The 57,671-nt window shown below is 52.2% G+C and carries 3 protein-coding genes (1 of these 3 running past the window's edge); all 3 read right to left on the bottom strand.

The window, feature by feature from the left end:
- A protein-coding gene (locus EAE92_RS18405) for a DUF1795 domain-containing protein (RefSeq protein ID WP_214069132.1) crosses the window boundary here: on the bottom strand, positions 1-416 show its 5' portion. 4 nt of this gene lie to the left of the window's left edge; 416 of the gene's 420 nt are visible here — the first part of the coding sequence; its start codon is at positions 414-416; its stop codon lies off the left edge, out of view.
- A 2,302-nt stretch (positions 417-2,718) separates the two neighbouring features.
- Complete coding sequence (locus tag EAE92_RS18400; RefSeq protein ID WP_214069131.1) at positions 2,719-39,111, bottom strand: non-ribosomal peptide synthase/polyketide synthase; 36,393 nt, start codon at positions 39,109-39,111, stop codon at positions 2,719-2,721.
- A gap of 1,222 nt (positions 39,112-40,333) precedes the next feature.
- On the bottom strand, positions 40,334-56,704 hold the full coding sequence (locus EAE92_RS18395) for a non-ribosomal peptide synthetase (protein WP_214069130.1): 16,371 nt from the start codon (positions 56,702-56,704) through the stop codon (positions 40,334-40,336).
- Positions 56,705-57,671 lie beyond the last annotated feature (967 nt).

Genomic DNA, 57,671 nt, shown 5'->3' with positions numbered 1-57,671 from the left:
ACCGCCTGAAAACTGTGGATAACCGCCAGCAACGCCTCACGCTGACCGTCTTCAAAAGGCGCGGGGGAGGTCAGGTTGAAGGTCAGCAGCAGCGGACCCCGGATTTGCAGTATCACGGTCTGGTGCATGTCGCCTTCCGGGCTTTTCCACTGGTAATCCAGACGGCGGGCGGGTTGCTGGCTGAGGGTGATTTCGCCGCGCTGATGCTCCTGGTACCCGGGCAGATGGGCGCAAAACTGTTCCAGGGTCTGTTCATAGTAAGCGTGGTTATCCATGCCGGCGGGGACGGGGGTGCGGCTGACCACCAGATTAACGCCGCTGTCGTCCGGCAGCACAAAGACATTCATGGATTCATCGCGCCAGTTGCCCGGGATAGTCAGTGTGCCTTCATTCATTTGATAGATTGTGTTTTCCATGTTTTTTCCGTTGTTGATTGAAATAAGTTGATAGTCAGTAACGGTCAGTTCACATTGACCTGTTTGCCATTGATAGTGATATTGGCCCCCTGAATGCTGATATTGCCGGCATTAGTTTTTTGGAATGGCATCTCGCTTCCCTATATCATTTTTGCGGTTTACAACGCACAGCACAGTGGTCCGGCAGCACTAATTGCGGCGTATAGTTATAAGCTACCCAAGGGTTAAAGAGCCTCGGGCAAGTTACGTCAAAACTATAAAGGCGCCAGCAGTTTGTCGTTGATAGTCTTATTGATAACCTGTATGAACAGGCAACGTCGGGGATATTCTATTGCTGTTTAGGAGTCTGGTTAAGATAACTCATCAGTCGTTTTATGTGTTTAATCTCCAGTCAGGAACATATAACAAAAAATTCAGGTTGTCCCGTCTGTTTATATGATGAACATTTGATTAGTTTAATAAATGTGACATAAATCGCAAATCCTTTAACCCGCTACGTTCACCTAAAATCCGAATTTTATTCAATGGAAGCAATGATAAAACCTGAGGCTTCCCACAAGTAATCCTAAAAAAGCCAAGCGCAGCAACCTGACATGGGCATTAAATTCTTTTTTATCGCTTTTTGCTACCACCGGCAGGGTTTTAACGCTGTTTTTACTGTCTTTAATCTTTCGCTTTAGTGTTTTTTATATCGTTTGAAAGCCAGAGGGTCAGAAGTTTTCATTCAGGTAATATGAGAGACGCTTTATCTGGATATGATAAAACCGGCGTTAAAAAGCCGTTTATAGTCTGTCAGTGTCGTTTTAACATCGGGAAGACATAGTCAGTGTGTGATGAAAAAACAGGTGAAAACTTTAATCATTAACGGTGAAAATAAGTGATTAAGGTTTTAAAAAAAAGGTAAAAAATTCGCTGCTATATTGATATTGGCAGAGAAAACATCAGGAAAAACCGGTCCTGAGTTGATTAACCAAGTGACCGCGTTAATCTAATAATAAGAGTGAAAATATTTAACCGGATTAAGCTAATGTGCTTAAATAAGCGGTTTTGCATGGGCTGTAAGGTGTTGATGAAAAACAGAGACAATCATTAAAGAAAATTGATAAACCTTTAGGTTGATTAGATTAGCCGTATTAAACATGACGAAATAATCAGGCATTAAGCTTAAATATTATTAGCATATCTGTTATCTGCTCTGGTTTTAACGTTGAAGAGTTAAATACAGGGAAGAGAGAAAACTTAAACATCAGTTTAATGAACATAGGGCAGTTAAATGCGCATCAGGAAACGAAAAATCATTAGGTTGATAAAAACTGCTTAATCAAAACCATCTATTGGATGCATTTTTGCTTTAAAAAATAGGAAAACCCTAGGAATGATAATGGTTTTACAGATCCCTTCTCTTTTAACATGGTCAACTTTCTCTTTTTACTTGTATTTCCCGTTCTTAGCGATTGCAAGCGATTTTTTATCGGTAATTAACTCAGCTAAGTATTAAAAAAGTAGGTATCCCGTTAATAACAGCTTTTTAACAGGGATTAAAGTGCATAAAAAAGCGCTTATTCCTTGCTGTGGTCATTTAAAAGTGAGAATACAAAGAATTTAAAGGTTTTATGTGAAAGTAAAAGGCGGATTTAACGCAATAAATGTACTTTTTATAAAGGCAGTTAACTACATTTAATCAAATGCTATTAACCATTACACACAGAGCTAAAAAGAAATCAGCAGGTAAAATAATATTACTCGGCCTGTTGATATTAACGTGTTTTCTCACTGTTATTTTAATCAGCAAGTTATAAACATAACGCAATAAAAAGAGGGATAAAACGGTTAATGTGGCAGGATTTAAGTTCTAAACAGCGCGTTGATTATCTGAAAAAACATAAAGGGGTATCTTTAATATTACCAGGCTATTTACTGGCCTAATTTATGCGAAAAATAACTTATAGAAATCGCTCAGAATTGAGCGTAAACAACCTCAGCAAAGATAAAAAACGGGTATGCTTAATGTTTGTTAAATGTAAAACACGATATGCCATGATGATTAAACTGAATAAAAATCAGGTAGTAAAGGTGATAAAAACAGCGGTTAAAACCTGATATCGATTAAAACCGGAGGTTAAAACAGGGGTTTTTAATAACCGTTTAAAACCTGCCCGTCATAAAGCTATCAGTAAAAAGCTTTGTTAATGCGCATACACCTCGGGAAAAAGAATAAGTAAAAAAATAATCCGGTATAAACAACATATACCGGATTATCATATCAAGGTTAAATTATTTAAAACGCCTGACTATATCAGTATTACGATGTCTCCTCATCACAACTGATTTCCAACGCCCTATTTAAAGCCTGAGCTAAGACAGTTTTATTCTCATCATCCTCCAATAAACTAAAATGGTTACCCGGTATTGCAATCAGCTCAAGCGAGGTATCAGCTATTATCTGCGCCCAACCCAATGACGGTTCCATGTTCACTGACTCCGGTGTTTCATCCTCTATAAAAGAAATAGCAGGGGAAGGTTCTACTGCATAGAACTGATGCAGCGTTATTGCTAATGCTGGCGGCTCATAGTTCGCAACTATTTGCGCGTAATGTTCGATCTGCTCCCAACGTTTTGCGATCACATCAGCATGCAGATTTGCAGGATATAACGCCAATTCTTGTGCCGCTTCAATAAACTGCACAAAATTCAACTCATCGATTCGCCGGTATAACGCCGCAATCTCTTCCGTGCACTCCTCCCCTGACTGTCGAGCCAGTTCAATAAAGAACCGATATTTAGGTTGTATGATCTGTTCCCCTAAATAATGAGGCGCAGGCACATCAATCAATCCCAGGAAATTGACCGCTTCACCCGCATTCAAAAGCTGCTGAGCAATAGCATAAGCCAATATTCCACCAGAAGAGTAACCACATAGCCGATAAGGTCCTTCCGGTTGAACAGCCTTTATCAAGGTGATCATTCTCGCCGCCTGCCGCTCCATTGTCGCCATCGGTTTTTCATTAATAGACGGCCAAGGCAGCGCATAAATCGGGTAGTCCGATGGAATATGTCGAGCCAGCCCGAAGACGTAGGAGTAATCACCCATGCCGCTGGGCACAAAGAACAGCGGCAACCCTGCCCCATCAAGTCGTACCGATATGGCGCTGTTTTGCGGCTGAGATAACAGATCTGAGGTAATTTTCGCAGCCAGTTCAGTCAGCACCGGGAATTGGAACACAGCATTCAATGTGCAAACCAAACCTCGACCAGCAGCAAGATTTATCATTCGCATGGCAAGCAGTGAATGGCCGCCCAACGTGAAGAAGTTATCATGCCGACTAATCTGTTCTACACCCAGCAACTCACGCCAGATAGCCGCCAAGGCGATTTCCGCTTCCCCTTGCGGCGCTTCATAAACCTGACGGGCAAACGCCTCGCCGTCCGGCGCCGGTAGCGCCCGACGATCCAGCTTACCATTCGGCGTTAGCGGGAAAGCATCCAACCGCACGAAGGCTGACGGCACCATGTAGTCAGGCAACATTTTACTCAGGTGAGTACGCAAACTATTCACCAACCCGTCATCCACCGGCGCGACCACATAAGCCACCAGCCGTTTGTCCTGCCCATCTCCCAGCGCCAGCACAGTCGCCTCACGCACCGCCGGATGCTCTATCAGACGTGTTTCAATTTCCCCCGGTTCAATACGGAAACCGCGGATTTTAACCTGCTCATCGTTACGGCCCAGGAATTCCAGGTTGCCGTCCGGCAGGTAGCGGGCTAAATCCCCGGTACGGTACATACGAGCGCCCGGTTGATCACTAAACGGGTCCATCAGGAAACGTTCAGCGGTCAATTCCGGCCGATTCAGGTAGCCACGCGCGACAGCGACTCCCCCAATGTAAAGTTCACCCATGACACCCACTGGGACAGGTTCCCCGTGGGCATCAAGAATATAAATTTGGGTATTGGATATTGGGCGGCCAATCGGTACGTTATCGGCAGAACAGCTTAGGTGGTTGACATCAAACACGGTACAACCCACGACGGTTTCGGTTGGGCCATACTCGTTGATGATGCGTGATCCGGGCGATAATGTTCGCCAAAGTGCAATAGTGGAACTGGGCAGCACCTCTCCACCCACGATAAAGCAGTGAGCCGGACATTTTCGTCCCTCGGTTTTCAATTTCTGCCCCATTGCCGAAAGATGACCGGGAGTAATTTTAACCAGAGCGCCTGATTCCATTGATAACAACGCAGGCAGCAATTCAACCAGCTCCTGTCCGTCACGGAGCAAATGGATCTTGCCGCCGCACAGTAAAGGCAGGTAAAGACTGGTGACCGTGGCATCAAAGGCTATTGATGACGAAACGATACTATTGCACTGCCTTTCAGTGAGGTAATCACTTCGCGCCCATAGCAGGTAGTTGCAGATACCGCGATGTTCCAGCATCACGCCTTTCGGCGTCCCGGTCGAACCCGAGGTATAAATGACATACGCCAGATGTCGTGAAGTGAGCGCCGGTATCTGCGGGTTGTCATCCCGCTGGTTGAACAATGCATTCGGGTCAAGTACGGTGCGTTCCGCCTGAGCCTTCTCGCCCAACGCAGCACGTCCGGCGTTATCCGCCAGCAAGATAACCGGAGCGGCATCAGTCAGAATATGTGCCAGACGCTCCCCAGTATAGACCGGATCTAGCGGCACATAGGCGCCGCCGGCTTTCAGTATCGCCAATATTCCCACCACCATTGCCGGTGAACGCGACACGCAAATCGCTACCCGTTGGTCCGGCTCGACGCCCTGAGTGATAAGCTGATGAGCCAACCGGTTAGCACGGGCATTTAATTCCGCATAACTGAGGATTTGATCTTCATATACTAATGCTATCGCATCCGGGGTTTGCTCCACTTGCTGTTCAAACAATTGATGAATACACAATGCTTCAGGATACGCGGTTTCCGTGGCGTTCCAGTTTTTCAGCAACAGTGTACGCTCCGCTTCCGGCAGAATGCTTAATGTCCGTACCGGCGTTTCCGGGGTCTGTTCCAGTGCCTCCGCCAGGCTCTCCAATGCCTGCCGCATATAACCACATACCCGCTCCGGTTCAAATGGCTGGGCAACTTGAACAGTTACCCCCAAGGATTCGCCAAAATCCTCCACCGACAACACTAACGGATAATTGGTTCGCTCCTGCATATCAAGGAATTCAATGCCGTTTACAAGTTCATCCAACGTTGTCGAAAATGCATTATGTCGATAGTTCAGCAAGCTACTAAAGAGAGGGATCTCACCCTGTACGCCACTGCAACGCTGGGCCAACGCCAGTGACGCATGTTCATGCGCCAGTAATCCGGCCAGTCGGGCATGGGCGGCCAGCACACTCTCCCGTACCGGCGTATCATCGATGTCCAGCCGCAGCGGCAAGGTATTGATAAACAGCCCCATGCCATTGTCGGCGCCTTCACCTGCCTGCATCCGCCCAAACAGCACGGTGCCGAACACCACTTGCTTCTGATCGCTGGTGCGCGACAACACTTGCGCCCAGGCCAGATGGCACAACGCCGCCAGACTGACCCCCAAACGCCGAGCCTGTCCACGCAGACGATCATTCAGTTCAGGCGCCAGCATCCAGTGGGATTCCGTCACCTGTGAACCATCACGATGCACCTCCGTCAATCCGAATGGCAGCGTCGGTTCGTCCACCTCCGCCAACATTTCAGTAAAGAAGCGGGTATGTTCCTCCTGACTCATTCCCAACCGGGCCTCAGCCACTAAATTACGGAAAGAGACTGGGGAGGTCAGACTCTCCTCCCGTTCGGTAAGATACGCCTGAACCTCACTGTTCATCACGTCCAACGTGGTATGGTCGCCAATCAGATGATGCAGCAATTGCAGTACTACCCAACGACCATCACTCTCCTGCGCCGCCACAAACCGCAACAATGGCGCTTGATCCAGCTCAAGACGATAATGACGCGGATTAAAACGTTGAATCAGCTGATCACAAATCGGCCCATCCGCCGGGTCTAACGTCAATTCAGTAACCGATAAAGGCGCCTGACGCCAGACGACCTGAGCCGGCACTGACAGCTCTTGCCAGACAAAGGCGGTACGCAAAATATCGTGGCGATCAACAACTTGTTGTACTGCCGCCAGATAACGATCCAGTAGAGTCCGATCAGCAAAGACCATCTGGCCGGCTAACAAATAGGGGTCCCCTTCGTCTGCCAGTAAGTGGTGGAACAAAATACCGTCCTGCAACGGCGACAGGGCATAGATATCCTGAATGTTGCTTACTCCGCCCGGCACCTGTCTGACGATGCGGTCAATGTCAGCCTGAGTCAAATCAATCAGCGGCAACATCGCCGGCGTCAGGGCCGTAGTTGCCGAAGTGATGACGTTAGGCGGCACTATCACAGCCTGATGCTGTCCCAATGTTTTCGCCAGGTCTGACAGCACCGGCGATTGGAACAGATCACGCGCCGTCAGCGTCAATCCCAGATGACGCAAGCGTTCAACCATCCGTATCGCAAGCAGCGAATGACCACCCAAGGCAAAAAAGCTGTCATACCGGCTGACCTGCTCAATCCCCAGTAATTCACGCCAGATAGCCGCCAAAGCTATTTCTGTTTCTCCCTGAGGCGCGGCGTAAACTTGGTGGACAAAGGCGTCATTGTCCGGTTCCGGCAACGCTTGATGATCCAATTTACCGTTCGGCGTTAGCGGAAACGCATCCAGTCGTACAAAGGCCGACGGCACCATATAGTCAGGCAAAATGGCGCTTAGATGGGCACGCAAGATACTCGCCAGTCCGTCATGGGCTTCCGCCGCCACATAGGCCACCAGCCGTTTCTCCTGCCCTTCACCTCGTACCAATACCGCCGCCTCACGCACCGTTGGGTACTCTGCTAACCGAGCCTCAATTTCCTCTGGTTCAATGCGGAAACCGCGGATTTTAACCTGCTGATCATTGCGGCCCAGGAATTCCAGATTGCCATCCGGTAGATAACGGGCCAAATCCCCGGTGCGGTACAGGCGGGCATCTGGGTTATCACTGAATGGATCAATCAGGAAACGTTCAGCGGTCAATTCTGGCCGATTAAGATAACCACAGGCCACTCCATCTCCCCCGATATAAATCTCACCGACCACTCCTAACGGCGCCGGCTGACCATACGCGTCCAACAGATAAACCCGCGTGTTGGCTACCGGTCGACCGATAGGAACGCGAGCGGCTCCCGGCTCTAATGCGGTGATACGGTATGTTGCCGTAAAGGTGGTGCCTTCACTCGGTCCATAGCCATTTAATAGCTGTTGTGGCGGACTGGTGTTCAGTACCTGGCCGATAACATGGGGATCAAGGGCATCTCCGCCGACAATCAGCAGCTTTATCTGTGGAAGAACCGGAGACAGCTCCGTCGCTAACTGGTTAAACAATCCGACGCTCAACCACAGAACCGTGATTCGTTGAATTTGTAGATCTTGTACAAACGCCTGCGGCGTCAACAAAGTAGCATGATCGATCACCACTAATGCGCCGCCATTGAGCAACGGCGCCCAAACTTCAAACGTGCTGGCATCGAAAGCCGGATTGGCGGCAAAGGCTACCCGATCATCCGGCCCGATTTCAGCATAACCATTATTGATAACCAGCCGGACCACCGCACGATGCGGCACCAAGACGCCTTTAGGCATCCCGGTAGAACCAGAGGTGTACATGATATACGCTAATTCGGCGCTGGAACGCGGTAAGTCAAGGTTAAAGCGACCTTCTTCGCAGCCCGTATCTATTTCATCCGCGAGACGAAGCAGCGGCACAGTCAGATTCAGCGGAATATCCGACCGTGTATCAGTAAGCAGCAACCGGGCGGAACAATCACTTATCAGCCAGTTTTTCCGTTCATCCGGTACATTGGGATCAACCGGCACGTAAACGGCGCCCGCTTTAAGAATCGCCAATTGAGCCGCTACCAGTTCCATCGAACGCGCTAGCAGGAGCGCAATATGATCACCGGGACAAACTCCTTGTTCGATCAGTTGACGAGCCAGCCGGTTAGCACGGCTATTTAATTCGGCATAACTGAGGGTTAGCTCTTCATACACTAATGCTATCGCATCAGGCGTTTTCTCCACCTGCCGTTCAAACAATTGATGGATACATAACTCATCAGGATAGGCGGTTTCCGTGGCGTTCCAGGTTTCCAACAACAACCTACGCTCCGCCGGGGACAAGATATCAATTTCTCCGACCGGCTGTTGAGAGTCAGCCGCCATTGCTTGCAGTACCGCATGCAAATATCCTACCTGCCGCTCCATTGTCGATGGATCAAATAGGGCGGCGGCAAAATTCAACTCCCCAACAATCCTGCCCTCCTCCTCTGACAAGCTCAGTTCAAGATCAAACTTGACAACATCAACGGCTTGATTGACCGGCGACACCGCCAGCCCCGGTAATCCCCACTCCGTGTTCTCATTGTTCTGCCAGACAAACATCACCTGGAACAATGGGGTATGCGCCAGTCGGCGCGGCGGTTGCACAATTTCCACCACCTGTTCAAACGGTAAATCCTGATGCTCCTGAGCTGTCAATGCGGTTTGCCGAACTCGCGCCAGTAATTCCGTCACCGTCAGTTCACCCGATAAATCCATGCGCAACGCTAACGTATTGACAAAGAAACCAATCAACGGCTCCACTTCTTGACGATTGCGACCCGCGCTCGGGGTGCCGATCACCACATCTTCCTGACCTGATAGGCGCGACAGAACCACCGCCCAGGCTGACAACAGCGTCATAAATAAGGTGACGCCGTGCTGTTCACTCAGGCGCTTAAGGGCGGTTGTTAACGCCGCATCCAGGTTAATCGGCACGGACTGCCCAACAAACGACTGCTCCGGCGGTCGAGGCCGATCTGTCGGCAAATCCAGCAAGACTGGCGCGTCAGCCAACATTGCACGCCAATAGTCAGATTGAACCTGAATACGTTCAGCCGACAACCATTGACGCTGCCAGGCGGCGTAATCTGGGTATTGAATCGCCAACGGCGGCAATGGATCGGATTGCCCATCCATAAACGCCGTATAGAGTGTGTTCAGCTCCTGTATCAGCACACTGGCAGACCAGCCATCGGAAATTATGTGATGCAGGGTCAGCAAAAACTGATATTCGTCATCGGCGATCCGGATAAGCGCAGCACGGATAAGCGGGCCGCTTTCAAGGTCAAATGACGCATGGGCCTCTTCTACGCTCAGGCGCTCAAGAACAACATCAGCATCCGATATCCCGCGCAGGTCATATTGAGATAATAGTAAGCCGCTATCCGGCTCCAACAGATGTACTTGTGGCTGACCATCTACAGAGACAAAAACCGAACGTAACGCTTCATGGCGGGCAAATAAGGTATCCAGCGCTTTTTGCCAAGCCATAACATCCAATTGTCCAGATAAACGCAGGGCCATCGGGATATGATAAGTTTCACTGACGCCCTTGAGCTGCGCCAGGAACCACAAGCGCTGTTGAGCAAATGACAGCGGTAACGCCCCATCACGGGATATCGGCAAGATATTATCCGGTTGACCGGGCCGGGCCTTCATAACCTCAGCAAACGCCCTTAACGAAGGAGACTTAAACAGGGTCGTTAGCGGCAGTTCGATCCCCAAAGCGGCTACCCGGTTCATCACCCGCACCGCCAACAACGAATGGCCGCCCAGAGCAAAGAAATTGTCATACCGGCTGATCTGTTCAACACCTAAGACTTCACGCCAAATCGCCGCCAGAGCCATTTCCGTTTCTCCCTGTGGCGCTTCGTAAACCTGACGGGCAACAGCTTCATTGTCTGGCGCCGGTAACGCTTGACGATCCAATTTACCGTTCGGCGTCAATGGCAGCGCATCCAGCCGCACAAAGGCCGACGGCACCATGTAATCAGGCAAAATAGCTTGCAGGTAAGTACGCAGGCTTGTCACCAACCCCTCATGAGCTTCCGCCGCCACATAGGCCACCAGCCGTTTTTCCTGCCCTTCCCCTTGCGCCAATACCACAGATTCACTCACCGCCGGGTGTTCCACCAACCGGGATTCAATTTCCCCCGGTTCAATGCGGAAGCCGCGGATTTTAACCTGCTGGTCGTTACGGCCAAGGAATTCCAGATTGCCGTCCGGCAAATAACGGGCTAAATCCCCGGTGCGGTACATCCGGGCATCCGGCATATCACTAAACGGATCAATCAGGAACCGTTCCGCCGTCAAGTCTGAACGATTGAGGTAGCCACGCGCCACTCCCGCGCCCCCGATATAAATTTCCCCCACTACGCCCAACGGCGCCGGTTGACCATACTCGTCCAGTAAATAAAGACGGGTGTTGGCTATCGGACGGCCGATACTTTCAATGATTCGGTCGCCTCGCTGTATCGGCAACCAGGCTGAATAGGTGGTCGTTTCAGAAGGTCCATAGAGATTACACAACCGCTGTATTTGTGTTTCTGCGAAAATCTGTTCAATTAAGGCGCCTTTGAGCGGTTCCCCCGCCAGATTGACAGTATGAACCGACGCCATCAGCGCCTGAGCCTGCAATAACGGTTTCATTGCTGACGGGACTGAGTTGATCAAGGTCACCGGCAAGGCATGCTGCATCAATGACAAGGCACCCTCTACCAGATGAATCGCCGCGCCACGAGACAACGGCATAAAACATTCAAAAATGGACAGGTCGAAACTCATCGACGTCGAGAAAAGCACTTCGTGGATCTCTTCCGTCTCAAAGGCCCGCTGCGCCCAGTACAGGAAGTTAACCGCATTGCGGTGCTCAATCATCACCCCTTTGGGCGCCCCCGTGGAGCCGGAGGTGTAAATCACATAGGCCAGATGCCGGGAAGTCAGCGCAGGCGCCCGTGGATTATTGTCCGGCTGATCAGGCAGAGTATTCGGGTCCAGTACCGTTAGTCCAGCCAGCGCTTCCTCACCCAGTACAGCCCTGCCAGCTTCATCCGCCAACACCACCATTGGGGCCGCATCATGCAGGACATGTGTCAGACGCCCGCCAGGATAAGCCGGGTCTAGCGGCACATACGCTCCGCCCGCTTTCATCACCGCCAACAATCCCACTACCATCGCCGGTGAACGCGCCGCGCAAATCGCCACCCTCTGGTCGGGTACGACGCCCAGTGCGATAAGCTGATGGGCCAGACGGTTGGCGCGGGTATTTAATTCGTCATAACTGAGGGTTTGCTCTTGATACACTAACGCTGTCGCGTCAGGGGTTTGCTCCACCTGTTGTTCAAACAACTGGTGAACACATAACATCTCAGGATAGGTAGTTTCCGTCGCGTTCCAGGTTTCCAGCAACAGCGTACGTTCCGCTTTCGGCAAGATTTCCAATGCCCTCACAGGCATGTCCGGCACTCGCTCAAGGGCATCCACCAGACTTTCCAGCGCTCGCTGCATATAACCGCATAGACTTTCAGGATCAAACGGTTGCACGACCTGAGCCGTCAGCCCCAGGGATTCGCCAAAATCCTCCACTGATAGCATTAACGGATAGTTGGTCCGCTCCTGCCCGCCAATAAATTCAATACCGCTGATGATGTCATCCGACACGGCCAGCAAGGTGTTATGCCGATAGTTCAGCAAACTATTAAAGAGAGGGATCTCACCTTGCACGCCGCTGCAACGCTGGGCCAGCGCCAGTGAAGCGTGCTCATGTTCTAATAGTCCGGCGAGTCGAGCATGGGCGGCCTGCACGCTGCTCCGTACTGGAGTCTCGTCGATATCCAGTCGCAGCGGCAAGGTATTAATAAACAGCCCCATACTATTGTCCGCCCCTTCCCCTGCCTGCATACGCCCAAACAGCACCGTACCAAACACGACATTCTTCTGACCGCTGGTACGCGCCAACACCTGCGCCCAAGCCAGATGACACAAGGCCGCCAGACTGACGCCCAGATGTCTCGCCTGATGACGCAAACGGTCATTTAATCCGGCTGACAACATCCGGTGAACTTCCGTCACCTGCGAACCATCACGACGCACTTCCGTCAAACCAAACGGCAGAGTCGGCTCATCTACCCCTGCTAACATGTCAGTAAAGAAACGGGTATGTTCTTCCTGACTTACCCCCAACCGGACCTGAGCCACCAGATTGCGGAACGGTGTCGGCGCAGGCAGATTATCCTCCTGGCCTGTCAGGTACGCCTGCACTTCGCGGTGCATCACCTCCATCGTTTCATGATCGCCGATCAAGTGATGATGCAATTCCAGCAACAACCAACGACCATCGGTTTCCCGAGCGATGACAAAACGCAACAACGGTGCTTCGCTCAGGTCAAGACGATGATGACGCGGATCAAAACGCTGGGTTAACTGCTCGCTGACCGGGCCGTCCGCTGGATTTAATGTCAATTCCGTCACCGACAATGGGGCCTGACGCCAGACCACTTGCGCCGGGACTGACAATCCCTGCCAGAGAAACGCAGTACGTAGAATATCGTGCCGATCAATGATCTGTTGAACTGCTGCCAGATAACGATCCAACAGCGCTCGGTCAGCAAAAGCCATCTGCCCCGTCAACAGATAGGGATCACCCTCATTCGCCAACAGATGGTGGAACAAAATGCCATCCTGCAACGGCGACAGCGCATAGATATCCTGAATATTGGCGATCCCGCCCGGCACTTGCTCAACAATGTGGTCAATGTCAGCCTGGGTTAAATCAATCAGCGGCAACATCGCCGGCGTCAGCACCGTCGTATCCGGTGTAATACGGTTGTCAGGCACCTGAATTTCATTATGCTGAACCAGAGACTGGGCCAAAATACAGAGTGTCGGATGCTGGAATAACGTTTTTACCGATATACTCAGACCAATACGCCGCAATCGTTCAATCATGCGCACAGCAAGCAACGAATGACCACCCAGCGCAAAGAAGCTGTCATGTCGGCTAATCTGTTCAACGCTCAGTAACTCACGCCAGACAGCCGCCAACATCGTTTCTATCTTCCCTTGCGGAGCTTCATAGATCTGACGGGCAAACGCCTCCTCCCCCGGCGCCGGCAACGCCCGGCGATCCAACTTGCCATTCGGGGTCTGCGGTAAAGTATCCAGCCGCACAAAAGCCGCCGGTACCATATAGTCAGGTAAAACCGCGCTCAAATGTTCACGCAAACGGACTGCCAACCCTTCATTCGCTTCTGCCGCCACATAGGCGACCAGCCGTTTGCTCTGCTCATCCTCCCACACCAGCACCGCCGCCTCTTGCACCGCCGGGTGCTCCTCCAACCGGGTTTCAATTTCTCCCAGCTCAACCCGGAAGCCGCGAATTTTAACCTGATGGTCGTTACGCCCCAGGAATTCCAGGCTGCCATCCGGCAAATAACGGGCCAAATCCCCAGTAACATACATCCGCGCGCCAGATACCGGGCTAAAAGGGTCCGGTATAAAACGTTCCGCGCTCAGTTCCGGCTGGTTAAGATAACCTCGCGCCACACCCACGCCGCCAATATACATTTCGCCAACGCCGCCTAACGGGACTAACTGACCGTATTTGTCCAACAGGTAGACACAGGTATTTTTAAGCGGCCGACCGATAGAACAATCATCGGTTGGAGATAAAATCTCCTTACAAGTCGCTGTTACGGTATTTTCCGTCGGGCCATAAGCGTTCAATAGACGGGGTCGGTGGAGTTCTCGCACAAACCAGTCCTGAATGGCGCTCTTTTTGACCGCCTCACCGCCAATGATAATGAGCCGGAGACAATCCGGCAGCGGTAATGCATTATCGTCTCTGGCAACCAGTTCGGACCAAAATAACGCCGGCAGAGATAACACGGTGATACGGTGCTGCCAGACTAAGGCAATAAACTCCGACATCGACGTCAGCCAACTATCATCACGCATGACCAGCGTGGCGCCGTTGCATAATGTCGAGAAACACTCTTCCACTGAAACGTCAAATGCAAAAGAAGCAAATTGCAACATCCGATCTTGCGCCGTAACCGCATAAGACTCATTAAAACCCAAATGACGCTGATACACCGCCTGATGTTCCACCATCACCCCTTTCGGCTGTCCAGTGGAGCCGGAGGTATAGATGATGTAAATCAGATGCCGCGGCGTCAATGCGGCTACCTGCGGGTTGCGATCCGACTGATCTGGCAAGGTATTCGGGTCAAGTACCGTCAGCCCGCTCAACGCTTCATCACCCAGCGCCGCCCGTCCAGTCGCATCAGCCAATACCACTGACGGAGTAGTATCATTCAGGATATACGCCAAACGCTCCAGCGGATAAGTTGGGTCCAGCGGCACATAGGCGCCACCGGCTTTCAACACCGCCAACAGCGCCGCCACCATCACTGGTGAACGCGACACACAAATCGCCACCGGCTGGTCAGGTTCGATGCCCAATGCGATAAGCTGATGGGCCAACCGGTTAGCGCGGGCATTTAATTCGGCATAACTGAGGGTTTGCTCTTGATACACCAGCGCCGTGGCCTCCGGCGTTCGCTCCACCTGTTGTTCAAACAATTGATGAATGCATAACGCCTCAGGATAGGCGGTTCCCGTCGCGTTCCAGGTCTCCAGCAATAGCTTGCGCTCCGCCGGGGCCAGAATATCAATTTCTCCGATCGGCTGTTGAGGGTTAACCACCATCGCTTGCAACACCGCGTGCAGATATCCCACCTGTCGTTCCATTGTTGCCGAATCAAACAGGGCAGAGGCATAACTCAGCGCCCCAACAATCCTGCCCTCCTCCTCTGCCAATCCCAGTTCAAGATCAAACTTGACAATATCAAAAGCTTGATAGACCGGTGAGACTGCCAGCCCCGGTAATTCCCATTCCGAGTTCTCATTGTTATGCCAGGCAAACATCACCTGGAATAACGGGGTATGAGCCAGTCGGCGCGGCGGCTGCACAATTTCCACCACCTGTTCAAACGGCAAATCCTGATGCTCCTGAGCCGTCAATGCGATTTGCCGAACTCGCGCCAGTAATTCCGTCACGGTCAACTCGCCTGATAAACCAATACGCAACGCCAACGTATTGACAAAGAAGCCAATCAACGGTTCCACTTCCTGACGACCACGGCCCGCGCTCGGCGTGCCAATCACCACATCTTCCTGACTTGACAAACGTGACAGAACCACCGCCCAGGCTGACAACAGCGTCATGAATAAGGTGACGCCCTGCTGCTCACTCAGACGCTTAAGGGCTATCGTTAATTCAACATCCAGGTTAACCGGCACGGCATCTCCGGCAAACGACTGCTCCGGCGGACGAGGCCGGTCAGTGGGCACATCCAACAGAACCGGCGCGTCAGCCAACATTGCACGCCAATAGTCGGATTGAACCTGAACCCGTTCAGCCGACAACCATTGGCGCTGCCAGGCGGCGTAATCCGGGTATTGAATCGCCAACGGCGGCAACGTATCCGGTTGCCCAGTCATAAACGCCGTATAGAGCGCGTTCAATTCCTGTATCAGTACATTGGCAGACCAGCCATCGGAAATAATATGATGCTGAGTCAGTAAAAATTGATATTCGTCATCGGTGAGCCGGATGAGGGCGGCACGGATAAGCGGGCCGCTTTCGAGGTCAAATGACGCATGGGCCTCCTCCGTGTTCAGGCGCTCAAGAACTTCATCAGCATCCGAAACTCCGCGCAGGTCATATTGAGATAACAGTAAGCCGCTATCTGGTTCCAGCAGTCGCACTTGCGGTTGACCATCTACAGAAACAAAGACAGAACGTAACGCTTCATGACGGGCAAACAAGGCATCCAGCGCCTTTTGCCAGGCTACGATATCCAGTTGACCAGACAAACGCAGGGACATCGGGATATGATAAGTTTCACTGACGCCCTCAAGCTGCGCCAGGAACCACAGGCGTTGTTGAGCAAATGATAACGGTAATTCCCCTTCACGGGATATCGGCAGAATGGACGGCAGAATAATATCCGGCTGTCCCATCCGGGCTTGCATAACCTCAGCAAACGCCCTCAACGAAGGGGATTTAAACAGAGTCGTCAGCGGCAATTCTCCACCTAAAGCAGCTACCCGATTCATCACTCGCATCGCCAGTAACGAGTGACCGCCCAGAGCAAAGAAGTTGTCATACCGGCTGATCTGTTCAACACCTAAGACTTCACGCCAAATCGCCGCCAAGGCTATTTCCGTTTCCCCTTGTGGCGCTTCATAAGTTTGACGAGCAACAGCGTCACTGTCCGGCGCCGGTAACGCTCGACGATCCAGCTTACCGTTCGGAGTCAACGGGAATGCATCCAGCCGCACAAAAGCCGTTGGCACCATATAATCAGGTAAAACAGCACTCAGGTGAGTACGCAGACTGTTCACCAGTTCGTCATCCTCTGGCGCCACGACATAGGCAACCAGCCGTTTCTCTTGTCCTTCACTCTGTGCCAATACCACAGATTCACTCACTGCCGGGTGTTCCGCCAACCGGGATTCAATTTCCCCCGGTTCAATGCGGAAGCCGCGGATTTTAACCTGCTGGTCGTTACGGCCCAGGAATTCCAGATTGCCGTCCGGCAGATAACGGGCTAAATCCCCGGTGCGGTACATGCGAGCATCCGGGTTATCACTGAATGGATCAACAAGGAAACGTTCGGCGGTCAATTCAGGGCGGTTCAGATAGCCACGCGCCACACCAGCGCCGCCAATATATATTTCGCCAATACTGCCTAATGGCACAGGCTGGCCATATCTGTCCAGCAAGTATATGCCAGTATGGCTAACTGGTCGGCCTATAGAACACGCATCTTCCGGGGATAATATCGCCTGACAGGTCGCAATCACGGTATTTTCCGTCGGGCCATAAGTATTTAATAATCGTGGACGAGGCGCTGCCTGCGCAAACCACGATTGAATGGCGCTCTTCTTCACCATCTCGCCACCAATAATGATTAATCTGAGGCAATCCGGTAGCAATAATGCCTTGTCTCTGGCTGCCAGTTCAGACCAGAACAGGGTTGGCAGAGACATCACGGTGATTTGATTCTGTCGGGCTAAGGCGATAAACGCCGACACAGAAGCCAACCAACTATCATCACGAATCACTAACGTGGCGCCATTGCATAATGATGAGAACAATTCTTCGACGGACGCATCGAAGGCAAAAGAGGAAAATTGCAGCATCCGGTCTTGTGCCGTGACGGCATAGGTCTGATTAAAACCGAAATAACGTTGATAAATGGCCTGATGTTCCACCATTACACCTTTCGGCGTGCCGGTAGAGCCAGAAGTATAGATAACATACGCCAGATGTTGTGGAGTCAGTGCAATCCCTTGTGGATTGCTGTCCGGCTGGTCAGGCTGAATATTCGGATCTAATACCGTCAACCCGGCCAATGCCTCTTCGCTCAGAGCCGACCGTCCAATCTTATCCGCCAGCACCACTGACGGGGCAACATCATTCAGGATATGCGTCAGACGCTCCCCCGGATAAGTTGGGTCCAACGGCACATACGCCCCTCCGGCTTTCAGTATCGCCAACAGCCCCACTAGCATCGCTGGTGAACGTGTTGCACAAATCACTACCCGCTGGTCCGGTACAACACCCAGCGTAATCAGTTTGTGAGCAAGACGGTTAGCTCTGCTATTGAGTTCAGCATAGCTGAGGATTTGTTCTTGATACTCTAACGCCGTAGCCTCTGGGGTTTGCTCCACCTGTTGTTCAAACAACTGATGAATACATAACGTCTCAGGATAGGCGGTTTCAGTGGTATTCCACATTTCCAGCAGTAGTTTTCGCTCCACTTCAGGCAAAATATTTAATGCCCGCACCGGTGTCTCAGGCCGCCGTTCAAGTGCTTCCGCCAGACTTTCCAACGCCTGCTGCATATAACCGCATATGCGATCCGGATCAAACGGCTGGACAATTTGAGCCGTCAGCCCCAGAGCATCGCCAAAATCCTCCACTGACAGGGTAAACGGATAGTTAGTCCGCTCCTCTCCGCTTAAGAATTCAATGCCCTTCATTGTTTCATTCAGCGTTACCAGAGAGAGGTTATGCCGGTAGTTTAATAATGCGTTGAACAGCGGCGTACCACTAGCAACACTGCTGCAACGCTGGGCCAGCGCCAGTGACGCATGCTCATGCGCCAGTAATCCAGCCAATCGGGTATGAGCGGCCTGAACACTGTCTCGTACCGAGGTCTCATCGATATCCAACCGCAGCGGCAAGGTATTAATAAACAGCCCCATGCCGCTGTCGACCCCATCTCCCGCCGCCATGCGCCCAAGCAGCACCGTGCCAAACACCACTTGCTCCTGCCCGCTGGTACACGATAGTACCTGTGCCCAAGCCAGATGACACAATGCCGCCAAACTGACGCCCAAATGTCTCGCCTGATGGCGTAAACGGTTATTTAGCTCGGCTGACAACATCCGGTGCGATTCCGTCACCTGTGATCCATCACGGTACACCTCCGTCAAACCAAACGGCAAAGTCGGTTCATCTACCTCGACTAACATGTCAGTAAAGAAGCGAGCGTGTTCTTCCTGACTGACGCCTAACCGGGCCTGCGCCACCAGATTGCGGAAAGGCGCCGGCGCTGGCAGACTCTCCTCCTGTCCGCTCAGATAAGCTTGTACTTCACTATTCATTACTTCCAGCGTGGTGTGGTCGCCAATCAGATGATGCAACAATTGCTGTACAATCCAGCGACCATCAACCTCTTGAGCCACCACAAAGCGCAATAGCGGCGCCTCGCCCAAGTCGAGACGATGATGACGAGGGTCAAAACGCTGGGTTAACTGTTCACAAATCCGCCCATCGGCCGGATTCAAATCCAGTTCCATCACTGACAACGTGGCTTGACGCCAAACCACCTGAACCGGTACAGACAACTCTCGCCAGATAAAGGCGGTACGCAGGATATCATGGCGATCAACCACCCGTTGTACCGCCGCCAGATAGCGGTCCAGCAAAGCGCGATCAGCAAAGGCTATCTGACTGACACCCAGATACGGATCACCTTCGTTTGCCAATAAGTGGTGGAACAAAATACCGTCCTGCAACGGCGACAAGGCATAAATATCCTGAATATTGGTCATCCCGCCCGGCACTTGCCCGACGATACAGTCAATGTCAGCCTGGGTCAGATCTACCAGCGGCAACATCTCCGGCGTAAGTGTTGTCGTCGCTGACGTAATCACATTCGGCGGCACTGCCACAGCCCGATATTGCCCTAATGTTTGGGCCAGTTCAGATAACACCGGTGACTGGAACAGGTCACGCACCGCCAGCGTCAGCCCCAGATGACGCAGACGTTCAATCATCCGTACAGCAAGCAGAGAATGGCCGCCCAGCGCGAAGAAGCTATCGTGCCGACTAATCTGTTCTATACCTAGCAACTCACGCCAGATAGCCGCCAATGCGATTTCCGCTTCCCCTTGCGGCGCTTCATAAACCTGACGGGCAAACGCCTCGCCGTCCGGCGCCGGTAGCGCCCGACGATCCAACTTACCATTCGGCGTTAGCGGGAAAGCATCCAACCGCACGAAGGCTGACGGCACCATGTAATCAGGCAACATTTTACTCAGGTGAGCACGTAAACTATTCACCAACCCGTCATCCACCGGCGCGACCACATAAGCAACCAGCCGTTTGTCCTGCCCATCCCCCAGCGCCAGCACCGCCGCCTCACGCACCGCCGGGTGCTCTATCAGACGTGCCTCAATTTCCCCCGGTTCAATGCGGAAACCGCGGATTTTAACCTGCTCATCGTTACGGCCCAGGAATTCCAGGTTGCCGTCCGGCAGGTAGCGGGCTAAATCCCCGGTACGGTACATACGAGCGCCCGGTCGATCACTAAACGGATCCATCAGGAAACCTTCCGCCGTCAAGTCTGGCCGATTCAGGTAGCCACGAGCGACAGCGACGCCCCCAATGTAAAGTTCACCTGTGACACCCATTGGGACAGGTTTCCCGTGAATATCGAGAATATAAATCTGGGTATTGGATATTGGGCGGCCAATCGGTACGTTATCGGCAAAACAGCCCGAGTGATTGACATCAAACACGGTACAACCCACAACGGTTTCAGTTGGGCCATACTCGTTGATGATGCGTGATCCTGGCGATAATGTCCGCCAAAGTGCAATAGTGGAACTGGGCAGCGCCTCTCCACCCACGATAAAGCAGTGGGCCGGACATTTTCGTCCCTCGGTTTTCAATTTCTGCCCCATTGCCGAAAGATGACCGGGAGTAATTTTAACCAGAGCGCCTGATTCCATTGATAACAACGCAGGAAGCAATTCAACCAGCTCCTGCCTGTCACGGAGCAAATGGATCTTGCCGCCGCACAGTAAAGGCAGGTAAAGACTGGTGACCGTGGCATCAAAGGCGATTGATGACGAAACGATACTATTACATTGCCGTTCCGTGAGGTAATCACTCCGCGCCCATAGCAGGTAGTTGCAGACACCACGATGTTCCAGCATCACGCCTTTCGGCGTCCCGGTCGAACCTGAGGTATAAATGACATACGCCAGATGTCGTGAAGTGAGCGCCGGTATCTGCGGGTTGTCGTCCCGCAGGTTGAGCAATGCATTCGGGTCAAGTACCGTGAGTTCCGCCAGCGCCTGCTCACCCAACGCAGCACGTCCGGCTTTATCCGCCAGCAAAATAACCGGAGCGGCATCAGTCAGAATATGTGCCAGACGCTCCCCGGTATAAACCGGGTCCAACGGCACATAAGCACCACCGGCTTTCAGTATTGCCAATATTCCCACCACCATGGCCGGTGAACGCGACACGCAAATCGCCACTCGCTGATCCGGCTCTACGCCCAGCGCAATAAGCTGATGGGCCAACCGGTTAGCCCGGGCATTTAATTCCGCATAACCGAGGGTTTGATCTTCATACACTAATGCTATCGCACCCGGGGTTTGCTCCACTTGTTGTTCAAACAATTGATGAATACACAATGCCTCCGGATATGCGGTTTCCGTCGCGTTCCAGGTTTCCAGCAACAACTTGCGTTCCGTCGGAGACAGAATATCAATTTCTCCAACCGGCTGTTGAGGGTTAGCCGCCATCGCTTGCAGCACCGCGCGGAGATATTCCACCAGCCGTTCTATTGTCGATGGATCAAACAGGGCGGCGGCATAATTCAACGCCCCAACAATCCGGCCCTCCTCTTCTGACAAACCCAGTTCAAGATCAAACTTGACAACATCAACGGCTTGATCGACCGGTGAGACTGCCAGTTTCGGCAGTTCCCAGTCCGTGCTCTCATTGTTCTGCCAGGCAAATACCACCTGGAACAATGGGGTATGCGCCAGTCGGCGCGGCGGTTGCACAATTTCCACCACCTGTTCAAACGGTAAGTCCTGATGCTCCTGAGCCGCCAATGCGGTTTGCCGGACTCGCGCCAGCAACTCAGTCACGGTCAGCTCACCCGATAAATCCATGCGCAATGCCAACGTATTGACAAAGAAGCCAATCAACGGTTCTACTTCCTGACGACTACGGCCGGCACTCGGGGTGCCAATCACCACATCGTCCTGACCTGACAAACGCGACAGAACCACCGCCCAGGCCGACAACAGCGTCATAAATAAGGTGACGCCCCGCTGCCCACTCAGGCGCTTAAGGGCGGTTGTTAACGCCGCATCCAGGTTAATCGGCACGGACTGCCCAACAAACGACTGCTCCGTCGGTCGAGGCCGATCTGTCGGCAAATCCAGCAAGACTGGCGCGTCAGCCAACATTGCCCGCCAATAGTCTGACTGAACCTGAATACGTTCAGCCGATAACCACTGACGCTGCCAGGCGGCGTAATCCGGGTATTGAATCGCCAATGGCGGCAACGGATCGGATTGCCCGGCCATAAACGCCGTATAGAGTGTGTTCAACTCCTGTATCAGCACATTAGCGGACCAGCCATCGGAAATTATATGATGCAAAGTCAGCAAAAACTGATATTCGTCATCGGTGAGCCGGATGAGCGCCGCACGGATAAGCGGGCCGCTTTCAAAGTCAAATGACGCATGGGCTTCCTCTATGCTCAGGCGCTCAAGAACAACATCAGCATCCGGGATCCCGCGTAGATCATATTGCGATAACAGTAAGCCGCTATTCGACGCCAACAACCGCACTTGCGGTTGACCATCAATAGAGACAAAGACAGAGCGTAACGCTTCATGACGGGCAAATAAGGTATCCAGCGCTTTCTGCCAGGCCATGATATCCAATTGCCCACTCAAACGCAGGGCCATCGGGATATGATAAGTTTCACTAACGCCATCAAGCTGCGCCAGGAACCACAAGCGCTGTTGAGCAAATGATAACGGTAATTCTCCTTCACGGGATACCGGCACGATGGCTGGCAGGATAGTATCCGATTGCTCTTTCCTGGCCTGCATGACCTCAGCAAATGCCTTTAACGAAGGGGATTTAAACAACGTAGTCAACGGCAGTTCGATACCGAAAGCAGCTATCCGGTTGATCATCCGTACCGCCAACAGTGAATGCCCCCCCAAGGCAAAGAAATGGTCATGTCGGCTTATCTGCTCAACGCCAAGTAACTCACGCCAGATAGCCGCCAATGCTATTTCCATTTCCCCCTGGGGCGCTTCGTAAACCTGACGGGCAAACGCCTCGCCGTCCGGCGCCGGTAGCGCCCGACGATCCAACTTACCATTCGGCGTTAGCGGGAAAGCATCCAACCGCACAAAAGCTGACGGCACCATGTAGTCAGGCAACATTTTACTCAGGTGAGTACGCAAACTATTCACCAATCCGTCATCCACTGGCGCCGCCACATAGGCCACCAGACGTTTATCTGGCCCATCCCCCAGCGCCAGCACCGCCGCCTCACGCACCCCCGGGTGCTCTATCAGACGAGCCTCAATTTCCCCCGGTTCAATGCGGAAACCACGGATTTTAACCTGCTGGTCGTTGCGGCCCAGGAATTCCAGATTGCCATCCGGCAGGTAGCGGGCTAAATCCCCAGTGCGGTACATGCGGGCATCAGGTTTATCACTAAATGGGTCAGACAGGAAACGTTCAGCGGTCAAGTCAGGTCGGTTGAGGTAGCCACGCGCCACGCTACCTCCACCAATGTACAACTCCCCTATTGCCCCCAACGGCACAGGGTAACCACCGTTATCCAATAAATAAAGACGGATATTATCCAGCGGACGACCGATAGTTGGATAAGGATGCGACGGATCTATACAGGCCAACGTCACCTCCACGGTACATTCTGTCGGGCCGTAGACATTATAGGCCGTCAGTTGCGGCATACCGGCTATCGTCTGCCAGGTTTGTGTGGATATGGATTCCCCCCCAATCAACAGCGTCAACGCTTTTTTATGGTCAGACAACCCCGCCGCCAACAACATCTCTAATTGCATTGGCGTACAGTCCAGCACATCCAGCTCTGTGGCGGCTAAAAACTGCAATAAGGCGGCCCCATCGACTCGCACATCTTGTGGAACAATCACCAGCGTATAGCCATTCAACAGACCCAGTATATGTTGCAATGACGCATCAAATGCCATACTCGCGTTCAGGCTAACCCGGTAAGAGGCAGATGAAGGCGCAAACACCCGCGCTGTCAGCGTGCCATGTAGATTTAAGAGCGAACTATGTTCAACCATCACCCCTTTCGGGGTCCCGGTCGAACCCGAGGTATAAATTACATAGGCCAAATGCCGGGAAGTCAGCTCTGGTATCTGAGGATTACTGTCCGGCTGATCAGGCAAGGTATTCGGATCAAGTACTGCCAGTCTGGTCAGCGTTTCCTCGCCTAATGCAGACCAGCCGGTCTTATCCGCCAGCACCACTGTCGGCGCAGCATCATGCAGAATATGCACCAGACGTTCACCCGGATAAGCGGGGTCCAACGGCACATAGGCTCCACCGGCTTTCAGCACCGCCAACAACGCCACCACCATTGTCGGTGAACGTGACACGCAAATCGCCACTCGTTGATCCGGCTCGACGCCCAGCGCAATAAGCTGATGAGCCAACCGGTTAGCTCGGGCATTTAATTCGGCATAACCGAGGGTTTGATCTTCATACACTAATGCTATCGCATCCGGGGTTTGCTCCACTTGTTGTTCAAACAATTGATGAATACACAATGCCTCCGGATACGCGGTTTCCGTCGCGTTCCAGGTTTCCAGCAACAACTTGCGTTCCGTCGGAGACAGAATATCAATTTCTCCAACCGGCTGTTGAGAGTTAGTCACCATCGCTTGCAGCACCGCGCGGAGATATTCCACCTGCCGTTCCACTGTCGATGGATCAAACAGGGCGGTGGCATAATTCAATGCCCCAACAATCCGGCCCTCCTCTTCTGACAAGCCCAGTTCAAGATCAAACTTGACAACATCAACGGCTTGGTCGACCGGTGAGACTGCCAGCTTCGGCAGTTCCCAGTCCGTGCTCTCATTGTTCTGCCAGACAAACATCACCTGGAACAATGGGGTATGCGCCAGTCGGCGCGGCGGTTGCACGATTTCCACCACCTGCTCAAACGGTAAATCCTGATGCTCCTGAGCCGCTAATGCAGTCTGCCGAACTCGCGCCAGCAACTCAGCCACGTTTAGCTCACCCGATAAATCCATGCGCAATGCCAACGTATTGACAAAGAAGCCAATCAACGGTTCTACTTCCTGACGACTACGGCCGGCACTCGGGGTGCCAATCACCACATCGTCCTGACCTGACAAACGTGACAGAACCACCGCCCAGGCTGACAACAGCGTCATAAATAAGGTGACGCCGTGCTGTTCACTAAGGCGCTTAAGGGCGGTCGTTAACTCAACATCCAGGTTAACCGGCACAGCATCTCCGGCAAACGCCTGCGCCGGCGGACGAGGCCGATCTGTCGGCAGATCCAACAGAACCGGCGCGTCAGACAACATTACACGCCAATAGTCAGACTGAGCCTGAATTCGTTCAGCCGACAGCCACTGACGCTGCCAGGCGGCGTAATCCGGATACTGAATCGCCAGCGGCGGCAACGGATCGGATTGCCCGTCTATAAACGCCGTATAGAGCGTGCTCAACTCCTGTATCAGCACATTAGCGGACCAGCCATCGGAAATAATGTGATGCAAAGTCAGCAAAAACTGATATTCGTCATCGGTGAGCTGGATGAGCGCCGCACGGATAAGCGGGCCGCTTTCAAGGTCAAATGATGCGTGAGCCTCCTCCACGCTTAGACGCTCAAGAACAATATCAGCATCCGGGATCCCGCGTAGATCATATTGCGATAACAGTAAGCCGCTATTCGGCGCCAACAACCGCACCTGTGGTTGACCATCAATAGAGACAAAGACAGAGCGTAACGCTTCATGACGGGCAAATAAGGTATCCAGCGCCTTCTGCCAGGCCATGATATCCAATCGCCCACTCAAACGCAGGGCCATCGGGATATGATAAGTTTCACTAACGCCATCAAGCTGCGCCAGGAACCACAAGCGCTGTTGAGCAAATGATAACGGTAATTCTCCTTCACGGGATACCGGCACGATGGCTGGCAGGGTAATATCCGATTGCCCCTTCCGGACCTGCATGACCTCAGCAAATGCCTTTAACGAAGGGGATTTAAACAGGGTGGTTAATGGCAATTCGATACCCAAAGCGGCTACCCGGTTCATCACCCGCACCGCCAGCAACGAATGACCGCCCAGAGCAAAGAAACTGTCATACCGGCTGATCTGCTCAATCCCCAGAACCTCACGCCAAATCGTCGCCAGCGCCATTTCCATTTCTCCCTGGGGCGCTTCGTAAACCTGACGGGCAACGGCTTCATTGTCCGGCGCCGGTAGCGCTCGGCGATCCAATTTACCGTTCGGCGTTAACGGAAACGCATCCAGACGCACAAAAGCTGACGGCACCATATAATCCGGTAACATGGCACCCAAGTAGGTATGCAGACTATTTACCAGCCCCTCATGGTTTTCCGCCACCACATAGGCCACCAGCCGTTTGTCCTGCCCCTCCCCCTGCGCCAATACCACAGATTCACTCACCGCGGGATGTTCCACCAACCGGAATTCAATTTCGCCCGTTTCAATGCGGAAGCCACGAATTTTAATCTGCTGGTCGTTGCGGCCCAGGAATTCCAGATTGCCGTCCGGCAGGTAGCGGGCTAAATCCCCGGTGCGGTACATGCGGGCATCAGGTTTATCACTAAATGGGTCAGACAGGAAACGTTCAGCCGTCAAGTCAGGGCGATTGAGGTAGCCACGCGCCACACCATCACCGCCAATGTACAACTCCCCTATTGCCCCCAACGGCACAGGGGAACCACCGTTATCCAATAAATAAAGACGGGCATTATCCAGCGGACGACCGATAGTTGGATAAGGATGCGACGGATCTATACAGGCCAACGTCGTGTCCACGGTACATTCTGTCGGGCCGTAGACATTATAGGCCGTCAGTTGCGGCATACCGGCTATCGTCTGCCAGATTTGTGTGGATATGGATTCCCCCCCAATCAACAGCGTCAACGCTTTTTTATGGTCAGACAACCCCGCCGCCAACAACATCTCTAATTGCATTGGCGTACAGTCCAGCACATCCAGCTCTGTGGCGGCTAAAAACTGCAATAAGGCGGCCCCATCGACTCGCACATCTTGTGGAACAATCACCAGCGTATAGCCATTCAACAGACCCAGTATATGTTGCAATGACGCATCAAATGCCATACTCGCGTTCAGGCTAACCCGGTAAGAGGCAGATGAAGGCGCAAACACCCGCGCTGTCAGCGTGCCATGTAGATTTAAGAGCGAACTATGTTCAACCATCACCCCTTTCGGGGTCCCGGTCGAACCCGAGGTATAAATCACATAGGCCAAATGCCGGGAAGTCAGCTCTGGTATCTGAGGATTACTGTCCGGCTGATCAGGCAAGGTATTCGGGTCAAGTACTGCCAGTCTGGCCAGCGTTTCCTCGCCTAATGCAGACCGGCCGGTCTTATCCGCCAGCACCACTGTCGGCGCAGCATCATGCAGGATATGCACCAGACGTTCACCCGGATAAGCGGGGTCCAACGGCACATAGGCACCGCCGGCTTTCAGTATTGCCAATATTCCCACCACCATTGCCGGTGAACGTGACACGCAAATCGCCACTCGTTGATCCGGCTCGACGCCCAGCGCAATAAGCTGATGAGCCAACCGGTTAGCACGGGCATTTAATTCGCCATAACCGAGGGTTTGATCTTCATACACTAATGCTATCGCATCCGGGGTTTGCTCCACTTGTTGTTCAAACAATTGATGAATACACAATGCCTCCGGATACGCGGTTTCCGTCGCGTTCCAGGTTGTTAACAACAAGGTACGCTCCGCTTCCGGCAAAATTGCCAACTGCCGTACCGGCATTTCCGGGGTCTGTTCCAGCGCTGTCGCCAGGCTCTCCAATGCCTGCTGCATATAACCGCATAGATTTGCCGGATCAAACGGCTGCACGACCTGCGCCGTCAGCCCCAGGGATTCGCCAAAATCCTCCACCGCCAGTATTAACGGATAGTTGGTCCGCTCCTGTCCGCCAAGAAATTCAATACCGTTGATAAGTTTATTTGACGTTGCCGACAAAGCATTATGCCGATAGTTCAATAGCGCACTAAAGAGCGGCGTACCGCTGGCAACCCCACTGCAACGTTGAGCCAGCGCCAATGAAGCATGCTCATGCGCCAGTAATCCGGCCAATCGAGTATGGGCGGTCTGTACACTGTCCCGTACTGGGGTCTCATCCATATCCAACCGCAACGGCAAGGTATTGATAAACAGCCCCATGCCATTGTCAGCCCCGTCTCCCGCCGCCATACGCCCAAACAGCACCGTACCGAACACCACGTGATCTTGCCCGCTGGTACGCGCCAACACCTGCGCCCAGGCCAGATGACACAAGGCCGCCAGACTGACCCCCAAACGCCGGGCCTGTCCACGCAGACGGTCATTCAGTTCAGGCGCCAGCATCCTGTGGGATTCCGTCACCTGTGAACCATCACGATGCACCTCCGTCAATCCGAATGGCAGCGTGGGTTCGTCCACCTCCGCCAACATCTCGGTAAAGAAACGGGTATGTTCCTCCTGACTCATGCCCAACCGGGCCTCAGCCACTAAATTACGGAAAGAGACTGGAGAAGTCAGACTCTCCTCCCGTTCGGCAAGATACGCCTTAACCTCACTGTTCATCACATCCAGCGTGGTGTGGTCGCCAATCAGGTGATGCAGCAGTTGCAACACCGCCCAACGACCATCCGTCTCCTGCGCCGCCACAAACCGCAACAATGGCGCTTGATCCAGCTCAATACGATAATGACGGGGATTAAAACGTTGAGCCAGTTGTTCACCAATCGGCCCATCCGCCGGGTCTAAATCCAATTCAGTGACCGATAAAGACGCCTGACGCCAGACGACCTGAGCCGGCACTGACAACTCTTGCCAGATAAAAGCAGTACGCAAAACATCGTGGCGGTCAACAACTTGTTGCACTGCCGCCAGATAACGGTCCAGTAAAGCCCGATCAGCGAAGACCATCTGGCCGACTAACAAATAGGGATCACCTTCGTTTGCCAGTAAGTGGTGGAACAAAATCCCGTCCTGCAACGGCGACAGGGCATAGATATCCTGAATGTTGCTCACTCCGCCCGGCACCTGTCTGACGATGCGGTCAATGTCAGCCTGAGTCAAATCAATCAGCGGCAACATCGCCGGCGTCAGGGCGGTCGTTGCCGGCGTGATGACGTTAGGCGGCACTGTCACAGCCTGATGCTGTCCCAATGTTTTCGCCAGGTCTGACAGCACCGGCGACTGGAACAGATCACGCGCCGTCAGCGACAACCCCAGGTAACGCAGGCGTTCAACCATCCGTATCGCCAGCAGCGAATGACCGCCCAGCACAAAAAAGCTGTCATACCGGCTGATCTGCTCAATCCCCAGCAACTCACGCCAGATAGCCGCCAGCGCGATTTCTGTTTCTCCCTGCGGCGCGGCGTAAACCTGGCGGACAAAGGCGTCATTGTCTGGCGCCGGTAACGCCTGACGATCCAATTTACCGTTCGGCGTCAATGGCAGCGCATCCAGCCACACAAAGGCCGACGGCACCATGTAATCAGGCAACTGAACGCTCAGATGTTCGCGTAAACTGTTAATCAACCCCTCGCTCGCTTCTGCCGCCACATAGGCCACCAGCCGTTTTTCCTGCCCTTCCCCTTGCGCTAATACTACCGATTCACTCACCGCCGGGTGTTCCACCAACCGGGATTCAATTTCCCCCGGTTCAATACGGAAGCCGCGAATTTTCACTTGCTGATCGTTACGGCCCAGAAATTCCAGATTGCCGTCCGGCAAATAACGGGCTAAATCCCCGGTGCGGTACATCCGGGCATCCGACACATCACTAAATGGATCAATCAGGAACCGTTCCGCCGTCAAGTCTGGGCGATTGAGGTAGCCACGCGCCACTCCCGCCCCACCGATATAAATTTCCCCCACGACGCCCAACGGCGCCGGTCGACCATATTCGTCCAGTAAGTAAAGGCAGGTGTTGGCTATCGGACGGCCGATACTTTCAATAATCCGGTCGCCTCGCTGTATCGGCAGCCAGGCAGAATAAGTTGTCGTTTCAGAAGGTCCATAGAGATTACACAGCCGCTGTATTCGCGTTTCTGCGAAAATCTGTTCAATTAAGGCGCCTTTGAGCGGTTCCCCCGCCAGATTGACCGTATGAACCGACGCCATCAGCGCCCGAGCCTGCAATAACGGTTTCATCGCGGACGGGACTGAGTTAATCAAGGTCACCGGCAGGGCCTGCTGCATCAATGACAGCGCGTCATCCACCAGATAAATCGCCGCGCCACGAGATAACGGCATAAAACATTCAAAAATGGACAGGTCGAAATTCATCGACGTTGAGAACAGCACTTCGCGGATCTCTTCCGTCTCAAAGGCCCGCTGCGCCCAGTGCAGGAAGTTAACCGTATTGCGGTGCTCAATCATCACCCCTTTGGGTACCCCCGTGGAGCCGGAGGTATAAATCACATAGGCCAGATGCCGGGAAGTCAGCTCCGGTACCTGTGGATTATAATCCGGTTTATCAGGCAAGGTATCCGGGTTCAGTACTGTCAGTTTGGTCAGCGCTTCCTCACCCAGTGCAACCCTGCCAGCTTCATCTGCCAGCACCACCGCCGGGGCAGCATCGGTCAGAATATGAACCAGACGCGCGCCAGGATAAGACGGATCTAACGGCACATAGGCTCCGCCCGCCTTCATTACCGCCAGCAATCCCACCACCATAGCCGGTGAACGCGCCACACAAATCGCCACCCGTTGGTCAGGTACGACGCCCAGCGCGATAAGCTGATGGGCCAGACGGTTGGCACGGGCATTTAATTCGGCATAACTGAGGGTTTGCTCTTGATACACCAACGCTGTCGCGCCAGGAGTTTGCTCCACCTGTTGTTCAAATAACTGATGAATGCACAACTGGTCAGGGTAGACGGCTTCCGTAGCATTCCAAGTTGTTAACAACAAAGTACGCTCCGCTTCCGGCAGAATTTCCAACTGTCGTACCGGCATTTCCGGGGCCTGTTCCAGCGCTGTCGCCAAGCTCTCCAATGCTTGCTGCATATAGCCGCATAGGCTTTCCGGCTCAAACGGCCGCACGACCTGAGCCGTCAGCCCCAGAGCATCGCCAAAATCCTCCACCGATAGCATTAACGGATAGTTGGTTCGCTCCTGTGCGCCAAGAAACTCAATACCGCTCATCAAATCATCTGACATTGCCGGCAAAGTATTATGCCGATAGTTCAATAAGCTATTAAACAGGGGTATCTCACCCCGTACGCCGCTGCAACGCTGCGCCAGCGCCAGTGACGCGTGTTCATGCGCCAGTAATCCGGCCAATCGGGTATGGGCGGTCTGTACACTCTCCCGTACTGGGGTTTCATCCATATCCAATCGCAACGGCAAGGTATTAATAAACAGCCCCATGCCATTGTCAGCCCCATCTCCCGCCGCCATACGCCCAAATAGCACCGTACCGAACACCACGTGATCTTGTCCGCTGGTACGCGCCAACACCTGTGCCCAGGCCAGATGACACAAGGCCGCCAGACTCACACTCAAACGTCGGGCCTGACTGCGCAAACGGTTATTTAGCTCAGGCGCCAGCATCCGGTGAGATTCAGCCACCTGAGTGCCATCACGATGCACTTCCGTCAACCCGAACGGTAATGTGGGTTCATCTACCTCCGCTAACATGTCAGTAAAGAAACGGGTATGTTCCTCCTGACTCATCCCCAACCGGGCCTGCGCGATCAGATTACGGAAAGGCGCCGGCGCAGGCAGGCTCTCCTCCTGACCTGCCAGATACGCCCGCACTTCACGGTGCATCACTTCCATCGTTTCATGGTCGCCAATCAGGTGATGCAACAGTTGCAACAGAACCCAACGGCCATCAGTTTCTTGCGCCACTACAAAACGTAATAACGGTGCTTCCCTTAAATCAATACGGTGCTGACGCGGATCAAAATGCCGGGTTAACTGGTCACTGACCGGACCATCAACTGGATTCAGTGTTAGTTCCGTCACCGATAAGGCGGCCTGACGCCAGACTACCTGCGCCGGGACTGACAATCCTTGCCAGAGAAAAGCGGTACGCAAAATATCGTGGCGATCAACCACCCGCTGAACCGCGGCCAGATAACGATCCAACAGCGCCCGGTCAGCAAAGGCCATCTGACTGAACAATAGATAGGGATCGCCTTCATTCTCCAGCAAATGGTGGAACAAAATACCATCCTGCAACGGCGACAGGGCATAGATATCCTGAATATTGGCCACCCCGCCCGGCGCCTGCCCGACGATGCAGTCAATATCAGCTTGAGTCAAATCAATCAGCGGCAACATTGCCGGCGTCAACTCTGTGGTTGCTGGCGTAATGACGTTAGGCGGCACTTTCACCGCCTGATCCTGTCCTAATGTTTGCGCCAGATCTGACAGCACCGGCGACTGGAACAGATCACGCGCCGTCAGTGTCAATCCCAAGTGACGCAAGCGTCCAATCATACGTACAGCGAGCAACGAATGACCACCCAAGGCAAAAAAGCTGTCATACCGACTTATCTGCTCAATGCCCAATAATTCACGCCAAATCGCCGCCAGCGCTATTTCTGTTTCTCCCCGAGGCTCAGCGTAAACCTGACGGGCAACAATTTCATTGTCCGGCGCCGGTAACGCCCGATGATCCAACTTACCGTTTGGCGTCAACGGAAACGCATCCAGCCGCACAAAGGCCGCTGGCACCATATAGTCAGGTAAAATAGCGCTCAGGTGAGTATGCAAGCTGTCCGCCAGCCCGTCATCCGCTGATTCCACCACATAGGCCACCAGCCGTTTATTCTGACCTTCCCCCTGTACCAACACCGCCACTTCACGCACCGTTGGATGCTCGGCTAACCGGGCCTCAATTTCTTTTGGTTCAATGCGAAAACCGCGGATTTTAACCTGCTGATCATTACGGCCCAAGAACTCCAGATTGCCGTCCGGCAGATAACGCGCCAAATCTCCGGTGCGGTACATACGGGCATCCGGGTTATCACTGAACGGATCGACAAGGAAACACTCGGCGGTCAATTCAGGACGATTAAGGTAACCATAGGCCACCCCATCTCCACCCACATAAATCTCTCCGACCACCCCCAGCGGCGCCGGCTGACCATAGGCATCCAACAGATAAACCCGCGTGTTGGCTACCGGTCGGCCAATCGGGATGTTGGTCGCTCCCGGCGCGACTGCATTGATACGGTAGGTGGTCGTGAAGGTGGTGCCCTCACTCGGTCCATAGCCATTTAATAGCTGCTGTGGCGGACTGGTGTTCAGTACCCGACCGATAACATGCGGATCAAGGGCATCTCCGCCGACAATCAGCAGCTTTATCTGCGGTAAAACCGGGGACAATTCTTCTGCTAGCTGGTTAAACAATCCAACACTCAACCACAGAACAGTAATTCGCTGAACTTGTAAAACCTGTACAAACTCTAGCGGCGTCAGCAAAGTGGCGTGATCAACAACCACTAACGCGCCGCCATTCAGCAACGGCGCCCACACTTCAAACGTGCTGGCATCGAAAGCCGGGTTAGCGGCAAAGGCCACCCGATCATCGGGTTCAATTTCAGCATAGCCGTTGTTAATCACCAGCCGGACCACCGCACGATGCGGCACCAACACCCCTTTAGGTATCCCGGTAGAACCGGAGGTGTACATGATATACGCTAACTCAGTGCTGGCACGCGGTAAATCAAGGTTAAGGCGATCTCGCTCGTTGTCTGTATCTGTCTCATCCGAGAGACGAAACAGCGGCACAGCCAGATCCGCCGGAATGTCCGCCTGTGTATCGGTAAGCAGCAATCTGGCGGAGCAATCATTTATCAGCCAGTTTTTCCGCTCATCCGGCACATTGGGATCTATCGGCACGTAAACAGCGCCGGCTTTGAGAATCGCCAATTGCGCCACTACCAGTTCCATTGAGCGAGCTAGCAAGAGCGCGACATGATCACCGGGACACACCCCTTGTTTGATTAGCTGACGAGCCAGCCGGTTAGCGCGGGCATTTAATTCGGCATAACTGAGGGTCTGATCTTCATACACTAATGCTGTCGCGTCAGGCGTTTTCTCCACCTGTTGTTCAAACAACTGATGGATACATAACTGATCAGGATAGGCGGTTGCCGTGGCGTTCCAATTTTTTAACAGCAACGTCTGTTCCGCTTCCGGCAGAATTTCCAATTCCCGAACAGCCATATCCGGGGCTTGCTCAAGGGCCTCCACCAGACTCTCCAGCGTCTGTTGCATATAGCCGCAGACCCGTTCCGATTCAAACGGTTGCACGACCTGAGCCGTCAGCCCCAGTGCATCGCCAAAATCCTCCACCGACAGCACTAACGGGTAGTTGGTCCGTTCTTGGACGCCAAGGAATTCAATACCGCCAATCAGTTCATCTGACGTTGCCGATAAGGCATTATGCCGGTAGTTCAACAGGGCGCTAAAGAGCGGCGTACCGCTGGCGACCCCACTGCAACGCTGAGCCAGCGCCAATGACGCATGCTCATGCGCCAGTAATCCGGCGAGTTGGGTATGAGCAATCTGTACACTCTCCCGTACCGGGGTTTCATCGATATCCAACCGCAATGGCAAGGTATTAATAAACAGCCCCATACCATTGTCGGCGCCATCCGCTGCCTGCATACGCCCAAACAGTACGGTGCCAAACACGACTTGCTCCTGACCACTGGTACGCGATAACACCCGCGCCCAAGCCAAATGGCACAACGCCGCCAGACTGACGCCCAAACGCCGAGCCTGACCGCGCAAACGGGTATTCAACTCAGGCGCCAACATCCGGTGAGATTCCGTCACCTGTGAACCATCACGATGCACCTCTGTCAAGCCGAATGGCAGCGTCGGTTCATCCACTTCCGCCAGCATCTCGGTAAAGAAGCGGGTATGTTCCTCCTGACTCACCCCCAGCCGGGCCTGAGCCGCCAGATTGCGGAAAGGCACCGGTACAGGCAGGCTCTCCTCCTGACCTGTTAGATATGCCTGAACTTCGCGGTGCATCACTTCCATTGTTTCATGGTCGCCAATCAGGTGATGCAGCAATTGCAGAAGAATCCAACGGCCATCGGTTTCTTGCGCCACGACAAAACGTAATAGCGGCGCTTCACTCAGGTCGAGACGATGCTGACGGGGATCAAAGCGCTGGATTAACTGCTCTCTGACCGGACCATCAACCGGGTTTAATGTCAGTTCAGTCACCGATAAAGTGGCCTCACGCCAGACCACTTGCGCCGGGACTGACAATCCTTGCCAGATAAAAGCGGTACGTAAGATATCGTGGCGATCAACCACCCGTCGCACCACCGCCAGATAACGATCCAACAGCGCCCGATCAGCAAAAGCCATCTGCCCCGTCAACAGATAGGGATCACCTTCTTTTGCCAGTAAATGGTGGAACAAAATACCATCCTGCAACGGCGACAGGGCGTAAATATCCTGAATATTCGCGATCCCGCCCGGCACCTGCCCGACGATGCGGTCAATGTCAGCCTGAGTCAAATCAATCAGCGGCAACATCGCCGGCGTCAGCGCCGTAGTTGCTGGCGTAATGACGTTAGGCGGTATTATCACCGCCTGATGCTGTCCCAATGTTTGCGCCAGGTCTGACAGCACCGGCGACTGGAACAGATCACGCGCCGTCAGCGTCAATCCCAAGTGACGCAGCCGTTCAACCACCCGTATCGCAAGTAGTGAATGACCACCCAGAGCAAAAAAGCTGTCATATCGGCTTACCTGCTCAATCCCCAGTAATTCGCGCCAAATCGCCGCCAGCGCTATTTCTGTTTCTCCCTGAGGCGCTTCGTAAATCTGACGGGCAAAAGCTTCACTATCAGGCGCCGGTAGTGCGCGACGATCCAATTTACCGTTCGGCGTCAATGGAAAAGCATCCAGCCGCACAAAGGCTGACGGCACCATATAGTCAGGCAAAATAGCTTGCAGATGAGCACGCAGACTGTTCACCAATCCATCATGGGCTTCCGCCGCCACATAAGCCACCAGCCGTTTATCCTGCCCTTCTCCCCGAGCCAACACCGCCGCCTCACGCACCGTTGGGTGCTCTGCTAACCGGGCTTCAATTTCCCCCAGTTCAACGCGGAAGCCGCGGATTTTAACCTGCTGATCGTTTCGGCCCAGGAACTCCAGATTGCCGTCCGGCAGATAACGCGCCAAATCCCCGGTGCGGTACAGGCGAGCATCCGGGTTATCACTAAACGGATCGGTAAGGAAACGCTCGGCGGTCAATTCAGGCCGGTTAAGATAACCACAAGCCACCCCATCTCCACCCACATAAATCTCTCCGACCACCCCCAGCGGCACCGGCTGACCATAGGCATCCAACAGATAAACCCGCGTGTTGGCTACCGGTCGACCGATCGGGATATTGGTCGCTCCCGGCGCGACTGCATTGATTCGGTATGTTGCCGTAAAGGTGGTGCCTTCACTTGGCCCGTAGCCATTTAATAGCTGTCGCGGCGGACTAGTGTTCAGTACCTGACCGATAACATGGGGATCAAGGGCGTCTCCGCCGACAATCAGCAGCTTTATCTGCGGCAAAACCGGGGACAGTTCCGCTGCCAGACGGTTAAACAACCCGACACTCAACCACAGAACCGTCATTCGCTGAATCTGTAAAGCTTCTACAAACGCTTGCGGCGTCAGCAAAGTGGCGTGATCAACCACCACTAATGCGCCGCCATTCAGCAACGGCGCCCAAACTTCAAACGTGCTGGCATCGAAAGCTGGGTTAGCGGCAAAGGCCACCCGGTCATCCGGTCCGATTTCAGCATAGCCATTATTGATAACCAACCGGACCACCGCGCGATGCGGCGCCAACACCCCTTTCGGAGTTCCGGTAGAACCGGAGGTGTACATAATATACGCTAACTCGGTGCTGGAACGCGGTAAGTCAAGGTTAAGATGATCTTCCTCGCGGCCCGTATCTGTCTCATCCGAGAGACGAAACAGCGGCACAGTCAGATCCGCAGGAATATCCACCTGTGTATCAGTGAGCAGTAATCTGGCGGAACAATCACTTATCAGCCAGTTTTTCCGCTCATCCGGCACACTGGGATCAATCGGCACATAAACGGCTCCGGCTTTGAGAATCGCTAACTGCGTCACTACCAGTTCCATCGAGCGCTCTAGCAGAAACGCGACATGATCACCGGGACACACTCCTTGTTCGATAAGTTGACGAGCTAACCGATTGGCGCGGGCATTCAGTTCCATATAACTGAAAGTGTTATCTCCCGCTATCAGTGCTATTGCCTCCGGGTTTTTCTCCACCTGTTGTTCAAACAACTGATGAATGCATAACGCCTCTGGATACGCGGTTGCAGTAGCGTTCCAGGTTTCCAGCAACAACTTACGTTCAGTCTCAGGCAATAAATTAAGCTGCCCAACAGGGATTTCATCACTCGCCCTTTTTGATGACGCCAGCACCTGCAAATGTTCACTCATCCGCCGAATAACTTCCTGGCTCAGGCGATTTTCATCATAGACCCAGCGGAAACCACCCTGCGCATTGATCTGCAACGTCAGCAATTCGCCGGATACCGCCTGATCACACGATTTGTCATCCTGTATCACAGAAACGGCGATCTGCCACGGCCGGCTTGTTCTTAATTCTGGGATAGCCCGCAGTGAAGGAGAACGGGAAAGAAGATCACGACTAAATGTGCGGTGCCGCGCCAATCGAACAAACTCGTTATCCATCCAGTCAGCCACCACAGACCACGGCTTATCAAACGCCGCCTCAACAACCATCGGCGCCACCGATGACAATCCAGTCAATATATCTGGTTTATATTTTGCCTCGTCCACACACCAGCCGATTTGGAATTCAGTCTGCTGAGTCAAACGCGCAAGGTAGATAACGAATACCTGCAACAGTGTCTGTAATGGGTCTTCTCCAGCATTCGGCAGTGGAGGCTGCCAAGGGCTGATTTCCCATCGGGGTTCCGCCTGTTTTCCAATCATTTCAAAAGGCAACTGGAGTGGTTGCAACGAGGCAAGACGCTTATGCCAAAATGATTCACTAGGCGCGAGTGTTTGAAGGGTATCTTTTACATTCCGCGCTTGTTGCGAGGAGAGTAAAGGAAGCTGTTTGCCCGGTCTAAGTTCCGCTATCTCGGCAAGCTCTCTGGCAGACAACAAATGACCTTCCAGGGTGGCGAATCCCCCAATCCGCACATCCTCACTGCCGGTCGTCACCTGCCAGGCATCCTCCTCCACACTAATCAACGTACCGGGTATCCCCTCAGAGCGCGTGTCCAACCGCTGGAGCCAGGAAATCTGTACCGGGCCATGCCTCAGCAACAGTTTCGGGCAACCCAATGGGTTTAAATAATTCTCCCCAAAATCTAATGCTCGCACTAAAGCTGACAGGACTTCTCCCGACTGCTCCCAACACAAATATCCTCCCCAATCGGGACGACGCGACTGAGCATAAAAACTCCGTTGCGAGAGATCCTGAGGATAAGTCACCAGTGCATCGCGCCCCAGATTTTTCAGTAGTTCAACAAATCCTTCCTGAGCCGCCTGATAACATTTCAGATTCAACGAGAAAGCATTATCCTGTTCCTCAATCGATACCGGCCATTGCACGGCGATATCGCCGGTATCCACACCGCTTTCAATACAGTGCCAGGAAATAGCGTAATGTGTTTCCCGAGCTAACAGCGCCCAAGAGGTTGCATGGCTGCCCGCATAACGCGGCAGGGGACTATTATGATAATTAAAAGCCCCGCCACGAACTTGTTCAATAAGCGACCCCGGCAGGATAATTGGGTTGACGATTGAGAAAAGCCAATCGACAGGCTGTGACGTGATTTGTTCTTGTAATGCATCAACCGAGTTCACACAAGGAATCCCTTGCTGGGCAGCCCACGTTTGTAGAACAGTATCAGTAGGTAGCACTGCTTGTATGGTATGCCCAGCCGCCAGAATTTGCTCGGCGCAAAACACCGCAAGAGTCGTTCCCCCCACCACAACGCATATTCGTGATGGAACCGATGTATCATACGTATTATGAGTTATATTTTCACATGATATCTGAGAGAGAGCCTGGTCTTTAAGAACATTTCCCGCTGTAGCAATGTTACCTTTCATCTATTACCTCAACGAATCTGTTAGAAATTTGAAAACTGTCATACCCGACAGCCATCACCAATATTTCTTTCTTACTTCTTGCCCCCAAGAAATAAAAACGGACGCATCCGACACTAATTCAAGATATTCAAAAATCGCACCATCGCTCGATTAATAACGGCCAACTAGTCATTTTTTCACGCTAATCACCCTAATAACCGAACAAATAATCAACCTTATTTGAACAAATAAAACACTCCATTCTTATTTCTATAATAAAATTATTATATTCAATACCGCAAAGAAACATTACAAATTACAATTAATATCACCATATATTATTTCATAATAATAAAACAATGTGACATGTATAATAATTAACTCAATAAAATATTGATTGTAACGAGATGTATTCAAATTAGATGGTTTTGTGATGTTATTTTTATGACGCCAAGAGATATTTACCAACACGCGGTGCAAAATGGGATAAAATTTAATATTATTCAATTATATACCCCTCCCAATATATACATTTATACCCGTCACCTTTCAAGTTGCCTCTTTGTTGGCCGCACTCGCTCACCCCGGTCACCCCGGTCACATAGTTTGGGGGATTCACTCCCTTGCCGTCGCGATCCATCTTGAAATCCATAGGGTATATTGCCTATCCAACAGGACTATTTTATTTGCTATTCTTTGCCATAGAGAACAAGGCGAACTACCCTTCACATATTACGTGTATACGCCGGGCTATCTGCACCGTCCGTATTTGCTGTTCATTTATAAAAACGGCCCGCAACAATTACCCCTAATAGGTAAGGTCTTTAATTATCACGAGCATTTAAAATAAACCCAATATATTCCAAAGCGAGATCATGAAATTAAAGGTAATTAAACCAGCCTATATCACCACCAAAAAACACATTACCATGATCACACCTTCAATTATCTTCTCATAATTATCTATTACAATAAATATTCCCAACAATAACACTACAATTAAAAATATAATTCCGATACCAAGGCAATCAACAAAACAAAATAAAATCAACAATAAAATCCGTTTGAGTTCACACAATATAAAATAGCAACAATAATAACAAAGAAACCTAAAAAAATAACTTATATGGGAATGATAACTTCCCTTATTCTATTTTAATGCATAAAAAATCCGGTATAATAAATACATACCGGATTATCACACTAGAACTAAATAATTGAGTACTTCCTTAATATATCAGTATTATGAAGCCTCCTCGTCATAGTTGATTGCCAACGCCCTATTCAAAATCTGAGCTAAAGTGATTTTATTCTCATTATCCTCCAATAAACTAAAATGGTTACCCGGAGTAGCAATCAATTGAAGTGAAGTATCAGGCATTACCCGCTCCCAACCTAACGACGGTTCTATGTTCACGGATTCTGGCTTTTCATCCACCACAAAAGAAACAGCAGGAGAAGGTTCTACCGCATAGAACTGATGCAGCGTTATCGCTAATGCCGGCGGCTCATAATCGGCAACGATTTGTGTGTAACGTTCGATCTGCCGCCAACATTTTGCAATCACATCAGTACGCTGATTTGCTGGATATAACGCCAATTCTTGCGCCGCAGCAATAAACTGAACCAAATCCAATTCATCAATTCGCCGGTATAGCGCAGCAATCTCTTCTTTGCACGCCTCCCCTGACTGCCGGACCAGCTCAGTAAAGAAATGATGTTTGGACTGCATGGCCTCTTTGCCAAAATAATGAGGCGCAGGCGTATCAATCAGCCCCAGGAAATTAACTCGCTCGCCAGCGCTCAGAAGCTGTTGGGCAATGGCATAAGCCAATATCCCACCAGAAGAGTAGCCGCTTATCCGATATGGACCTGCCGGTTGGACGGCTTTCATCAAGGCGATCATTCTGGCTGCTTGCTCTTCCATCGTTAACATCGGTTCTTCACTGATGGATGGCCAAGGCATCGCATAAATCGGATAGCCCGACGGAATATGCTGAGCCAGCCCGAAGACATAAGAATAATCACCCATGCCGCTGGGAACAAAGAACAACGGCAATTCTGCTCCATCAGGTCGCACCGATATAGCGCTGCTTTGCGGCTGAGACAATAAATCCGAGGTGATTTTTGCGGTCAATTCGGCCAGCACCGGGAATTGGAACAAAGTGTTCAGTGTAAAAATCAACCCTCGGCCAGCGGCAAGATTCATCATTCGCATAGCAAGCAATGAGTGACCGCCCAACGCGAAGAAATTGTCATACCGGCTAACCTGCTCAATCCCTAGCAATTCACACCAAATCTCGGCTAATACGGTTTCCTTTTCGCCCTGTGGCGCCTCGTAAGCCTGACGAGCAAACGCTTCACTGTCCGGCTCCGGTAACGCATGACGATCCAACTTACCGTTTGACGTCAATGGAAAAGCGTCCAGACGCACAAAGGCTGACGGCACCATGTAGTCAGGTAAAATAACACTCAAGTGGGTACGCAAGCTATTCGCCAGCCTCTCATCCGCTTGCGCCGCCACATAAGCCACCAAGCGTTTGTCCTGCCCTTCACCCAACGCCAGCACCACAGATTGACTTACCGCAGGATGCTCCGCCAACCGGGCCTCAATTTCACCCGGTTCAACTCGGAAGCCGCGAATTTTCACCTGATGATCATTACGGCCAAGGAATTCCAGATTGCCATCCGGCAAGTAGCGAACCAAATCCCCGGTTCGATACATCCGTGCATTTGGATTATCGTCAAACGGATCAGTCAGGAAGTATTCCGCGGTCAGTTCAGCACGGTTGAGATAACCCCGCGCTACACCCGCTCCCCCAATATACAATTCCCCTACCGCGCCTAACGGTACTGGCTGCCCCTGAACGTCGAGCAAGTAAACACGGGTATTCGGCAGAGGGCGACCGATGATATTGGCCTGCCCCATCCCCTCGTTTAGGCAGGATGTCGTCGTGGTAATCGTAGCTTCTGTCGGACCGTAGCAATTAATCAGAACAGGGTATTCACCGTGAACCGATAGCCAACGTTGTAACTCATGATCAGGTATCGCTTCCCCACCAATGCAAATAATTCTTACGCCCTGATAGATATCACCTTTATTAACATTTGATATTATCCGCCAGAATTGAGCGGGTATCGCAATGTAGGTAATTTTATAAGACTCGCACAGACGCCAGAACTCCTGCGCACTCAAGGTCCACTGATTTGTCCTTAAGACTAATTGTGCTCCCTGTGTTATTGCGCAAAATATTTCTGATACACAAACGTCAAAAGAAGGGTTGCAAAATTGTAATATGCGGTCAGATGCATTAAGCAACCACTTCCTGTTCAGCGAAGTAATTTGACTGACCAGTTGCCTATGCTCAACCATCACCCCCTTTGGCGTGCCGGTCGAACCGGAGGTGTAAATCACATACGCCAGATGCCGAGAGGTCAATTCCGTTATCTGTGGATTGCTGTCTGGCTGATCAGGCAATGTATTCGGATCAAGCACTGTCAGCCCGGTCAGCACGTTCTCGCCCAACGTGGTACGTCCAACGGCATCAGCCAACAAAATAACCGGTGAAACATCGGCCAAAATATGTGATAGACGTTCGCCCGGATAATCCGGGTCCAGCGGCACATAAGCCGCGCCTGCTTTCAGCACCGCCAACAATCCCACCACCATCGCCGGTGAACGGGTCACGCAAATCGCCACCCGCTGGTCCGGCAAAGTACCTAGCGCAATCAATTGATGGGCCAGCCGATTAGCGCGGGCATTCAATTCGGCATAACTAAGAGTTTGTTCCTCATACACTAACGCTGTCGCGTCCGGGGTTTGCTCTACCTGTTGTTCAAACAATTGATGAATACATAACGGTTCCAAATACGAGGTTTCCGCCGCATTCCAAGTGCTTAACAGCAACGTACACTCCGTTTCAGGCAGAATGTTCAATGTCCGTACCGGCATTTCCGGGGTCTGTTCCAGCGCCGCCGCCAAGCTCTCCAGCGCCTGTCGCATATAGCCACATACCCGTTCAGGCTCAAACGGCTGGATAACTTGAGCCGTCAGCCCCAGTGCGTCGCCAAAATCTTCCACCGACAAGGCAAACGGATAGTTGGTAAACTCCTGCGCCCCAAGGAATTCAATGCCGTCCATCGTTTCATCCAGAGGATCAGGCTGATCATTATGTCGGTAGTTCAACAAGGCGCTAAACAGCGGCACGCCATCCAACACCCCGCTACAACGCTGAGCCAGCGCCAGTGAGGCATGCTCATGTTCCAACAATCCCGCTAACCGGCGATGTACTGCCTGTACACTATCACGCACCGGCGTATCATCCATATCCAGCCGCAACGGCAAGGTATTGATAAACAGCCCCATGCCGCTGTCAACCCCTTTCCCCACCGCCATGCGCCCAAATATTACGGTACCGAACACCACCTGTTCCTGTCCGCTGGTACGCGACAACACCTGCGCCCAAGCCAAATGACATAAAGCCGCCAGACTCACCCCCAAACGCCGGGCTTGACCACGCAGACGGTCATTCAGCTCAGGGGCCAACATCCGCTGCGATTCCGTCACCTGCGAACCATCACGATGCACCTCCGTCAATCCGAATGGCAGCGTAGGTTCATCCACCCCGGCTAACATGTCGGTAAAGAAACGAATATGCGCTTCCTGACTCACTCCCAGCCGGGCCTGCGCCACCAAATTGCGGAAAGGCGTCGGCGTTGGCAGGCTCTCCTCCTGCCCGTCCAGATAAGCTTGTACTTCACGGTTCATCACGTCCAGCGTGGTATGGTCGCCAATCAAATGATGCAGTAATTGCAGCACAATCCAACGGCCATCGGTTTCCTGTGCCACTATAAAGCGCAATAACGGCGCTTCGCTCAGGTCTAAACGATGGTGACGAGGATCAAAATGCTCAGCCAATTGCTCGCTAACCGGTCCATCGGCTGGGTTTAGCGTCAGCTCAGTCACCGATAAGGATGCCCGACGCCAAACCACTTGGGCGGGTACTGACAATCCCTGCCAGATAAAGGCGGTACGCAGGATATCGTGTCTATTAACCACCTGTTGCACCGCCGCCAAATAACGGTCCAGCAAAGTCCGTTCAGTAAAGACCATCTGACCGGTTAATAAATAGGGGTCCCCTTTGTTTGCCAGTAGATGATGGAACAAAATACCGTCCTGCAATGGCGACAGGGCATAGATATCCTGAATATTGGCAACCCCGCCCGGCACTTGCCCGACGATGCGGTCAATGTCAGTTTGGGTCAAATCAATTAGCGGCAACATTACCGGTGTCAGCGTCGTAGTTGCCGGGGTGATCACGTTACCCGGCACGATTACGGCTTGATGCTGTCCCAACGTTTGCGCCAAATCTGACAGCACCGGCGACTGGAACAGATCACGCGCTGCCAGCGTCAACCCCAAGTGACGCAAGCGTTCAATCATCCGTACAGCAAGCAGTGAATGGCCGCCCAACGCAAAGAAGCTGTCATACCGACTAACCTGTTCAATCCCCAGTAATTCACGCCAAATCGCCGCCAGCGTCATTTCCGTTTCGCCTTGCGGCGCTACGTAAGCCTGACGAGCAACGGCTTCACTGTCCGGTGCCGGTAGCGCCCGACGATCCAACTTACCGTTCGGCGTCAATGGAAACGCATCCAGCCGTACAAAAGCTGACGGCACCATATAGTCAGGCAAAATTTCGCTCAGGTAATCACGCAAACTATTCACCAGCCCATCATCCTCAGGCGCCGCCACATAGGCCACCAGCCGTTTATCCGGCCCATCACCTAGCGCCGATACCGCCGCCTCACGCACCGCCGGATGCTCCACCAGACGCGCCTCAATTTCTCCCGGTTCAATGCGGAAGCCTCGGATTTTCACCTGCTGGTCATTTCGGCCCAGGAACTCCAGATTACCGTCCGGCAAATAGCGAGCCAAATCCCCGGTGCGGTACATACGAGCATCAGGTTTATCACTGAATGGATCGATCAGGAAACGTTCGGCGGTTAACTCAGGGCGATTGAGATAACCTTGAGCGACCCCATCGCCACCGACATAAATTTCACCGATCACACCCGGCGGCACCGGCTGACCATACGCATCCAGCACATAAACCCGTGTATTCGCTATCGGCCGACCAATAGGTATCCGGCTCGCTCCCTGTGGCAACGCCTCGATAGGATACATGGTGGTAAAAGTGGTCCCTTCACTCGGACCATAGGCTTGCAAGAGTCGTTGTGGCGGACGATTATCCAGAACCTGAGCAATCACCTGTAAATCGGGGATATCTCCGCCAAAAATCAGGATCTTAATTTGCGGAAGAATGGGAGATAACTCTGCCGCCAATCGGTTAAACAACCCGATAGTCAGCCATAGAACCGTGATGCGGCGCTCTTGTAACGTCAGCACTAACTCCTGTGGCGTCAATAAGGTGGCGCGGTCGATAACCACTAAAGCACCACCGTTAAGCAACGGCGCCCAAACTTCAAATGTGCTGGCATCAAAAGCCGGATTAGCCGTAAAGGCAACCCTATCCTCCGGCCCGATGTCGGCATAGCCATTATTAATGACCAGCCGAACCATAGCACGATGCCGCACTAAAACCCCTTTGGGCGTGCCGGTCGAACCGGAGGTATACATGATATACGCTAACTCGGTGCTGGAACGCGGCACATCAGGGTTGATACGATCTTGCTCTCTGTTCGCGCTTTTCTCATCCGAGAGACGTAACAGCGGAATCGTCAAGTTAGTCGGAATATCAGTCCGTGTATCGGTAAGCAGCAACCGAGCGGAACAATCACTTATCAGCCAATTTTTCCGTTCATCCGGCATACTGGGATCAACCGGCACGTAAACAGCGCCGGCTTTAAGAATCGCCAATTGAGCCGCCACCAGCTCCATCGAGCGCTCTAACAGGATCGCAACATGGTCATTCGGACGAATTCCCTGTTCAATTAGCTGATGGGCCAAGCGGTTAGCGCATGTATTCAGTTCCGTATAACTTAGGGTTTTATCTCCCGCTATCAGCGCCGTCGCCTCCGGGGTCTTCTCTACCTGCCGCTCAAACAATTGATGAATACATAACGCATCAGGATAAGCGGTTTCCGTGGCGTTCCAGGTTTCCAGCAACAGTGTGCGTTCTGTTTCGGGCAGGATGTTCAAGGCGCGTATCGGTGTCTGCGGCGCTTGCTCCAAAGCTTCCACCAGACTCTCCAGCGCCTGCTGCATATAACCGCACAGGCTTTCCGGATCAAACGGTTGCACTACCTGAGCCGTCAGCCCCAGAGATTCGCCAAAGTCCTCCACCGACAGTACAAATGGGTAGTTAGTTCGCTCCTGTGCGTCAAGAAATTCAATACCGCTGATCAGTTCATCTGACGTTGCCGACAAAGTATTGTGCCGATAGTTCAACAATGCGCTAAAGAGCGGCGTACCGCTGGCAACCCCACTGCAACGTTGAGCCAATGCCAATGAAGCATGCTCATGCGCCAATAATCCGGCAAGTCGGGTATGGGCGGCCTGCACGCTGTCCCGCACTGGGGTCTCATCGATATCCAGCCGCAACGGCAAGGTATTGATAAACAACCCCATGCCATTGTCAGCACCGCTTCCCGCCTGCATACGCCCAAACAGCACCGTACCAAACACGACACTCTGCTGACCACTGGTACAGGACAACACCTGCGCCCAGGCCAGATGACACAGCGCCGCCAGACTGACGCCCAAACGCCTGGCCTGACTACGCAAACGGTCATTTAGCTCAGGAACCAACATCCGGTGAGATTCCGTCACCTGCGAACCGTCACGATGCACCTCCGTCAATCCAAACGGCAACGTGGATTCATCCACCTCCGCCAACATCTCGGTAAAGAAGCGGGTGTGTTCTTCCTGACTGACGCCCAACCGAGCCTGCGCCACCAGATTGCGGAAAGGAACCGGCGCCGGCAAGCGCTCCTCTTGCCCCGTCAGATATGCCTGCACTTCGCGGTGCATCACTTCCATCGTTTCATGGTCACCGATCAAGTGATGATGCAATTCCAGTAACAACCAACGACCATCCGTTTCTTGAGCGATAACAAAACGCAGTAACGGGGCTTGGCTCAGATCAAGACGATAGTGAGCGGGATCAAAACGCCGGGTTAATTGATCACTGACCGGACCGTCAGCCGGGTTTAGCGTCAATTCTGTCACTGACAATGGGGCCTGACGCCAGACCACCTGCGCCGGCATTGACAATCCTTGCCAGATAAAGGCGGTGCGCAGGATATCATGCCGATCAATGGTCCGTTGAATCGCCGCCAAATAGCGATCCAACAGCGCCCGATCAGCAAAAACCATCTGGCTGACTAACAGATATGTGTCACCTTCATTCTCCAATAGATGGTGGAACAAAATACCATCCTGCAATGGCGACAGTGCATAGATATCCTGAATATTCGCCATCCCACCCGGTACCTGTCCGACGATGCGGTCAATATCAGCCTGAGTTAAATCAATCAGCGGCAACATTTCAGGTGTCAGCACCGTTGTATCCGATGTAATACCGTTGTCAGGTACCCGGATTTCATCATGCTGAACCAGAGACTGTGCCAGAACACGGAGTGTTGGATGCTGAAATAGCATTTGTACTGATACACCCAGACCGACACGCCGCAATCGTTCAATCATACGCACGGCGAGTAAGGAGTGGCCGCCCAATGCAAAGAAGCTGTCATGTCGGCTAATCTGTTCAACGCCCAGTAACTCACACCAAACAGCCGCCAACATCGTTTCTATCTTCCCTTGCGGGGCCTCATAGACCTGACGGGCAAACGCCGCCTCCCCCGGTGCCGGCAACGCCCGGCGATCCAACTTGCCATTCGGCGTCTGCGGGAAGCTATCCAGCCGCACAAAGGCCGCCGGGATCATATAGTCAGGTAAAACTGCGCTCAGATGTTCACGTAAATTAGCAGTCAATCCCTCATGCGCTTGTGCCGCTACATAGGCCACCAGCCGTTTGCCCAGCTCATCATCCAACGCCAGCACCGCCGCTTCCTGTACCGCCGGATGTTCCACCAACCGAGTTTCAATTTCCCCCAGTTCAACCCGGAAGCCGCGAATTTTAACCTGTTGGTCGTTACGACCGAAGAATTCCAACTCACCGTCCGGCAGATAACGCGCTAAATCTCCGGTGCGATACATTCGCGCATTGGACACCGGACTAAAGGAATCTGGCATAAAACGTTCTTCGCTCAATGTCAGCCGGTTCAGATAACCCCGTGCCACACCTACTCCCCCAATATACATTTCGCCCACACAGCCCAATGGCACAGGTTGGCTGTATTTGTCCAACAGATAGACACGAGTATTTCTAATCGGTCGACCGATAGAACGATCATCTGCCGGGGATAAGATTTCTTTACAGGTCGCCGTCACGGTATTTTCCGTCGGACCATAAGCGTTCAATAGCCGAGGTCGGTGGCCTTCCTGCCTAAACCAATCCTGAATAGCGTTCTTTTTGACCGCCTCACTGCCAATGATGATCAGCCGGAGACACTCCGGCAACGGTAATTCGTTGTCTCTGGCCGCCAGTTCAGACCAGAATAAGGTCGGCAAAAACATTACCGTAATACGGCTTTGCCGGGCTAAAGCAATAAATTCCGCCATTGAAGCCAGCCAGCTATCATCGCGAATCACTAGCGTGGCGCCGCTGCATAATGACGAGAAACACTCTTCCACTGAAACATCAAACGCAAACGCGGCAAATTGCAATACCCGGTCTTGCGCGGTGATGGCGTAGGGTTCATTAACCCCCAGATAACGTTGATACACCGCCTGATGTTCTACCATCACCCCTTTCGGCTGCCCGGTTGAACCGGAGGTGTAAATCACATAGGCCAGCTGCTGCGGCGTCAATGCGGTCACTAATGGATTGCTGTCCGGTTGATCAGGCTGGATATTCGGGTCAAGTACAGTCAGCCCAGCCAATGCCTCGCCACCCAGTGCGACCTGTCCGATCGCATCAGCCAAGACCACTGATGGGGCCGTGTCATGCAGGATATAGGTCAGACGCTCCTCCGGGTAGGTTGGGTCCAGCGGCACATAAGCTCCACCGGCTTTCAACACCGCCAACAACGCCACCACCATCGCCGGTGAGCGTGCCACGCAAATCGCCACCCGTTGCTCCGGTGTTACGCCACATGCAATCAGTTGATGGGCCAACCGGTTGGCGCAGGCATTTAACTCGGCATAACTTAGCGTCTGCTCTTGATACACCAGTGCCGTGGCCTCCGGGGTTTTCTCCACCTGTTGTTCAAACAACTGATGAATGCATAACGCCTCTGGATATGGGGTTTCCGTGACATTCCAAGTTTCCAATAACAACCTGCGCTCCATTTCAGGCAGGATGCTCAGTGCCCGTACTGGTGTCTCTGGAGCCTGCTCAAGGGCCTCTGCCAAACTCTCCAGCGCCTGCTGCATATAATTGCATAGACTTCCCGGATCAAACGGTTGCACCACATGAGCGATCAACCCCAATGTAGCGCCATCGTCCTCCACCGACATCCCAAAGGGGTAGTTAGTGCTCTCCTGTTCGCCCAGGAATTCAACCCCCTCCATCATTTTATCCAAGGAAGCCGACTGATCATTATGGCGGTAGTTCATCAGGGCGCTAAAGAGCGGCGTACCGCTGGCAACCCCACTGCATCGTTGAGCCAGCGCCAGTGAAGCATGTTCATGTTCCAACAATCCCGCCAGCCGGGTATGTACTGCCTGTACGCTGTCTCGTACCGACGTATCATCGATGTCCAGCCGTAGCGGCAGGGTATTAATAAATAACCCCATGCCATTGTCTGCCCCTTCTCCCGCCGCCATGCGCCCAAACAGCACGGTGCCAAACACCACTTTCTCCTGACCACTGGTACACGACAATACCCGCGCCCAGGCCAAATGACACAACGCCGCCAGACTGACGCCCAAACGCCGAGCCTGACTACGCAGACGATCATTCAAGCTGGCCGTCAACAGCCGATGGGACGCTATCTCCTGAGATCCATCACGATGCACATCCGTCAGCCCGAACGGCAGCGTTGGCTCATCCACCTCCGCTAGCATCTCGGTAAAGAAACGGGTATGCGCTTCCTGATACCCTCCTAACCGGGCCTGCGCCACCAGATTGCGGAACGGTACCGGGTCAGGCAGGCTATTCCCTTGTCCGGCAAGGTACGCCTGCACTTCACGGTTCATCACTTTCATTGCGGTATGGTCGCCAATCAGGTGGTGCTGCAATTCCAGTAACAACCAGCGGCCATCGGTCTCCTGTGCCGCCACAAAACACAACAGCGGGGCCTGACTCAAATCGAGACGATAATGACGGGGGTTAAAACGTTGAACCAGTTGATCACAAATCGGGCCATCAGCCGGGTTCAGCGCCAGCTCAGTCACCGACAAGGATGCCTGACGCCAAACTACCTGAGCCGGTACTGACAACTCTTGCCAGATAAAGGCGGTACGCAGAATATCGTGACGATCAATCACCTGTTGCACCGCCGCCAAATAACGGTCTAACAGAGAGCGATCAGCAAAGGCCATCTGGCTGACCACCAGATAGGGATCGCCTTCGTTTGCCAATAAATGGTGGAACAAAATACCGTCCTGCAACGGCGACAAGGCATAGATATCCTGAATATTAGTCATCCCGCCCGGTACCTGCCCGACGATACGGTCAATCTCAGCCTGAGTCAGATCAATCAGCGGCAACATTTCCGGGGTAATTTTCGTCGTCGCTGACGTAATCACATTCGGCGGCACAGCCATAACCGGTTGCCGCCCCAGTGTTTGTGCTAATTCAAACAACACTGGCGACTGGAACAGGTCGCGCACCGCCAGCGTTAAACCCAAGTGACGCAAACGTTCAACCATCCGCACAGCGAGCAACGAGTGACCGCCCAACGCAAAGAAACTGTCATACCGACTGACCTGTTCAATCCCCAGTAATTCACGCCAAATCGCGGCCAGAACCATTTCCATTTCGCCTTGCGGCGCAGCATAAACCTGACGGGCCAAAGCTTCATTGTCCGGTGCCGGGAGCGCTCGGCGATCCAGTTTACCGTTCGGAGTCAGTGGAAACCCATCCAGACGCACAAAGGCTGTCGGCACCATGTAATCCGGTAAAATGGCGCTCAGGTGATCACGTAGACTCATCGCCAGCCCCTCATGGGCTTCCGCCGCCACATAGGCCACCAGCCGTTTTTCCGGCCCATCGCCTAACGCCAACACCGCCGCCTCTCGCACCGCCGGATGCTCCACTAGACGATTCTCAATTTCCCCCGGTTCAATACGGAAGCCGCGGATTTTAACCTGTTGGTCATTACGGCCCAGAAATTCCAGATTGCCATCCGGCAGATAACGGGCCAAATCCCCGGTCCGGTACATACGCGCATCTGGTTGATCACTAAATGGATCTGTCAGGAAACGTTCAGCAGTTTGGTCAGGGCGATTAAGATAACCGCAGGCCACTCCATCTCCCCCTACATAAATCTCACCAATCGCACCTGACGGTACCGGCTGACCATAAGCATCCAGCAGATAAATACGTGTATTGGCTATCGGCCGACCAATAGGGATGCGAGTCACTCCCTGCGCTAATGCCGCAATAGGATACATGGTGGTAAAAGTGGTTCCCTCACTCGGACCATAAGCCTGCAATAATTGTTGTGGCGGACGATTATCCAGAACCTGAGCAATCACATGTAAATCGGGTATGTCTCCCCCGAAAATCAGGATCTTAATCTGCGGCAGAACCGGAGATAACTCTGCCGCCAGCCGGTTAAACAACCCGATAGTCAGCCACAGAACCGTGATCTGGTGGGCCTGTAAAACCCGCACTAACTCCTGTGGTGTTAATAACGTGGCGCGGTCAATAACCACTAACGCCCCGCCATTGAGTAATGGCGCCCAGACTTCAAATGTGCTGGCGTCAAAAGCAGGGTTAGCGGTAAAGGCAACTCGATCATCATGACCGATTTCGGCATAGCCATTATTGATGACCAACCGGACCACCGCACGATGGGGCGCCAACACTCCTTTGGGTGCCCCGGTAGAACCGGAGGTGTACATGATATACGCTAAATCGGCGCTGGAATGCGGTAAATCAGGGTTGAAGCAATCTTCCTCCCTGTTCATGTCTGTCTCATTCGAGAGACGAAACAGCGGAACTAAGAGGCCGACCGGAATCTCAGATTGTTCATCAGTAATCAGCAACTTAGCTGAACAGTCATTTATCAACCAGTTTTTCCGCTCATCCGGCACACTGGGATCAACCGGCACGTAAACGGCACCGGCTTTAAGAATAGCCAATTGGGCCACCACCAGTTCTATCGATCGCTCTAGCAAAAACGCAATATGATCACCGGGATGAACCCCTTGTTCGATTAACTGACGAGCTAGCCGGTTAGCACGGGTATTCAGTTCTGTATAGCTCAGAGTTTTATCTCCAGCTATCAGCGCTGTCGCCGTTGGAGTTTTTTCTACCTGTTGTTCAAACAACTGCTGGATACATAACTGATCAGGATAGACGGTTTCCGTGGCGTTCCAAGTTTCTAACAACAAGGTACGCTCCGCTTCCGGCAAGATGTCCAATACCCGAACGGACATTTCCGGGGTTTGCTCCAGCGCTGCCGCCAGACTCTCCAGCGCCTGTTGCATATAACCGCATAGAATTTCTGGATCAAACGGTTGCACGACCTGAGCCGTCAGCCCCAGAGTAGAACCGCCATCCTCTACCGACAGCACAAACGGATAGTTAGTTCGCTCCTGTTCGCCCAGGAATTCAATCCCGGCCATTGTTTCATCCAAAGGATCGGGCTGATCATTATGGCGATAGTTCAACAGGGCGCTAAAGAGCGGCGTACCGCTGTCAACTCCACTGCAACGTTGAGCCAGCGCCAACGGTGCATGCTCATGTTCCAACAATTCAGCCAGCCGCAGATGCGCCTCCCGCACACTGTCCCGTACCGGGGTCTCATCCATATCCAGCCTCAACGGCAGGGTATTGATGAACAATCCCATTCCTTCCCCCACGGCCATGCGTCCAAACAGGACGGTACCAAACACCACTTTCTCTTGCCCACTGGTACGCGATAACACTTGCGCCCAGGCCAGATGACACAAAGCCGCCAGACTGACGCCCAAACTCCGGGCCTGACTGCGCAAACGGCCATTTAACTCAGGAGCTAATATCCAGTGAGATTCCGTCTTCTGAGATCCATCACGATGCACACCTGTCAGCCCAAACGGCAACGTTGGCTCATCCACTGCCGCCAACATATCGGTGAAGAAATGGGTATGCGCTGCCTGACTCACTCCCAACCGGGCCTCGGCCACCAGATTACGGAACGGCACCGGCGCCGGCAGATGCTCCCCCTGTCCGGCAAAATAGGCCCGCACTTCACGGTGCATAACTTCCATCGTTTCATGATCACCGATCAAATGATGCTGCAACTCCAGTAAGAACCAGCGGCCATCGGTTTCCTGAGCGATAACAAAATGCAGTAGCGGCGCCTGACGCAAGTCAAGACGATACTGCGCGGGATCGAAACGCCGAGTTAACTGGTCAATCACTGGGCCGTCAGCCGGATCTAGGGTTAGCTCTGCCACAGACAACCGTGCCCGGCGCAAGACCACCTGCGCCGGGACTGACAATCCTTGCCAGATAAAAGCCGTCCGCAAGATATCATGGCGATCAATCGCCTGTTGTACTGCCGTCAGATAACGATCCAGCAAAGAGCGGTTAGCAAAAGCCACCGGATAGAGCACCAAATAGGGGTCACCTTCCTGTTCCAACAGGTGGTGGAACAGGATACCGTCCTGTAACGGCGACAAGGCATAGATATCCTGAATATTCGTCATTCCCCCCGGTACCTGCTCGACGATGCGGTCAATGTCAGTCTGAATCAAATCAATCAGCGGCAACATCTCCGGCGTTAGAGCCGTGGTGGCTGGCGTGATGACGTTAGGCGGCACTATCACAGCCTGATGCTGTCCCAACGTTTGAGCCAATGCTGACAGCACCGGCGACTGGAACAGATCACGCGCCGTCAGCGTCAAACCCAGATGACGCAAACGCTCAATCATCTGCACGCCGAGTAGGGAATGACCACCCAACGCAAAGAAACTGTCATGCCGACTGATTTGTTCAATGCCCAATAATTCACGCCAAATGGCCGCTAGAGTGATTTCAGCCTTCCCTTGTGGAGCTTCATAAATCTGACGGGCAAAATCGTCTTCCCCTGGCGCTGGCAACGCCCGGCGATCTAACTTGCCACTCGGAGTTTGCGGGAAAGTATCCAGACGCACAAAAGCCGCCGGTACCATATAGTCAGGTAAAATGGCGCTCAGGTATTCACGCAAATCAGCCGCTAATCTCTCATTTGCTTCCGCCTCCACATAGGCCACCAGCCGTTTGCCCTGATCGCCATCCAGTGCCAACACCACCGCCTCTTGTACCGCCGGATGTTCCGTTAGCCGGGTTTCAATTTCCCCCAGTTCAATTCGAAAACCGCGAATTTTAACCTGCTCATCGTTACGGCCCAGAAATTCAAGGTCACCATCCGGCAGATAGCGGGCCAAATCCCCAGAACGATACATCCGTTCGCCGGATACCGGACTAAAAGTATCCAGCATAAAACGTTCCACGCTCAACGCTGGCCGGTTGAGATAACCCCGAGCCACACCCACACCGCCAATGTACATCTCACCCACGCAACCTACGGGTACCAGTTCGCCATATTTGCCCAACAGGTAGATACGGGCATTTTTAGCCGGTCGGCCGATAGAACGGGCATCTTCCGGGGATAGCACGTCCTTATAGGTCACCGTCACGGTGTTTTCCGTCGGGCCATAACCATTCAATAGCCGGGGCCGGTGGCCCGTCTGTCTAAACCACGCCTGAATGGCGCTCTTTTTCACCGCCTCCCCTCCAATGATGATGAGCCGGAGACAATCTGGTAGCGGTAATCCACTATCTCTGGCCGCCAGCTCAGACCAGAATAGCGTCGGCAGTGACATCACCGTAATACGATATTGCCGGGTTAAGGCAATAAATTCTGGTATCGAAGCCAGCCAGCTATCATCCCGGATAACCAGTGTGGCCCCGTTGCATAATGACGAAAAGAAATCTTCCACTGAAACATCAAACGCAAACGCGGCAAACTGCAATAGCCGGTCTTGCGCGGTGACGGCATAGGTGTCATTAAAACCCAGATAACGTTGGTAAATTGCCTGATGTTCCACCATCACCCCTTTCGGCTGCCCAGTAGAGCCGGAGGTGTAAATCACATAGGCCAGATGCTGTGGCGTCAACGCCGGGATCTGCGGGTTGCTGTCAGGCTGGTTAAGTTGGATATTCGGGTCTAGTATCGTCATTCCTACCAGCGCCTGTTCGCCCAGCGCCGCCCGGCCAGCTTCATCAACCAGCACCACTGACGGCGCACTGTCACTCAGGATATATGCCAGACGTTCCCGCGGATAAGTCGAATCCAGCGGCACATAAGCCCCACCGGCTTTCAGCACTGCCAGCAATGCCACCACCATCATCGGGGAGCGCTCCACACAAATCGCTACCCGCCGGTCCGGTGTGACGCCCAATGCAATCAGTTGATGAGCCAATCGGTTAGCACGGGTATTCAATTCCGCATAACTGAGAGTCTGTTGTTGATATTCCAACGCTGTGGCGTGCGGGGCTTGTTCTGCCTGTTGCTCAAATAATTGATGAATACATAATGGATCAGGATAAGGGGTCTCCGTGGCGTTCCAGGTTTCCAGTAGCAAGGTACGCTCAGCTTCAGATAACAAATTAAGCTGCCAGATAGGGATTTCCTCTCCCTGTCTTTGTGACGCGGCCAGCATCTGTAAATGTTCACCCATGCGCAGAACCACTTCCGTACTCAGACGATTTTCATCGTAGATCCAACGAAAACCGCCCTGCGCATTGATTTGCAGCGTCAGTAATTCGCCCTGTGGCACCTGATCACACGGCCTATCTTCCGCTATGACAGAAACGGCTATCCGCCACGGACAATGAGTTGTCAACGCCGGAATAGCCCACAATGAAGGAGAGCGCGAGAGGAGATCTCGACTAAATGTGTGGTACCGGCTCAACCGGGCCAACTCGTTATCTAACCCGTTCGCTGCCACATACCAGGGCTTATCAAACTCCATCTCAACGACCATTGGCGCCACCGGCGCCAAATCTGCCGACTTATCGTCTACTCCATCCACGCACCAACCAATTTGGAATGTCGTCTGTTGAGTCAGACGCGCAAGATAGATAACGAATGCCTGCAACAACGTTCGTAGTGGCTCTTCTTCACCATTTTTTGGCAACGGCGGCTGCCAGTCACTGATTACCCAACTGGGTTCCGCTTGTTCTCCGGCGGTTTCAAAAGGTAATTGGAGGGGTTGCAAAGCAGCAAGACGTTCACACCAAAATGATTCATTGGATGTAAACATCTGGGGAATATTCTTTACATTTTGAGTCGGTGGTAAAGTGTCATTTACTTTGGTTATATTTTCTGACGTCTGAGAGAGGAGTTCAGCTTTTGAAGTACTTCCTGCTTGAGCAATGCTATCTTTCATTTACTACCTCAACGAATCTGTTAGAAATTTGGAAACTGTCATCTCTGACAACCATCACTAATATTTCTTTCTCACTTCTTGCCCCCAAGAAATAAAAACGGACACCTCTGATATCAATTCAGGATATTCAGATGTGTAATGCTACAAACCATAATAAAAACAACCAATTAACAATTTATTGACATTAATTTCTCTGACAACAGAATAAATAATTTATTTTATGCTCCGGAATAAGACATTCCATTTTTGTTCCCGTTTTTTTAGATAAATTCGATTAATTGACTGCAATTTTAATTGGCTAATTTGAATTCCATTATTTAAAATGGAACCGTTAAATGTATTTAATTGTACATAAATATTAAATCACTACTGTATTTTATCTATTTTCTATTAATATCCAATTGGAATTATTTCAAAAACAAATGAGAAATTTATAAAAATAAAACGAGCAAGTAACCCCTCAATTACCAAAAAAGTTTACTTTGATAATTACTTATAAAATAAATTCTTTATCTTAATAATTAACCAATATCTCAATTACAAATGTAAATTATTCAACATTTACAATCCATCTTATATATTCAATTATTTGAAGATATAAGCTTAGGCTAAAAGTAATTCATAACACACTATTTTTCAACAAATAAATAATATAGTTAATGTAAATACCGTAAACGAATCAATACAAATTCAAATTAAATGCATTATATTATTTTATAATAATAAGATTATAAAGCCGATATAAATATGACTATGTTTAATACCATAAAGAAACAATTTAAAACTAGAAACGGCTTTATTACACACTATCTTACAATAAACATTAATGCTATAAAACAACCTGATTATCACTTAAATTCAGCTCCCATAGGCGTATACTTAAAATAAGTCTGTGTGGAGGTAAATGAAAATGGCTAAAAATCAGATTCAATTCCAAAAAGGCATTTCTATTCATGAGTTTATTTCA

The organism is Photorhabdus hainanensis (assembly GCF_018448965.1).
In the GTDB taxonomy this organism is placed as follows: domain Bacteria; phylum Pseudomonadota; class Gammaproteobacteria; order Enterobacterales; family Enterobacteriaceae; genus Photorhabdus; species Photorhabdus akhurstii.
Note: the sequence above shows the minus strand (reverse complement) of the source record. Positions and strands in the feature narration are given on the sequence as shown.

Excerpts from the sequence above, each read along its gene's own strand:
- EAE92_RS18400 (WP_214069131.1), bottom strand. The coding sequence starts at position 39,111 with ATGAAAGGTAACATTGCTACAGCGGGAAATGTTCTTAAAGACCAGGCT.
- EAE92_RS18395 (WP_214069130.1), bottom strand. The coding sequence starts at position 56,704 with ATGAAAGATAGCATTGCTCAAGCAGGAAGTACTTCAAAAGCTGAACTC.